54 protein-coding genes (2 of these 54 cut by a window edge) are annotated in these 57,671 nt (G+C 56.6%); 24 read left to right on the top strand and 30 right to left on the bottom strand.

Annotation, left to right across the window (positions count from 1 at the left end):
- From ccsB to KSF73_02650, 3 genes are all read right to left on the bottom strand, one after another.
- On the bottom strand, positions 1-743 hold the 5' portion of the coding sequence (gene ccsB / locus KSF73_02660; GenBank protein MBV1774611.1) for a c-type cytochrome biogenesis protein CcsB. Its footprint begins 586 nt before the window's first position; only the first 743 of its 1,329 coding nucleotides appear in the window; the start codon lies at positions 741-743; its stop codon lies beyond the left edge, outside the window.
- Positions 740-2,761: a cytochrome c biogenesis protein ResB gene (locus KSF73_02655; GenBank protein ID MBV1774610.1), complete on the bottom strand. Its 2,022-nt coding sequence runs from the start codon at positions 2,759-2,761 to the stop codon at positions 740-742. The genes ccsB and KSF73_02655 overlap by 4 nt, the downstream gene beginning before the upstream one ends.
- Before the next feature lie 92 nt (positions 2,762-2,853).
- Positions 2,854-3,492: a cytochrome c4 gene (locus KSF73_02650; protein MBV1774609.1), complete on the bottom strand. Its 639-nt coding sequence runs from the start codon at positions 3,490-3,492 to the stop codon at positions 2,854-2,856.
- A gap of 171 nt (positions 3,493-3,663) precedes the next feature.
- Here KSF73_02650 and yihA point away from each other — a divergent pair, with 171 nt between their 5' ends.
- The 7 genes from yihA (at position 3,664) to glmS (ending at position 16,415) form a co-directional block, all read left to right on the top strand.
- Positions 3,664-4,272 (top strand): ribosome biogenesis GTP-binding protein YihA/YsxC, encoded by a 609-nt coding sequence (gene yihA, locus KSF73_02645; GenBank protein ID MBV1774608.1) that lies wholly within the window; start codon positions 3,664-3,666, stop codon positions 4,270-4,272.
- A 176-nt stretch (positions 4,273-4,448) separates the two neighbouring features.
- Positions 4,449-4,832 (top strand): twitching motility response regulator PilG, encoded by a 384-nt coding sequence (gene pilG / locus KSF73_02640; GenBank protein ID MBV1774607.1) that lies wholly within the window; start codon positions 4,449-4,451, stop codon positions 4,830-4,832.
- A 97-nt stretch (positions 4,833-4,929) separates the two neighbouring features.
- On the top strand, positions 4,930-5,316 hold the full coding sequence (locus KSF73_02635; protein ID MBV1774606.1) for a response regulator: 387 nt from the start codon (positions 4,930-4,932) through the stop codon (positions 5,314-5,316).
- Positions 5,317-5,324: 8 nt separating this feature from the next.
- Entirely contained in the window at positions 5,325-5,840 is a 516-nt protein-coding gene (locus KSF73_02630) for a chemotaxis protein CheW (GenBank protein ID MBV1774605.1), read from the top strand.
- A 387-nt stretch (positions 5,841-6,227) separates the two neighbouring features.
- Positions 6,228-8,192: a methyl-accepting chemotaxis protein gene (locus KSF73_02625; protein MBV1774604.1), complete on the top strand. Its 1,965-nt coding sequence runs from the start codon at positions 6,228-6,230 to the stop codon at positions 8,190-8,192.
- Between the two features lie 140 nt (positions 8,193-8,332).
- On the top strand, positions 8,333-14,419 hold the full coding sequence (locus tag KSF73_02620) for an Hpt domain-containing protein (protein MBV1774603.1): 6,087 nt from the start codon (positions 8,333-8,335) through the stop codon (positions 14,417-14,419).
- Between the two features lie 172 nt (positions 14,420-14,591).
- Positions 14,592-16,415: a glutamine--fructose-6-phosphate transaminase (isomerizing) gene (gene glmS / locus KSF73_02615; protein MBV1774602.1), complete on the top strand. Its 1,824-nt coding sequence runs from the start codon at positions 14,592-14,594 to the stop codon at positions 16,413-16,415.
- 372 nt (positions 16,416-16,787) lie between these two features.
- On the opposite strand, the gene KSF73_02610 is transcribed toward glmS, so the two are convergent.
- On the bottom strand, positions 16,788-17,315 hold the full coding sequence (locus tag KSF73_02610; GenBank protein ID MBV1774601.1) for a CbrC family protein: 528 nt from the start codon (positions 17,313-17,315) through the stop codon (positions 16,788-16,790).
- A 337-nt stretch (positions 17,316-17,652) separates the two neighbouring features.
- Positions 17,653-17,937 (bottom strand): GTP cyclohydrolase, encoded by a 285-nt coding sequence (locus KSF73_02605; protein MBV1774600.1) that lies wholly within the window; start codon positions 17,935-17,937, stop codon positions 17,653-17,655.
- Positions 17,938-18,010: 73 nt separating this feature from the next.
- Here KSF73_02605 and KSF73_02600 point away from each other — a divergent pair, with 73 nt between their 5' ends.
- Both KSF73_02600 and KSF73_02595 read left to right on the top strand, forming a co-directional pair.
- Entirely contained in the window at positions 18,011-18,340 is a 330-nt protein-coding gene (locus KSF73_02600) for a helix-turn-helix transcriptional regulator (GenBank protein ID MBV1774599.1), read from the top strand.
- Between the two features lie 145 nt (positions 18,341-18,485).
- On the top strand, positions 18,486-18,701 hold the full coding sequence (locus KSF73_02595) for a hypothetical protein (protein ID MBV1774598.1): 216 nt from the start codon (positions 18,486-18,488) through the stop codon (positions 18,699-18,701).
- Between the two features lie 97 nt (positions 18,702-18,798).
- Here the strand turns inward: KSF73_02595 and KSF73_02590 are convergent, their stop codons facing one another.
- Both KSF73_02590 and KSF73_02585 read right to left on the bottom strand, forming a co-directional pair.
- The gene (locus KSF73_02590) at positions 18,799-19,620 is read right to left on the bottom strand and encodes an alpha/beta hydrolase (protein MBV1774597.1); all 822 of its coding nucleotides are present in this window, start codon (positions 19,618-19,620) and stop codon (positions 18,799-18,801) included.
- Between the two features lie 36 nt (positions 19,621-19,656).
- Positions 19,657-20,415 (bottom strand): hypothetical protein, encoded by a 759-nt coding sequence (locus tag KSF73_02585; GenBank protein ID MBV1774596.1) that lies wholly within the window; start codon positions 20,413-20,415, stop codon positions 19,657-19,659.
- A gap of 200 nt (positions 20,416-20,615) precedes the next feature.
- On the opposite strand from KSF73_02585, the gene KSF73_02580 reads away from it, so the two are divergent.
- Both KSF73_02580 and KSF73_02575 read left to right on the top strand, forming a co-directional pair.
- Entirely contained in the window at positions 20,616-21,146 is a 531-nt protein-coding gene (locus tag KSF73_02580; GenBank protein ID MBV1774595.1) for a hypothetical protein, read from the top strand.
- On the top strand, positions 21,146-21,376 hold the full coding sequence (locus tag KSF73_02575; GenBank protein MBV1774594.1) for a helix-turn-helix transcriptional regulator: 231 nt from the start codon (positions 21,146-21,148) through the stop codon (positions 21,374-21,376). Before KSF73_02580 ends, KSF73_02575 begins: the two co-directional genes overlap by 1 nt.
- Positions 21,377-21,400: 24 nt before the next feature.
- Here KSF73_02575 and KSF73_02570 read toward each other — a convergent pair whose 3' ends face one another.
- The 15 genes from KSF73_02570 to KSF73_02500 form a co-directional block, all read right to left on the bottom strand.
- A complete protein-coding gene (locus KSF73_02570; GenBank protein ID MBV1774593.1) occupies positions 21,401-21,625 on the bottom strand; it encodes a TIGR02450 family Trp-rich protein in 225 nt (74 codons plus the stop codon).
- A gap of 3 nt (positions 21,626-21,628) precedes the next feature.
- Positions 21,629-22,156, bottom strand: a complete 528-nt coding sequence (locus tag KSF73_02565; GenBank protein ID MBV1774592.1) for a lipocalin family protein — start codon at positions 22,154-22,156, stop codon at positions 21,629-21,631.
- Positions 22,157-22,332: 176 nt separating this feature from the next.
- Positions 22,333-24,369, bottom strand: coding sequence for a hypothetical protein (locus KSF73_02560; protein MBV1774591.1), 2,037 nt, complete (start codon positions 24,367-24,369; stop codon positions 22,333-22,335).
- Between the two features lie 192 nt (positions 24,370-24,561).
- Entirely contained in the window at positions 24,562-24,882 is a 321-nt protein-coding gene (locus tag KSF73_02555) for a DUF5056 domain-containing protein (protein ID MBV1774590.1), read from the bottom strand.
- Positions 24,875-25,450 (bottom strand): sigma-70 family RNA polymerase sigma factor, encoded by a 576-nt coding sequence (locus tag KSF73_02550; GenBank protein ID MBV1774589.1) that lies wholly within the window; start codon positions 25,448-25,450, stop codon positions 24,875-24,877. Before KSF73_02550 ends, KSF73_02555 begins: the two co-directional genes overlap by 8 nt.
- A complete protein-coding gene (locus KSF73_02545) occupies positions 25,443-25,829 on the bottom strand; it encodes a hypothetical protein (protein MBV1774588.1) in 387 nt (128 codons plus the stop codon). Before KSF73_02545 ends, KSF73_02550 begins: the two co-directional genes overlap by 8 nt.
- 41 nt (positions 25,830-25,870) lie before the next feature.
- Positions 25,871-27,391: a beta-lactamase family protein gene (locus KSF73_02540; GenBank protein MBV1774587.1), complete on the bottom strand. Its 1,521-nt coding sequence runs from the start codon at positions 27,389-27,391 to the stop codon at positions 25,871-25,873.
- A gap of 163 nt (positions 27,392-27,554) precedes the next feature.
- Positions 27,555-28,667, bottom strand: a complete 1,113-nt coding sequence (gene ugpC / locus KSF73_02535; GenBank protein MBV1774586.1) for a sn-glycerol-3-phosphate ABC transporter ATP-binding protein UgpC — start codon at positions 28,665-28,667, stop codon at positions 27,555-27,557.
- 6 nt (positions 28,668-28,673) lie between these two features.
- A complete protein-coding gene (locus KSF73_02530) occupies positions 28,674-29,483 on the bottom strand; it encodes a carbohydrate ABC transporter permease (GenBank protein MBV1774585.1) in 810 nt (269 codons plus the stop codon).
- A 64-nt stretch (positions 29,484-29,547) separates the two neighbouring features.
- Entirely contained in the window at positions 29,548-30,459 is a 912-nt protein-coding gene (locus KSF73_02525; GenBank protein ID MBV1774584.1) for a sugar ABC transporter permease, read from the bottom strand.
- Between the two features lie 80 nt (positions 30,460-30,539).
- A complete protein-coding gene (locus KSF73_02520) occupies positions 30,540-31,787 on the bottom strand; it encodes an ABC transporter substrate-binding protein (GenBank protein MBV1774583.1) in 1,248 nt (415 codons plus the stop codon).
- Between the two features lie 149 nt (positions 31,788-31,936).
- On the bottom strand, positions 31,937-33,319 hold the full coding sequence (locus KSF73_02515) for a carbohydrate porin (protein MBV1774582.1): 1,383 nt from the start codon (positions 33,317-33,319) through the stop codon (positions 31,937-31,939).
- A 510-nt stretch (positions 33,320-33,829) separates the two neighbouring features.
- Positions 33,830-35,254, bottom strand: a complete 1,425-nt coding sequence (locus KSF73_02510) for a sensor histidine kinase (protein ID MBV1774581.1) — start codon at positions 35,252-35,254, stop codon at positions 33,830-33,832.
- A complete protein-coding gene (locus tag KSF73_02505; protein ID MBV1774580.1) occupies positions 35,235-35,924 on the bottom strand; it encodes a response regulator transcription factor in 690 nt (229 codons plus the stop codon). Before KSF73_02505 ends, KSF73_02510 begins: the two co-directional genes overlap by 20 nt.
- Before the next feature lie 136 nt (positions 35,925-36,060).
- Positions 36,061-37,083 carry an AraC family transcriptional regulator gene (locus KSF73_02500; GenBank protein ID MBV1774579.1) on the bottom strand — a complete coding sequence of 341 codons (1,023 nt, stop codon included), beginning with the start codon at positions 37,081-37,083 and terminating at the stop codon, positions 36,061-36,063.
- A gap of 386 nt (positions 37,084-37,469) precedes the next feature.
- On the opposite strand from KSF73_02500, the gene KSF73_02495 reads away from it, so the two are divergent.
- Genes KSF73_02495 through KSF73_02485 form a run of 3 tightly spaced genes read left to right on the top strand, consistent with a single transcriptional unit; the run spans position 37,470 to position 43,076 of the window.
- Positions 37,470-38,570: an efflux RND transporter periplasmic adaptor subunit gene (locus tag KSF73_02495; protein MBV1774578.1), complete on the top strand. Its 1,101-nt coding sequence runs from the start codon at positions 37,470-37,472 to the stop codon at positions 38,568-38,570.
- Positions 38,567-41,620 (top strand): efflux RND transporter permease subunit, encoded by a 3,054-nt coding sequence (locus KSF73_02490; GenBank protein ID MBV1774577.1) that lies wholly within the window; start codon positions 38,567-38,569, stop codon positions 41,618-41,620. Before KSF73_02495 ends, KSF73_02490 begins: the two co-directional genes overlap by 4 nt.
- 16 nt (positions 41,621-41,636) lie before the next feature.
- On the top strand, positions 41,637-43,076 hold the full coding sequence (locus KSF73_02485) for a TolC family protein (protein ID MBV1774576.1): 1,440 nt from the start codon (positions 41,637-41,639) through the stop codon (positions 43,074-43,076).
- 29 nt (positions 43,077-43,105) lie between these two features.
- On the opposite strand, the gene KSF73_02480 is transcribed toward KSF73_02485, so the two are convergent.
- From KSF73_02480 to KSF73_02470, 3 genes are all read right to left on the bottom strand, one after another.
- Positions 43,106-43,813, bottom strand: coding sequence for an RES family NAD+ phosphorylase (locus KSF73_02480; GenBank protein ID MBV1774575.1), 708 nt, complete (start codon positions 43,811-43,813; stop codon positions 43,106-43,108).
- Complete coding sequence (locus KSF73_02475; protein MBV1774574.1) at positions 43,779-44,156, bottom strand: DUF2384 domain-containing protein; 378 nt, start codon at positions 44,154-44,156, stop codon at positions 43,779-43,781. The genes KSF73_02480 and KSF73_02475 overlap by 35 nt, the downstream gene beginning before the upstream one ends.
- Before the next feature lie 199 nt (positions 44,157-44,355).
- Positions 44,356-45,279 (bottom strand): hypothetical protein, encoded by a 924-nt coding sequence (locus tag KSF73_02470; protein MBV1774573.1) that lies wholly within the window; start codon positions 45,277-45,279, stop codon positions 44,356-44,358.
- Between the two features lie 45 nt (positions 45,280-45,324).
- Here KSF73_02470 and KSF73_02465 point away from each other — a divergent pair, with 45 nt between their 5' ends.
- Positions 45,325-45,612 (top strand): hypothetical protein, encoded by a 288-nt coding sequence (locus KSF73_02465; GenBank protein MBV1774572.1) that lies wholly within the window; start codon positions 45,325-45,327, stop codon positions 45,610-45,612.
- A gap of 130 nt (positions 45,613-45,742) precedes the next feature.
- On the opposite strand, the gene KSF73_02460 is transcribed toward KSF73_02465, so the two are convergent.
- Complete coding sequence (locus KSF73_02460) at positions 45,743-47,029, bottom strand: dicarboxylate/amino acid:cation symporter (protein ID MBV1774571.1); 1,287 nt, start codon at positions 47,027-47,029, stop codon at positions 45,743-45,745.
- Between the two features lie 261 nt (positions 47,030-47,290).
- On the opposite strand from KSF73_02460, the gene leuS reads away from it, so the two are divergent.
- The 5 genes from leuS (at position 47,291) to KSF73_02435 (ending at position 52,167) form a co-directional block, all read left to right on the top strand.
- Entirely contained in the window at positions 47,291-49,906 is a 2,616-nt protein-coding gene (leuS, locus tag KSF73_02455; GenBank protein ID MBV1774570.1) for a leucine--tRNA ligase, read from the top strand.
- 78 nt (positions 49,907-49,984) lie between these two features.
- A complete protein-coding gene (locus KSF73_02450; protein ID MBV1774569.1) occupies positions 49,985-50,545 on the top strand; it encodes a hypothetical protein in 561 nt (186 codons plus the stop codon).
- A 6-nt stretch (positions 50,546-50,551) separates the two neighbouring features.
- Positions 50,552-51,556 carry a DNA polymerase III subunit delta gene (gene holA, locus KSF73_02445; GenBank protein ID MBV1774568.1) on the top strand — a complete coding sequence of 335 codons (1,005 nt, stop codon included), beginning with the start codon at positions 50,552-50,554 and terminating at the stop codon, positions 51,554-51,556.
- Positions 51,557-51,592: 36 nt separating this feature from the next.
- Complete coding sequence (locus KSF73_02440; protein MBV1774567.1) at positions 51,593-51,808, top strand: ribbon-helix-helix domain-containing protein; 216 nt, start codon at positions 51,593-51,595, stop codon at positions 51,806-51,808.
- Positions 51,802-52,167 (top strand): type II toxin-antitoxin system VapC family toxin, encoded by a 366-nt coding sequence (locus tag KSF73_02435; protein ID MBV1774566.1) that lies wholly within the window; start codon positions 51,802-51,804, stop codon positions 52,165-52,167. The genes KSF73_02440 and KSF73_02435 overlap by 7 nt, the downstream gene beginning before the upstream one ends.
- Here KSF73_02435 and KSF73_02430 read toward each other — a convergent pair.
- Positions 52,164-52,316, bottom strand: coding sequence for a hypothetical protein (locus KSF73_02430; protein ID MBV1774565.1), 153 nt, complete (start codon positions 52,314-52,316; stop codon positions 52,164-52,166). The two genes, KSF73_02435 and KSF73_02430, sit on opposite strands and share 4 nt — an antisense overlap.
- On the opposite strand from KSF73_02430, the gene rng reads away from it, so the two are divergent.
- Positions 52,315-53,772 carry a ribonuclease G gene (gene rng, locus KSF73_02425; GenBank protein ID MBV1774564.1) on the top strand — a complete coding sequence of 486 codons (1,458 nt, stop codon included), beginning with the start codon at positions 52,315-52,317 and terminating at the stop codon, positions 53,770-53,772. The two genes, KSF73_02430 and rng, sit on opposite strands and share 2 nt — an antisense overlap.
- A gap of 93 nt (positions 53,773-53,865) precedes the next feature.
- Here rng and KSF73_02420 read toward each other — a convergent pair whose 3' ends face one another.
- The 3 genes from KSF73_02420 to KSF73_02410 all read right to left on the bottom strand — a co-directional run bounded on the left by KSF73_02420 (position 53,866) and on the right by KSF73_02410 (position 54,892).
- Complete coding sequence (locus KSF73_02420; protein MBV1774563.1) at positions 53,866-54,132, bottom strand: accessory factor UbiK family protein; 267 nt, start codon at positions 54,130-54,132, stop codon at positions 53,866-53,868.
- Positions 54,133-54,212: 80 nt separating this feature from the next.
- On the bottom strand, positions 54,213-54,644 hold the full coding sequence (locus KSF73_02415) for a carboxymuconolactone decarboxylase family protein (protein MBV1774562.1): 432 nt from the start codon (positions 54,642-54,644) through the stop codon (positions 54,213-54,215).
- Positions 54,641-54,892 (bottom strand): DUF2798 domain-containing protein, encoded by a 252-nt coding sequence (locus KSF73_02410; protein ID MBV1774561.1) that lies wholly within the window; start codon positions 54,890-54,892, stop codon positions 54,641-54,643. The genes KSF73_02415 and KSF73_02410 overlap by 4 nt, the downstream gene beginning before the upstream one ends.
- Positions 54,893-54,986: 94 nt before the next feature.
- Between KSF73_02410 and KSF73_02405 the strand changes: the two genes are divergently transcribed.
- The 3 genes from KSF73_02405 to KSF73_02395 form a co-directional block, all read left to right on the top strand.
- The gene (locus KSF73_02405) at positions 54,987-55,883 is read left to right on the top strand and encodes a LysR family transcriptional regulator (GenBank protein ID MBV1774560.1); all 897 of its coding nucleotides are present in this window, start codon (positions 54,987-54,989) and stop codon (positions 55,881-55,883) included.
- Positions 55,884-56,136: 253 nt separating this feature from the next.
- Complete coding sequence (glnK, locus tag KSF73_02400; protein ID MBV1774559.1) at positions 56,137-56,475, top strand: P-II family nitrogen regulator; 339 nt, start codon at positions 56,137-56,139, stop codon at positions 56,473-56,475.
- Positions 56,476-56,492: 17 nt separating this feature from the next.
- Positions 56,493-57,671: the 5' portion of an ammonium transporter gene (locus KSF73_02395; GenBank protein MBV1774558.1), read on the top strand. Its footprint extends 375 nt past the window's final position; the window shows 1,179 of its 1,554 coding nt (coding positions 1-1,179); it begins with the start codon at positions 56,493-56,495; the stop codon falls past the right edge of the window.

Genomic DNA, 57,671 nt, shown 5'->3' with positions numbered 1-57,671 from the left:
GCTGGTACGTGAATCTTCATCCACCACGATTGCAATGCCGGAATCAAGGGCTGGATTTCATGCGCCCGGCGATCGAAGCTGTACCACAGGATAAAGCCGACCGATGCAGTGATGATCAGCAGGACAAATGCGCCCACTTTGCGGGTCGCAAAGCGAGCTTCGAGGTACAGATACATCAGCGCCGTAAACAGGCAGAAGAGAATGAATACTTCGTACAGGTTGGATACCGGAATGTGGCCGACATCGGTGCCGACGAGATAGCTCTCGTACCAGCGAACCAGCAAAGCAATCAGTGCTGCGGCGGATGCGCCCCAGGTCAGCGAGGAGGCAATCTGCTCGACAGTCTGACTGCGGCGCAGCAGGGCGAACCAGTAGCAGCTTGTTGCCAGTACGAACAGCACACACATCCACATCACGGCGGACTGGCTGGCCAGCAGATACTTGAGCCAGAAGGCGGTTTGGCCGCGTGACAGGTCACCGTGATAGCTCGCCGCACCGGCCAGCGCGAACAGCGCGCACAGCGGCAGGAAAACACGCATCGGCTTCCAGAACCAGCCGAGTGCCACCAAACCGGCGGCGCTGCCGATCAGGATGACCTGTTCGTACACATCCATAAAGCCGGAGAAGCGATTGAGTGCATAGACAGACGCGAATGCAATGATCACCGCGAACAGCCAGTCGCCGATGTTGCTGGTTTTCCAGAATGCGCGGGGGGGCGTAAGGGTCAGTTCCTGCTGGCTCATGATGGTTCCTTGCCAATAAGTGCTGAAAGCGAGTCGAGTTGTTGCTTGAAGGCGGCGTCGGTCAACGCGTCGCGGCGATTGCTGCTAAATGCAAACAGGGCGTCACGATCGTTGATGCGGAGCCACATGCGGTTTTCGCGCACGTAGAACATACAGATGATACCCAGCACCAGCAACAGGCTGCCGAGGTAGACCAGATTCTTGCCTGGGCTGCGAGTGAGCTGGAAGCCACTGGATTTTACTTCCTTGAAGTCGACCATCTGCAAATAGACCGGGCTGCCATATTCGAAGCCTGCGGACATGGCGGTGAGGCTATCCATCAGGAAGCGATACTGCTTGCCGTCGGCATCCACTTCAATGGGAGATTGGCCTGCATGTTTCTGGGCAATGTCCATGGCAACAAAGGCAGCGCCTTGCAGCGACTTGAGCAACGGCTGTGCCACGGCTTCACGTTTGTCGGCGGGGACGCGCTCCTTCAGGAAGCGCTCCAGCGCCTGAAATCCACCCGATGCAAACTGGCTCAGGACAAAGCGCAGGCCCTGTTCGAACTGCTGCTTGAATTGCGGACTATTCCCCGATTGAGCGAGTTGTGCGGAAGTCTGGCTGACGATTTCGTCGCGAAACGCCGGATCCAGCATGACATCCTTGAGCCGCATATAGGTGTCGAGCTTGAAGTCCTTATCCAGCGGGAAACGGACAAAAGCAAATGGATCGGCTACGGCGGCGCGCACACCGCTCAGCAAATAATAGCGACCCTCTTCTTCGAACGGCTGCATATAGTTGCGATATTCATGCGCCTGACCCTGTGCATCACGCAGCTTGAAGGTAATCGACGGGCCGACATTTTTCAGCTTCTTCTCGGTACGAACCGCGCGGGCATCCTGAAAGACCTTGTCCAGATCGCGATTGCCTGCAGTGGCATCACCCAGGTTTTCGATGTTGAATACGCGCAGATCATCAAATTCGAGCGAGTAGGCTTGGGGACCAAAGCTTACGGGTACAGTGGATAGCGACTGTCCTTTGATTGCACTCGGCTGGCCGCCAAGCAAAGGCCAGACCTTGAATTCGAGCGGTGAGCCGCCATCCCCGAAGGTCGCCTGATAAATGGCAATGCCGTCGACGATCAGCGGATGGTTCACCTTGACTGTGCCGGTGGTGACCTTGCCGGTGGCCTTTTCCGTGACTTCGATATCACTGGCAAACAGCTTGGGTTGACCGGTACTGTAGTGCTCGACATGGAACTGCTTCAGCTTGATTGTGAAAGGCAGCTCCTGAATCATGAATCCCTTGCCTTCGTTCTGAATGGCGTAGTCGCGGCTGCTGCCTTCGGCTACCCGATTCATGTCGGCGCGGAATGAAAAGTTGCCGGTGCCGAGTCTGGCAGAGGCAGGAATCTCGGAGAGGCTGCTGGCCGAGACTTGCAGGGTTTTCAGTCCTAACCAGCGTTGTGCCTGCAGCACGACGTTGCCATCAAGCAGACCGCCAATACAGATCACCACAATGGCGACGTGCGCAAACAGATAACCCAGTCGTTGCAGGCTTCCCTTTTTTGCTGCCAGCATCAGGCCATCTTCACGGTTCACCTGTTTGATGCGATAGCCCTGTGATTGCCACCAGTTTTGTACCTTTTCCGCGAGCGAATCCGGCGTGCTGCTATGCGCAAACTCGGCATGATGCGCCATGGCGCGCAGCGAATTATCTTTGGCGTGTTCGCGATACTGGCGGATATCACGCAGCATGCTGGGCCACTGGCGCCAGATGCACAGTGAAGTAGAGAGAATCAGAAAACCGAGAATGCCGAGAAACCAGCCTGCGTGATACACATCGAACAGGCCGATGGTGTCAAAGATATTGGCCCAGAAGGCGCCAAATTCGATCACGTAGTTGTTGGATGCCTCGTTCTGCTTGAGAACGGTACCGATGACGCTGGCAATCGCAATGATGACCAGTAGGCTGATAGCAAAGCGCATCGAGCTGAATAGCTCGAACAAGGCTGCGCGGAATGAACTACGACGCACGGCGAAGGTTCTTTCACTCAAAATGAAAGGGTGGCACTGCCACCCCTTTCATGGATTGTCTGCCAGTGCTTACTGAACTGGCAAGTCAGCGATCAGCGCAGACCCTGGATGTATTCTGCTACAGCCTTGGTGTCTTGCTCCGACAGCTTCAGGGCGATGTCGTGCATCGGTGCATTCTTGCGGGCTTCGCCATTGCGGAAATTGGCAATCTGCGCCGCAATGTAGGCGCCATGCTGGCTACCGACGCGCGGGTATTGTACCGGAATACCGGCACCGTTGGGACCGTGACAGGCCATACAGGCAGGTACGCCGGTGGCTGCGATACCGCCGGTGTAAATCTTCTTGCCCTGTGCTTGCAGCTCCTTGTTGGTGGCTGCGCGATCCTTCGGCTTTTGCTGGCTGAAGTAGGCGGCGACATTGCGGATGTCGTCATCGCTCAGCATGGCAGCCTGACCGCTCATGATGGACGGGCCAACTTTACCGGTGGCCGCATCGAATGACTTGCGTTCACCCTTTTTGAAGGCGTTCAGCTGGGCAACCAAGTATTCTGCATGCTGGCCGGCCAGACTCGGATTGGCCGACGCGGCGCTATTGCCATCCGCGCCGTGACAGGCTGCACAGATCTTGTCGACAATGGCCTTGCCTGCAACTGCGTCAGCCTTGGGGGCGTTGGCTGCAAAGGCAGCGGTGGTGGCGAAACCGAGCAAAAGCATCAGCGCGCTACGTTTCATGTGGAAACACTCCTTCAAGACAATGGTCGTTTGCCGGCCGACGGCATAGAGCCGGTTTCGCTGGTTGTACGTATAAGCATGGATGCTAAAGTCCAAGCGTGCAACCAAGGGTTGATCGTTTAAACCTGTTATTCTATCGCAAGTCAATTTTGCCGCGAAAGCGCTAAGCATATGTCGCTGTTCACTCAACTCGCATTTCATACCACTGTCAACGACCTCCGCATGCTGCCATTCAATGGCCTGGAGGTGGCGTTTGTCGGGCGTTCCAATGCCGGAAAGTCCAGTGCAATCAATACTTTGGCCAATCACACTCGACTGGCCTATGTGTCGAAAACGCCTGGTCGTACCCAGCATATCAATTATTTTACCTTCGGTGACGAGCGCTACCTCGTCGATTTGCCCGGTTACGGGTATGCCGAAGTGCCCGAGGCAGTGCGGCTGCACTGGGAAGGTTTGCTCGGCAATTATCTGGCAACACGGGAAAATCTGATCGGCTTGGTGCAGATCATGGATTCGCGCCATCCTCTCAAGCCACTGGATTGTCGCATGCTGGACTGGTTCTTGCCACGTGGATTACCGGTTCATGTGTTGCTGACCAAGTCTGACAAGCTCACCAAGCAAGAGCAGACCAAAACCCTGCGCACGGTTCAGGAAGCATTGTCAAAGTGGCCAAATACAACAGTGCAGCTTTTCTCGAGTCTCAAAAAGCTGGGCGCACCTGAAGCCGAGACCATTATCGGCGGCTGGTTTGACGATGCGATGCAAAATGGCGACGAATAAGCATCAAAACTGTTTGTTTTGGGTCAAAGAACATGACGCGACTGTTTCCATTTTGTTCAAAAATGACGTTTTGCAGTCGTTTGTCATAGTTCTCGCTACTCGCTTGTGATAAGTTAGCGCGTAGTGGGGCGATGTGTATCTATCGATCCCGTAGACCAGACTTGTGGAGTAGTTGGATGGCAAATCTGACAGATATAAAAGTCATGGTCATCGACGACAGCAATACGATCCGTCGCAGCGCGGAAATCTTTCTCGGGCAGGCTGGCTGTCAGGTCATTCTCGCTGAAGATGGATTCGATGCGCTGTCAAAAATCAGTGACCATCATCCGGATATTATTTTCGTGGATGTGATGATGCCTCGTCTCGATGGCTATCAGACATGCGCGTTAATCAAGAAAAATCCGCGTTTTAAAAATACGCCTGTTGTCATGCTGTCAAGCAAGGATGGCTTGTTTGATCGTGCGCGGGGCAAAATGGTCGGATCAGATGAGTATCTGACCAAGCCATTCACCAAGGATAGTCTCCTTGAGGTGGTTGGCCAGCATGCGTGTAATGCTTAAAACTTCGGGCCGGTTTCGTACTTGAGATCAGAGTCAAAGCTGCTTTCGGGCAGATAAAGGTGTTGCGCCAAGAGCGCACAAGGGAAGGGTCATGAATCTGAAGAAAATCCTGATTGTGGATGATTCGCCGACAGAGCGGCATTTTCTCGGTGAGCTGCTGACCAAGAGCGGTTATCAGGTCGTCATGCTGGAAAGCGGAGAAGAAGCCGTTGCCAGAACAAGCGAAATCATGCCGGATTTGATTCTCATGGATGTGGTCATGCCGGGGCTGAATGGGTTTCAGGCAACCCGTACGCTGAGCCGTGAGGCGGCGACCAAGCATATCCCGATCATCATGTGTACCTCCAAAGGGCAGGAAACAGATGTGGTGTGGGGCAAGCGCCAGGGAGCCAGAGGCTATGTGGTGAAGCCGGTGGATCCAGCAGAGTTGCTGGGTCAGATTCAGGCGATTGCAGCCGAAGACAGTGCAAGTTCTGCAGGTTGAGTTGACTCATGGCCAAACGTATCAGTCTGAGGGAGTTTCAGGAAAGTGTGGTGGCTCGTCTCAAAGAGATGGCCTCTACTCACTCGGCGACGTCCCGATTGGGCGTGATGATTGGTCAGGATCGCTGGCTTGTTGATCTGACAGATGTCAGTGAGGTGATTCCGGTGCCGACGATGGTGAGCGTGCCGCTTACCCATCGCTGGTTCAAAGGTGTGGCCAATGTGCGCGGCAATTTGTTCAGCGTGGTTGATTTGCCGGCATTTTTAGGGGGGGAACAATCCACTCCGGCCAGCAATAGCCGTCTGCTGCTGGTGCATACACGCCACATTACCAACGCAGCTTTACTCGTGAATCGCATGGTGGGCTTGCGCAACCTGGAGAATCTGGAACACGCTGGTGATGCTGATGGCGAACTGCCCTGGGCGGGCGCCACCTGGCGTGATGCGCAGGGCGAAATCTGGCGCGAGCTGCATCTGTCCGAGCTGGTAACTCAACCGGTGTTCTTGCAGGTTGGATTGGTTTAAGTGGTGTGTATCCGTTCAGGTTGGGGAGCGGGTTGGTGTGATGGTTCAGCAATTTTGCATGCCGAAGTCGTCAAATAGATTAGACAAGCTTCAACAAGCCGCGCACGCGGTGGGGAGATGGTGAGTATGGCGTTTTCTCGCAAAGACAGCGCAAAGCAGGCTGATAAGGAAATGGGCCCTAAGACCGGCTTTCTGAGCAAGGTGCGTGGCATAAAGCGCGCTAAGGGTGAATCGGGCAAGGACGAAGGCAAGAACTTCGATCCTTTACGTACGGTGGGGATCATCGAACGCATGCGCTCTCCGGATGAGGAGGGGAATGCGACTCGCGGTATTCCGATCATCAGCAATCTACCTGTGCGCCAGCAGATCACGGTATTTGGCTGGGGGATGGCGATTTCGGTTGTCGCGTTTGCGGTAACAATGGCCTTGTCCGTGCGTGATTCAAATCATGCTGCTGTGTATCGTTCGACCTCTACGGAAATGCAGATGCTGTCGCAGCGTCTTGCCCGTGCGTCATCGCAGGCGATTCAGGGTAATACCCAGGCGTTTAAGTACCTGCAGGAAGCGTATACGGCATTTGACCGCGACCTTTCCTTGCTGATGAATGGTGGCGAAGGCTTGCCGCCTTCCTCCTCTGATGCGCAGGACGTGCTGAAGCGGATCAAGGACGTATGGGAAAAGAAATTCAAGCCCAGCAAGAACAACCAGCAAACCGTTGCGACCATTCTGAAGCAGCAGGAAACGCTGGAAAACGTCTCCAAGAGCGTGAACGCGATTAACAGTAACGATACCAAGTTGCTGGAAATGACCATGCAACTGGTGTCACTGCTGCAGGATTCCAAAGCGTCCGAGCACGTGATGGAACTGGCTAACCAGCAGGTGATGCTGTCGCAGCGGATGGCGAAAAACGCCAACGTGACGCTGGCCGGTGAATTGATTAACCCGGGTACCGTGTTCTTGCTGAGCAAGGACGTGAATACTTTCCGCGATACCCTGAACGGGATGATTGATGGCAGCGAGGAGCTGCGCCTGTCGCCTGCCAAGAATCCGGAAGTGCGCGAAAAGCTGAAAGAAATCCGCGAGTTGTTCAAGGATTTCGAAGGTGTGGTGCTGACGCTGTCACGTAATCTGCAGAATCTGACTAATACGCGTTATGCCAATCAGGCCATCTACCGCGAAAGCGAAACACTGCTGAAAGAGGCGCAACACCTGACACAGGTGTACGAGTCGAGCGAAGGCGGTGTCGTTGGCGTGGGCGCGGAAGTCTTGTTTGCAGCGCTGGCGCTGGTCTGTCTGTATGGTCTGATCCGTGTGTACAACGCGGAAACCATGGCTCGCCGGGTGGAAATCGAAGCGGAAAACAAGCGAAATCAGGAAGCGATTTTGCGTCTGCTGAACGAAATGTCGGATCTTGCTGACGGTGACTTGACGGTGCGTGCATCGGTGACCGAAGACTTGACCGGTGCGATTGCTGACTCGATGAACTATACGATCGACGAGTTGCGTACGCTGATTATCGGTATTAACCGCGCCACCGAGCAGGTGACGTCGGCATCCCAGCAAGCGCAGAACATTTCCAGCGAACTGCTGGATGCCGCGCAGCGTCAGTCGCAGGAAATTCAGACCACCAATAATGTGGTTCAGGAAATTGCCCAGTCGATTAACGATGTCTCTGCAAGTGCAACCGAGTCGTCCCGAGTGGCCCGCCAGTCTCTGGATGTGGCGCAGAAGGGTACAAACGCGGTGCAGGATTCCATCAAGGGCATGAATGAAATTCGTGAACAGATTCAGGAAACTGCGAAGCGGATTAAGCGTCTGGGTGAAAGCTCGCAGGAAATTGGTGAAATCGTGGAACTGATTTCCGACATTACCGAGCAGACTAACGTGCTGGCGCTGAATGCGGCGATTCAGGCGGCGTCTGCGGGTGAAGCGGGTCGCGGCTTTACGGTGGTTGCGGAAGAAGTGCAGCGACTGGCTGAGCGTTCCGGTGAAGCGACCAAGCAGATCGGCGCGATTGTGAAGACGATTCAGGCCGATACGCATGATGCCGTGGCCGCCATGGAAATTTCCACCCAGGGTGTGGTGGAAGGAGCCAAGCTGTCTGACGCTGCTGGTCAGGCCCTGAACGAAATCGGACAGGTGTCGAACGAGCTGGCGAATCTGATTGATACTATTGAACGTGCCACTCAGTCTCAGCGTACGCTGGCTGAAAAGGTGTCCGGTTCAATGGAGGACATCCTGCGCATTACCGAGCAGACCACGGCTGGTACGCGCCAGACCGCGGTGCAGATTGGTCAGTTGACCGGCCTCGCTGCCGAACTCAAGGGATCGGTTGCAGGTTTCAAACTGTAATTGAGATCTGCAGTACGGCGTTGCCGTAAAAAAGGATGGGCGAGCGCCTGTGTCTGTTGTCTATTGATTCTGTTAAAGAGTTGAGAGGCAGGGAGATGGGCGCAGCCTTCATCCGATGGATTAGTCCAGCGAGAGATTGAATGAGCGCGCAAACAGAATTCGACCTGGGATCGCTGATCTGGGTCAAGGGTGAGATCGACCAGGTGCTGGCTCAGGCACGGTCGGCCATCACCAGCCATCTGAACGAAGGCGCAGCGGGTGCGTTGCGCTCTGCCCAGACTTTTCTCCATCAGGCACACGGTGCCATCGAGATGGTTGGACTAGAAGGTCTGGGTAAATTTGTTGAAGTCATTGAAGTTGCAGTCGGGGCGGTTGAACGTCAGGAGCTTGCTGCAGATATCCTGAATGTAGCCAGCGAGGCGATTGAAGCCTTGCAGGCATTTCTCGATGGATTGCTGCTGGGGTCTCCGTATGTCCCGCTGAAGCTGGCACCGTTCTACCTCAAACTCCAGGCCTTGCGTGATGAGTCACAGCCGACGGCCTCGGATCTGTTTTTCCCAAAGCTAGAACCACAACTTCCTGCCGGGCTGACGCCTGTCAAACTCGAAGGTGAGGCGCTTCAGCAATTCCTGCGAAATGCGCGTACCCGCTTCGAAGGCGGATTATTGAAGTGGATGCGTCAGGAACCTGTCGAGGGACTCCAGTGGATGCATCAGGCGCTGCTGGGGATTGCCCGGAGCCAGAGCGGTACGCTGCAACGCGGATTCTGGTGGGCTGCCAGCGCGGTGGCCGAAGGCGCACAGGATAATCGTTCGACCCTGGATATCGAGCTGCAGGCATTATTTGCCCGGATCAATGCGCAGTTGCGCAAATTGATCGAAGGGAATGCCAAGATTGCCGAACGCCTGTATCGCGACGTGCTTTATGTTGCACTCCATATGAATACACGCAGTCCGCATGCGCGGGCTGTGCGGGCTGCATATGATCTGGATGCCTTATCGGGACGAGATGCGCAATCGGATCGCAAGCGGATGCAGGATTTGCAGCGCGTGCGGGAGTTGCGCGATGTACTGAATGCGGCCAAGGATAGCTGGGCCCGCATCAGCGCAGGTGCCATTGATAAGCGCAAGGGATTTGTTGCGCTTCTGACGCAATTGTCGTCTGGCAGTGAAGTGCTGGGCTTGCAGGCCATGCCACGCCTGATTTCGACATTAGAAGAAGTGGTCGACGGCAGCAAACCCATTGCGCCCTCGCTGGCGCTGGAAGTGGCGACCGCACTGCTCCTGATCGAGAACGCTGCAATCGTGTTTCCGGCAACCGTTCCTGAGTTCGATGCTCAGGCGGATGCCATGATCGCCAAGTTACAAGGCGATGCAGATGCCGAGCCGATTCTGGATAGCCTGTCGCAGAATGCACAAGAAAATCTCTTGCGTGTTCAGGTGGCGCATGAAATTCAGGCCAATTTGCGTGGCATTGAGCAGTCGCTGGATACCTGGTTCCGCGATGCATCGCGTCGTGATGAGCTGGATGCCGTCTTTGGTCCGCTGCATCAGGCGCAGGGCGCATTGTCGATCCTTGATGAATCGCGTGCAGTGGCACTGATTGAAGCCAGTGGCACCTTGATCGAACGCTGCAAACAAAGCGAAGATGTCCCGCCGCAGGAAACGCTCGAGTTTATCGCTGAATCCCTGTCTAGCCTGGGCTTCTTCGTTGATGCGCTGGCACGAGGGGATGTTGACCCGCACCGTCATCTGGATGCGGCGCTGCGCAAGCTAGGGCTGGATACGCCGGATATGGATATTCTGGCCGAGCCGATTGAGGAAAGTCTGGATCGCGCACCCGAAGCGGAAGCCTCTGTGCAGATCGCGACGCCAGAGGTGCAGGTTGCAGAGGAAGTGATTGAGCCCGAGGTAGCCGAGGCGGTGGCCGAGCCATTGCCGGTTCCTGCCGCGATTCCTGTCAGTGAAGCGGCAGTGGATGCCGAGTTGCTGGAGGTATACCTCGAAGAAGCCGTCGAGGTGCTTGGTAATGTGTCGAGCCATCTCGATATTCTGCGTGCGCAGCCGGGCGATCGTTCGGCGCTGACCGTGGTGCGCCGTAGCTTCCATACCCTGAAGGGCAGTGGTCGCATGGTGGGACTCAACACACTGGGCGAAGTTGCGTGGGCTGTTGAGCAAGTCTTGAACCGTTTCCTGCAGGATGAACGGAATGTATCGCCCCAGTTGATGGGACTACTGCAGGATGCACATGATGGTTTCGTGAATTGGGTCAATGAACTCAAGGAACACGGCCAAACAGCTGTTGAAGCGAGTGCGATTTTTGCGGCTGCAGAAGCCTTGAAGCAAGGTGATGCAGAACCTGTGGCTGTCGCTGCACCTACCCAACTTGTAGATGCACCTGCGGCTGATGTGCCTGCTTCCCCGCTTGAACTGGTTGCGGAAGCGGATGCGCCGGACGCGCAGGGGCGTGATGAACACGAAGCCGTGGACATTGCACCTGAAGCAGATGCACAAGCAGAGGATGCCGGTGGCGATATCCGCGTGGGCGATGTGTCCTTGTCGCCGGTGCTCTTCGGTATCTTCCAGGAAGAAGCTGCACGCTATGTCGCTGCCTTGCAGCAAGGTGGCGAGGTCTATGCTCAGCGTGGTGTGATCCAGCGCGAGTTTGTGCATGCCGCACATACGTTGTGCGGGATTGCACGCACGACGGGATTCCGGTGTGTGGGCGATGTGGCTCATGCACTGGAAATGGTACTGCTTGGACTTGAGCGTGCGCCGCAACTGGAGCAAGAAGTCTCGGATGTCGAACTGGTTCATCACACAATTGCCAGTATCGCAGACATGATTGACGCGATTCGTGCGCATCGTGAGCCGGTGGCTGATGCACAACTGTGTGAGGCGTTGATGGCGCGTGCCGAAGCACTGCGTCCTTATGCGCAGTCGGCAGAAGTGCGTGCTATGGCCGATCTGGCGCTCGAAGAGGCGGATTCCGGCGACGATGAGATCGTGCTGGATATTGCGCTGCTTGACTTGCCCGAGGATGCACAACTCGACGAAGCACAGCTGCAGGTGTCTGCAGATGATGCAGCAGATCTGAGCGGTTTGACGGTTGCAGAAGCGGAAGCGAAGTCAGAGGACGATACGCCCGAGGCAGTTGCAGATACCTTCGAAACAGTGGATTTTGAGCTGGAGCCCGAAGCCGAAGCCGAAGCCGAAGCCGAAGCCGAAGCCGAAGCCGAAGCCGAAGCCGAAGCCGAAGCCGACATCGAGACGGCCATTGAATTAACGCCGCTTGCTGAATCGGAAGAGGATGTCGATTCACTGGAGGATGAGCTTGAGGCGCTGCCAGTCATCGAGGTTGAAGAGACTGAAGACGCTGATCTGCCGGTGATAACGGATGTTGTTGAGTCTGACGAAGGTGCAGCGGCTGAATCCACAGGTGTAGACGCAGCGATATCCGATGTATCTGATACGGATGCGTGGGCGGGCGACACTGAAGATGATGTGCCGACACTCGAGCTTGTCGTCGAAGAAGTGGCGCATGAGGAAGTGCCGGAAGTCACCGAGCCAGCAGCTGAATCGGCATTGCCCGAATTGCAGGCGAATGAGCTGGATAGTATCGACTTCGACATTGGTGAAAGTGAAGATGCAGAGATCGAAGCTGTAGCCGTCGAGGATGCGCCGCTGCTTGAGGCAGACATCTCTGACGAAGCGGCAGAAGAAATTGAAGCTGAATCGTCGGAAGCCGCATTGCCGGTGGATGAAAGCGAGTACGCTGCCGAAGCCGAAGCCGAAGCCGAAGCCGAAGCCGAAGCCGAAGCCGATATCGAAATCAATGTCCCGACACTGAATGACGCGCCTCTTATCGAGGAAGTCGTTGCCGCGCCGGTGGTCAGCCCGGAAGTTGCGGTTGCCCCGCGTGCAGAGCAGCGTCTGGCCGATATTGCAGTTGCGGATGAAATTGACGAGCAATTGCTCCCAGTCTTCATTGAAGAAGCTGAAGAGCTGATGCCGCAGATTCGCGCTGGTTTGCGCGGTTTGGGCGAAGATGCGTCGCATGCCGATGCGCTGCGTCGCCTGCTGCACACGCTTAAGGGCAGTGCGCGGATGGCAGGTGCAATGCGTCTGGGTGATGCGACTCACCAGATGGAAACACGCCTGATTAACGCCGGTGAGCTGATTTCGCCCGCGCTGATTGAAGGTCTGGAAATTGATTTCGACCTTGTGTCCGAGGTGTATGACCGCTTGCTGAATCCGCAAGCTGCAGCCGAAGAGGCTGAAGTCGAAGTGGCAAATCAGCCTGCTCGTGATGAATTCTCGGTGATGCCTGTGCAAATCACCCGAGGCGAACGTCTGGTGCAGCCGCTGCAGCCGACCTTGTCCGATCCGGATGCAGGTAAGGCAACGATCCGTGTCCGTGCGGATCTGGTTGACCGTCTGGTTAACCAGTCCGGTGAAGTGGCGATTGCGCGCTCTCGTATCGAGGCTGAAATGCTGGCGCTCAAGCGCAGCCTGGGCGATTTGACCGATAACGTGACTCGCTTGCGTGGTCAGTTGCGCGAGATTGAAATTCAGGCTGAGTCGCAGATGCAGTCGCGTCTGTCGCACACCAACGAGTCGCACGATTTCGATCCGCTCGAGTTCGACCGCTTTACCCGTCTGCAGGAACTGACCCGCTTCATGGCCGAGTCCGTGAATGACGTGGCCACCGTTCAGCAGAACTTGTTACGCAACTTCGATGAGTCGAACGCAGCCCTGCTGCAGCAAGCGCGGATGACGCGTGACCTGCAACAGGAACTGATGCGCGTGCGCATGGTGCCGTTTGGTAGCATCGCCGACCGTTTCTACCGCCTGGTTCGTCAGGTGGGTAAGGAAACCGGCAAGAAGGTCAATCTGGAACTGCGTGGCGGCCGAGTTGAAATCGACCGGTCCGTGCTGGAAAAGATGGTCACGCCGTTCGAGCACATGCTGCGTAACGCGATTGACCATGGCCTTGAGCATACCGGTCAGCGTCTGTCGTCCGGTAAAGGCGAGTTCGGTGAAGTGACGATTGAGGCGCGTCAGGAAGGGAATGAACTGGTTCTGACGCTGCGTGATGATGGTCGTGGTCTGGATCTCGATCGTATTCGCAGCAAGGCACTCGAGCGCGGCCTGATTGGCGCCAATGATCACCCGACGCCGCATGCCTTGATGGCGATGATTTTTGCGGCCGGCTTCAGTACAGCCGAATCCGTCACGCAACTGTCCGGCCGTGGTATCGGCATGGATGTGGTGCGGACGCAGATTACCGAACTGGGTGGTCGCGTCGAAGTGGATTCGCAAGTCGGACTGGGTACGACCTTCACGATTCATCTGCCGCTGACCCTTGCCGTGACACAGGCTGTGATGGTGCGGGTGGGTGAACGTCACTATGCGATCCCATCGGTGATGGTGGAGCAGGTGCAGGAATTGAAGATGCCTGCACTGGAAGAGTTGTACCAGAAGGGTGACGTGAACTGGCTGGGTAATCAGTATCCGTTCCATTACCTGCCGCGTCTGGTGGGTGACATGGATGTCAAGGCCGAGCACAAGCGCTACAACACTGTGCTGCTGCTGCGCTCCGGTGCTCAGCGGATTGCCATCCACGTTGATGAACTGACCCGGAACCAGGAAGTTGTGGTGAAGAACATCGGCCCGCAGCTGTCACGTGTGGCCGGTATTGTGGGTGCGACTGTGCTGGGTAACGGCGAAATCGTGCTGATCATCAACCCGATGCAGCTAGCGCTGCGCCGCGCCGAAACACCTGCTGATCTGCAAGTGTCGAGCGAAGTGGCACATGCCGAGCCTGCCGCCAATGAAGTACTGGATGTGGCGCCGGTGGTGATGGTGGTGGATGACTCGCTGACTGTGCGCAAGATTACCGGTCGTCTGCTGAGTCGCGAGGGCTATCAGGTCGAAACAGCCAAGGATGGCGTCGATGCCTTGCAGCAATTGCAGGATATCAAGCCAGCGGTGATTCTGCTCGACGTAGAAATGCCGCGTATGGATGGTTTTGAACTGACGCGTAATCTGCGCGCCAATGCCGACACCCGCGATATCCCGATCATCATGATCACGTCGCGAACCGCAGAAAAGCATCGCAACTATGCGCTGGAGCTGGGTGTGAACGTCTTCCTGGGTAAGCCGTATCAGGAAGATGAGCTGCTTGAGCACATTAGTCAGTTCGTCGGAAACAAGGTGCCGGCTTAAACAAGGCCTGCCACACTGAAAGCCCTGCATGAAGCAGGGCTTTTTTCATTGAGATGTAAATGACAAATGCATATTTTGTAGGTGTTCAATATGGGCTGAAAATATGGTCACTTCATACAAAATATGACGTACACTTTTAATTGTCAGAACTTGATATGCGAATGGAATAAATATGTGCGGAATTGTCGGTGCGGTCGCCAAGCGCGATGTCGTGGCTCATCTGATCGATGGGCTGAAACGACTGGAATATCGTGGTTATGACTCTTCGGGGATTGCGGTGCTCAATGATGGCATTCAGCGTGTACGCCGCGTGGGTCGAGTGGCCGAGATGGAAGCTGCTGCACAGTCCGAGCATATTCAAGGTCTGCAAGGGATTGGCCATACCCGTTGGGCGACGCATGGTGGCGTGACCGAGCCGAACGCGCATCCGCATATTTCGCAAGGCGTGGCGGTGGTGCATAACGGCATCATCGAAAACCATGACGAGCAACGCCAGCGTCTCAAGGGGCTGGGTTACGAATTTACCTCGCAAACCGATACCGAAGTGATTGCCCATCTGGTGAATCACTGCCTGAAGGATAGCCCCGACCTGTTCACCGCCGTACAAAAGGCAGTGCAGGAATTGCACGGTGCCTACGCCATTGGCGTGATGAGCGAGAATGAACCTGGCGTACTGGTGTGCGCACGCATGGGCTGCCCATTGCTGATTGGCATTGGCGAGGGCGAGCATTTCATTGCATCCGATGTCTCTGCTGTCATTGCCGCTACCCGCCGCGTGATTTTCATGGAGGAGGGCGATGTCGCGCGACTGACCGCCGACAGCATGACACTGCTGGACAAATCGGGTCAGGCAGCCGAGCGTGCGGTGCATGTGTCCGATGTCTCGCTGGCATCGCTGGAGCTGGGCCCGTACAGCCATTTCATGCAGAAGGAAATCCACGAACAGCCGAAGGCGCTGGCCGATACCATCGAGCAGATTCTCGATGATGGGTTTGTGCCCTCGCTGTTTGGCGATGTGGAAGGCGGCTTGCTCTCACAAGTGGAAGGTGTGCAGATTCTGGCCTGCGGCACCAGCTACTATGCCGCATCGGTGGCGCGCTACTGGATCGAGCGTATTGCCCGTATTCCGTGTCAGGTCGAGATCGCCAGCGAATACCGCTATCGCGATGTGGTGGCGAACCCGAAGCACCTGCTGGTGACCATTTCGCAATCCGGCGAGACGCTGGATACCATGGAAGCGCTGAAATACGCGCAATCACTCGGCCACAACATCACCTTGTCGATCTGCAATGTGCGCGAATCGGCGATTCCGCGTGCCAGCAAGATGGTGTTCTATACCCGTGCCGGTGCGGAAATTGGCGTTGCATCAACCAAGGCGTTTACCACCCAGCTGGTTGCTCTGTTTGCACTGGCGGTGACGCTGGGCAAGCAGCGCGGCAAGGTGAATGCAGCTGACGAAGCTGCTTATCTGGACGATCTGCGTCAGTTGCCGGGCAGCGTGCAGCACGCCCTGAATCTGGAGCCGCAAGTGGCAAGCTGGGCGGTTCAATTTGCCAAGAAACACCATGCCCTGTTCCTGGGACGTGGCGAGCATTATCCAATCGCACTGGAAGGCGCGCTGAAGCTGAAGGAAATCACCTATATCCACGCCGAAGCCTATGCGGCCGGCGAGCTGAAGCATGGCCCGCTGGCGCTGGTGGATACTGATATGCCGGTGGTGGTGATTGCGCCAAACGACACCCTGCTGGAAAAAGTGAAGTCCAATATGCAGGAAGTCCGCGCGCGTGGAGGCGAACTGTTTGTGTTCGCCGATCTGGACAGCCACTTTGGCGAAAGCGATGGCGTGCACGTGATTCGCGCGCCACGGCATGTGGGCGCGCTGTCGCCGGTTGTGCACTCGATTCCGGTGCAGTTGCTGGCCTATCACACGGCGCTGGCACGTGGGACGGATGTCGATAAACCACGTAACTTGGCCAAGTCGGTGACCGTGGAATAAGGGGCTTTGGTGGATTATTGACGACAGGTAATAAGGTTCGTCGGGCGGTGACTTACTGTCGCCGGGCAAAGAGGTCACTGCGTAAATGCGTGGCCTCTTTTTGTTTGGAGGCTGAAGTACGCGATGACGTTTTATGAAATTGGATTTTGACTGGTGCTTGGCCTGGGCTGACTTTGGGGTGATGGACTGAAAACGGCAGCAAATGAGTGTATTGCTGCCGGTTAGTGGGGCGAATCGGGAAATTTTCGATCTCTAGGGTACTGTCCGGCAGTGCGAGTTTGGAGGGCGTGAATGTTAACGTCTGAGTTAACAGGCGGCGGCGCCGGCACGGCGACGACGTCCTGTTGAACGATTAGTTAGCCCGACGGTTATTCATGAGAAGTCCAGACTATAGACCGGACTTCCACAGTGCCGGCAAACAAATTTGAATATTGATATGCCTCCACCTGGCGCATAGTTATCCCGGATACGAGGCCAGTGCTCCGCCTTAATTCCTTCCCTTGAAACAAGCTCCGCAAGTAGATCCCCTGATATTCCCGCGACCTCTTCAATTGAAGCATCGCCATGAAACTCACAGGCATCGCCGCAATGCGATTGCCAAATTTGTTGTTGCCACGAATTATAGCCAGGCGTTCTTTCGCATACTTCTTCAATTACGCTTTCCGGAAGGTTGCCTCGGCGTAAAGGATAGTCATCCAAAAACTGCCCATCATATTTCCGCGCCGCGCTTCCATCAGAGATACACCATGGACATATCACTTCCACCTCTTCAGTGGCATACAACACCGAGCTATATTTATACCCTCTTGCTTTGCCGCAACACTCGCAGCTCTCATTGGTCGAGACGATCGCGCCAGTTGCAATTGGATTAGGATGATATTTGAACTTTGGTAGATCCATGTCTTATCCAAGAGGGCTAACATCAAATACAATGACCCATCGGTCAGTCATAGCATTATTATAAGAGCGTCGGATGATACCCTTCAAACCCGCGCCACGCCTCGATCTTGTCTGAGCTGCGTCAGTATAACAATAGACTCAGTGAATAATGGTGGATTGCACAAAAGCACAGGCTACTTTTTAGGGGGTGAAGTCGTATGACTGCAATGCAGGGCATCTATCCACCACCTGCTCCTGACCGACTAGCTTACCTGTGGTTAAACATCCATGTTGAGCGACATTCAGCGCAGGCAAGGCGTGAGCGATGAAGCGTCAAGGCTATTGCTCGAATAAGCCGCTAAATCAACCCCGTTAGTGCTTCTGCCATCATCACTGGCTGAAATTCAATCAGCGAATATTTTGCCACGCCAGCGCAGACCATCGGGTCTGTATCAAACACGCGTTTCACGTCTTCTATGGAATGATGGCGAGACAAGATGATACCGCCCGTTCGAGGGACTTTCCGCCCGCCAAGCAGCAGTTCACCGCTATCGTAAAATTTGGATAGATGTGCGCGATGAGCAGAAACAAACAGATCAACCTGCTCTAATGAGCTCGTGAACTCAAAATTGACAAGAAACATATGCTCTACCCATTTGCATGTTGTTTGAAGGTGCGGCACAATATCGCTTCTAAATTCGAAGCGCAAGCACTTTATGGCAACCCCCATTCCTGGCGTTCCGGTCAGAGGCTCGACATCCGGCCAACCGCTTATGGCCTTGTTTGACCTGCTAGGTCGGCGCTGGGCTATGCGAATTTTATGGGAAGTAAACGCGAAGCCATCCTCATTTCGTGAGCTTCAAGCATGCTGCGGGAATATGTCATCGAGTGTGCTCAACACCCGGATCAAAGAGCTGCGAGAAGCGGGGCTCATTATGCTTGCTGATGAGGGGTACAGGATCACAGCGTGTGGAAATGAATTAATGAGCCTGCTTTCACCATTGCGGGAGTGGTCGAAAAACTGGGAGCACAGTTTAGAGGCATAATCGTGCCAATGAACAGCGCCCCCGGATTCGAGTCGCTGACTACCATCTGAGAGGCTGGCCGCGGACGATCGCCATGCAGCGCCTCAGCCGACCGTCTGTAACTGGCAGATTATTTACTTCAACCCGAACATTTCACACAAAGCCTATGAGACACGCACTCAAGCAGCATATCGTACAGGTCTGTCATGAAAAAATGGCTGCAAAGGGGGCGGATGTTGGGCTGTCGTTCTATGCCTTTTTCAAGAACAAGAATGACGATCCTGAATTGCTGATGGAAGCTGCCACCTGGTGGATTCTGACTAATCGACTGGATCACTTTGAAAAAGCAGCAAAGATTAAGGCACTCGTCGAGCGTACTTGACGCGAATTCACGCACTTTCACCGGCATGCAGACAAAGTAGCAATCCTCGGGAGAAGCGAGGCTGATTTCGCCATCAGCGATCGTGATGGCAGATTCTTCAGCTATTTCCGGGCCACTCGTTGGCCATGATCTCCCGAATGGCTGCAGTCACTTTTTCCGGATTGGCTGACTGAATCCGGTGGTCTGAATCGACAATAATGGTGCGTGCCCGAGGGTACATCTGCTTCACCCGGGCGATGGTGTGCGGATCATCATTGACCACCCCAAAATCCACGCCAATCGCACCGCGCGATTTGGGTATGTTGATCAAGCGGATCATCGGAATTTCATCGGGCGAGGGCAGGCCCAGTACCATTTCGCCGGTGTGATGAATTTCGTCAATCTCGCGTGCTACCGTCCGGCTCAGGAAAAGCTGCTTGCCGATGCGCGTGTAAAGCGGAAATTCCTCGGGGCGTTTAATGATGCCCGGATACAGCGAATCGACCAACACAACGCCTCTGACTTCCTGCGGGTAGAGGCGCGCAAACAGTTGCATATACAGGCCGCCCATGGAGTGCCCTACCAGTAGATAAGGGGGCTTGAGCCCTTGCTGCTGCAAGCGCAGACGAAGCGCGTCGACAATGGTCCGGCCATCCCGTGGGTCACTGGTTTCCGGACTCTTGCCGTAGCCGGGACGGTTGTAAGCAAAAGTCGTCATGTCCTTGCCAATATCGGCGATCACCTGATCCCATGTATCCAGCGTTTCCCGTGCACCATTTTCAAACACGACGGTGCCATGGGAGGGCTGTGCTTCACGTTTACGGAGCTCGATGTAGTCATGGACAGAAGCGGATGTTTCTACCGCACCAACCGGTGTTGCGATACAGAGCAGTAGCATCAGTACCGTAAATAGGGGCGCGCTGAGGTGAGTCTTGAACATATTGGTCTTCCTTGTGTGCCAGCGTGATCATGACGATCACTTTGTGCCCTGGTCAGCGGTGCGAGCTGGCTGTGTGGGGGCCGCAAAATCGGCATCGCTGACGGCGACATTCGGGCGATAGGCTTTCACTGTGGTGCGATCAAGTGGCGTGTCATTGGCTGCATTCAATGACTCGATTTGAAATGGCACCAGCATGCCGTTTACGGTGCGGAAATCGCTGAAGCGCTGACGCTGAATGGGTTCACCGATAGTGCCGATCTGGCCTTCGATCAGATGGGTACGCTCATTGACCAGCAGCTCAATTGCCGCGCCGCCGGCTGGCGTGACACTGACGACATCGTATGCGGTGTGCTGGATGGTGCGCTTGCCGAGATAGCGGCGTTCGGAAGGAATCCGGTCGGTGAAGAAGTAGCCATAGGCATCGCCGAATACGGCTGTCCGTCGCTCCTTGATCTCTGCAGGTTGTTGCAGCATCTGCACGCTACCGGCGGGATCGGTGTTCCAGCCCTGCTGACCATCCCATGCCCAGGAGACGTGAAGGGGGCCCATCTCAATCTGCGCAATTTCGCGCGGTGCAGTGGTTAGCGACACCTTGATGCGATAGGCGAACTGGCCCATGGCGCTCGATTGCGCACTGGCTTCCATTTCCAGGCTGTTCAACGTGTCCCAGGCTTTGCCGCCGCTTGCCTGACGGGCTTGCGCAAGGATTGCATCGGCTTGAGGGTCGGCATGGACGATGCCTGTGATGGCGAGCAGTCCGCACAGCGTCCAGCGGAGGGGGGAGGATGACTTCATGATGTCTGCCTTTCAGATCGGGTGGTATGTGGCGCATGAGTCGTCTTCCGTTCATGTGCTAAATTATCGTAAAACAATAAATAGTAAATCTACAAGAATAAAAAATGGCTGTAAATACACAGATAAACGGATATTGCGGAATGAATGTAATGCGTGATACGCTCAGAAAACTTCTTATCAAACAGTAAAAAATGGCTGTCATGGACATTTCTGCAGAGCAAATACAGGTACGACGGCTTGCAAGGCTATTGCGATGGCTGGTGATGCTGGCATTGGCAGGCGGCACGCTGGTCTGGGGGCTATTCAGCTGGACTTTATGGGCCGGGCAGACGCAGCTGCAGGGCGCGATGGCGGGCGGCGTGGCGACCATCGGAGTGGGGATGGCGCAAACAGGCGGGCTAGTGGGGCATCCACCGCTCATGTGGCTCTACATGAGTCTGGATCTTGCCATTGTGGGCTATGGCCTGTTGCGCTTGAGTGCGCTGCTGCTGGGTTACGAAGCGGGCGATCTATTCAGCCGTCGTGCGGCTGATCATCTGTCGGCGTTTGCGCTGTGCATGGTGCTGCGCGAGGCGGTCGATATGGTGGTACCACTGGTGGGCGGATTGGCAGGCTTCTCGATTGACAGTGGCTCGCTCAGGCTCTTGCTGGTCGGCACCGTATTCTGGCTGCTGTCGCGCATTCTCGCGGCTGCCTATACCATTGCCGACGACCATGGACGGATTATCTGATGCCCATTATCGTTCGTCTGGATGTGATGCTGGCCCACCGCAAGATTCGCTCGCGCGAACTGGCGGCACATGTGGGAATTACCGAACAGAATTTGTCGCTACTGAAAAGCGGGAAAGTGCGCGGCATTCGTTTTTCCACCCTTGCCCGCATCTGCGAATACCTGCAATGCCAGCCCGGCGAAATTCTGGAATATGTGCCGGGCGAGGAAGGTGAGGACGGAGAGGATTAGGGGCGGCGTATCGTTGCCGTCCTGCTAACGCCAACCCTGATGCCAGACCGTCTCTTCCAGCAATGACTTCCATTCGATGACGCGGGTTCGGCCACTGTAAATCGCCTCTAGTTCGACGTGGGTGATTGGTGCATCGGGATCGTCAGGCTGCACGATGCGGGTAACAAGAAAATGCTTTTCCTTGTTTACCGGCATGCGTGTAGTCCATTTGCTGCGCAGTAGCTTTTTAGGATTGAGTCTGGTTGCCATGAATCAGCCGTCGCTGCGTGTGTGCCCGACCTGAATGAGGCGCGACGTATCGAAACCAAGTTGACCGGCTTGCTTGCGCAGCGTGTCGATCACTTCGGCTGGTAATTGCTTGTCACGGGCGAGTATCCACAGATAACTGCGATCATTGCCCGCGACCATTGCCCAGCGGTAGTCGGGGTCGAGCGCCACAACATGGTAACCGCCGTAGAAAGGGTCGAAGAACGATACTTTGAGCGAGGCAATGCGTGGGTCACCATTGAATTTAGCATGGCCGTCTGCCTGATCCCAGCGACCCGTGGTGGTGTTGTAGCCCCGATTCAGCACGCCGACATCGCCGTTCGCGCGCAGTGTATAGGTGGCGCTGACATCACTGAGATCACGCTCGAAACGATTATCCAGCCTCAGAATCTCGTACCATTTACCGCTATAGCGCTGGACATCAAATCCGGTTACCGGCGTGATGCCGGGCGGCGGTTGAATGGTGCAGGCGGCGAGCAGGCACGCAATGGTGATCAACAGCAAACGGCGAATAGGTAGCATGCAACGTCCCCTGAAATGAATGAAATACTTACTGGTAAATAATACTACCAATTGGTAACTTTGTGGGGAAACCGTAGACAGTCGGAAAAAATCAGGCCAGCCACTACGGGCTGACCTGAGTTTCTGCGACCGCATGCGTTAGACATGCATCGTCTTAGTGAGGGGCGTTACACCTTGTCGGTTTGAGCCGGGCGCGGCTGATGCATCCCGTCGCGAATCAAATTCCCCAGCAGCACATCCACCAGTCCACCGCCTGTTGCACCGCCACCCGCCACAATATCCGGCACCAGCTTCACCCCGGCCTTGGCGAGCGCCTCGGCGACTTGCACCATGGCATAGTTGCTGGATTCCATCGACGCGATTTTCAGTTTAATGACTTCGGCCTCGGCACCACCCACCGCCTGCGTCTTGGCAGCTTCGGCTTCACCGACGGCGCGGATCACGGTGGCGTCGGCATCGGCATTGATCTTCTTGGCCTGCGCCTGACCTTCGGCAGACTTCACGTTAGCCTTGGCATTGAATTCGGCAATGGCTACTTGCCGTTCGGCATCCACCACCTTGGCCTGCGTAGCGGCGAGTGCCGTGGCTTGTTCCAGCTCCTGCTTCACGACCTGAGCCTGACGCTGGGTTTCATAGGTCACGCGCTCCTGCTCGGCCAGTTTGCGGTCGGTCAGGGTTTTCATCAGCTGATCCGGTGGCACAATATCGCCGATCAGGGTATCGACGGCGCCGACGTTGTATTCCTGTAGCGCTGTCGAGATGGCCTGACGTGCTTCATCCTGACGGGTCGAACGGTTTTTCAGGAAGTCGATGATGTCCGAATTTTGCGCGGCATTGCGGAAGTAGTTGCCAATGGTCGGCTCCAGAACCTGTGTCACCAGCGCCTGCATGCTGCCAAAGCGGGCAATCACCTTGGGCGCATCGTTACGCGGAGTATGGATAATCTGCGAGACATCCAGGTTGAACTTGAAGCCGTCGGCCGAGCGTACCGAAATGGTCGACAGATTGGCATCGAGCTTGTGCGCTTCGGTTTTGCCGGTTGCCCAGTTCAGTACGACGTTGGCGGTGGGTACATTGGTGACTTTATGGGTGTACGGATTGATCGGGTATTTGCCCGGATCAAGCGGGTCGACCCACACGCCTTTTTCACCCTTGCTGACCAGATTGCCATGGCGGAACGATTCACCTGTGACATCGCGGCCTTCGCGACCTACATAAGCAATCACCACGCCGACATGGGCAATCGGCACTTCGATCATCTCGACGATTTCGATGGTGGCAAAGCGTGGATTGATGAAGTAGCGACCGGCCAGCAAAACCTGTTCCTGCAAACCCTTGCAGCCGCCATGGTCGATAAAGGCCTGCGGATTCTGGTACATATTATGGCCGTCTACTGCCGGGCCCGCGATTTCGCCAGTGGCAAGCGCTGTGCCTTCACGGGTAGTGACGATACCGATCTTGTTGTCGGGAATGTCCACGACATCATCGAGTTGCACATCAAACAGCAGCGGATTGATGCGATAGGTACCGGGCGGAATCAGGGCCATTTGCGGGCCACGCTCGCCACCGTTGTCGATAAAGGCGCTGGCATCCTGAAAGGAATCACACGCCACCTGACGCGCCAGCACTCGGCCGCTGGGCAATGGTGTGCCGTCGCGTGCTTCGACGACGCCCACTTTACCGGGCGGGATGCTGAGCGCGTCGGATAAGGTGACGGTAAACAGCAGCGGGTTGATCCGGTAGGTGCCGGGCGGGATGACGGTCATCTGCGGGCCGCGTTCGCCGCCATTCTGCAGAAAGGCACGGGCATCCTGAAAGGCATCGCAGGCTGTGTGGCGGGCAACGATGCGGCCGCTGGGTAGCGCTGCACCATCACACGATTCCACCAACCCGATCTGGCCGGGCGGCACGGTGAAAAACTTCACCAGTTCGACCGAGTATTGCCATGGCCACAGAGCGACATGCATGCCCGGCGGCAAGGTATCGGCCTGAAAGCCTGCCTCGCCGTTGAGTGCGATGATGCGGCCATCCGGAAGCTGCCGGTTGGCACCGAACAGGACGAATTTTTTGGTGACCACGCCGATACTGTCGTCCGGCACGATAACGACGCCGAAGAGCCACAGGATCCAGCGAAAGCCGACCAGAATGAAAAGGATCGCGGCAATGGTGATGAGGTACCAGCCGTATTCGTGAAAGAAATCCACGATGCATCTCCTGAGTGAATTGTTCTTTTAACAGGACCATTCGGGTGAATGGACGCCACCAGTTGCGTCTGGTGGTGATGCAGTTGTATGCCGACAGGTGTAAAAGCGGTGTAAAAACGAAAGGGGCAGCGGCAGAAAGCGTGCCGCTGCGCAGGTGAAGGTGATGTAAAAGCAACTACATGGCTGTGTCGATTACCGGTCCCCGCTTTCGTAAAGTCCCCACCACAGTGAGAGCAGGCTGAATACGAGCGAGGTGCATAGCCATGCCAGCGTGCATGCGGTCAGTGATCCTCCATTTTGGGGCCAGTGCAATGAATCGAAGGGTGTCCATATCAGCAACGTGGACAGACAAAGGAGCGTACCCAGCGTCAGACCAAGATAAATAGGCCACCGGCTGCGGCGCTGACGGGGCAGCTGTTGCATCACCCGGTCGGTGAACCCATCGTCTGCGACGGGACCGTCAAACTGCATGCGCAGCAGGGCCTCAATCGGATCTTCTTGAGTTTCATGCATCATGTTGCTCCTGTTTGCCGGTTTCGTTCCAGGCTGCGAGCAAGGCTCTCAGTTTGGCTTTACCCCGTGTAGCATGGGTTTTGACAGTGCCAAGCGGCATGTCCAGCACATACGCCGTTTCCTCGTGGCTAAGTCCGAGTTGGGTGCAATGCAATAACACGGCCTGTTCGCCTCCGGATAATCTGCTCATGGCTCGCTGCACATCGAACTGGAGATCGGCGGAGTGCGTCGGAGCGGCCAGGTCTGATAGCGCAGCCTCATCTACTTCGTGGTGTGCGGCCGGTTGCTTGCGTACAACATCGATGAAGCTGGTATATGCAATGCGGTATAGCCAAGTTGAGAAACGGGCATCGCCTCTGAATTGATCAAGCTTGCGCCAGGCGGTGAGAAAGGTTTCTTGTGCCAGATCGTCTGCCAGCGCATCGTTTCCACCGGCGAGTCGGCGTAGCTGGGCACGAACCATGCCTTGATGCCGACGCAATAACTGTTCAAATGCGCGTTGATCATTCAGAAGCGCCCTTGCCACCAGTGCCCGGTCAATATGCGCTTCCGAGATGGGATCAGTCACGGCTACGCTCGCGCTGATTGAGCCACCAGCTGACGAGATAGCCTGCACCCGTCATCAGTGGCAGCAGTCCGATTCCCCAGAATGAACGCAGTGTGTCGCCTTCTCCCGTGTGGACGGGCAGGCTCAGTAGCATCGCCATCATGCCCAGACCACTACTGATCAGCACGATACCGCGGCGGCGTTCGCAGAATGCGACTTCGGGTTCTGTGATGAGCTGCAGCGGAAGTTCCACCCCTTTGTCGGCAAGTTGCAGCAAGAGTTGATAACGGGCTTGGGCGCGCCTGGTGCGGAAATGCATGACGATCAGCAAGATCAGCACGGGGGCGAGCATGACCACTGCAGGGATCAAAATGAATTCGGGCGAAAATTCGCTATTCATGATGTGGGTTCCAATTCGATTCGTGAGCTTGTGATGCAGATTTATCGAGCAGACAGCGGAGAGGCTGCCAGTACGTCAGCAATGCGTTCGGCCAGTATCATCGTTTCCTGGTCATCACCTTGATTGCTGGTGATGGCGACGGAAAGGCCGGTCCCCCAGACCATTGCCAGATTCGCAGTCATGCCGGGGGCACCGCCTGCATGTCCCCGGATGTGGCGCCCCGCATGTTCGCGGTCGCCAAATCCTGCCGCATATCCACCGGGGCCCGCCGGGACCTGATTATCAAACATCTGGGTCAGCGTGTGCGACTGAATCAGCTTGCCATGCTTGAGTGCAGCAGCAAATCGCAACAAATCCGCATTATTCGAGTATCCGCCGCCCGCCGGACTGCCTTTGAACGGCAGGGTCATCCAGTTGGCCTTCCAGCTTGTCGAGAACGGTGTCTCATGGAAATAGCCGACAGCCAGATCAGGGGTGATATCTTCCTGGCTGTCGTAGCCGCTGGCGCTCATGCCGGCAGGGGCGAATATATGGGCCTGTATGTAATCGAAGTAAGACTGGTCAGTCAGACGCTCGATGATGCGGCCAAGCAGAATGTAGCCGGCATTGCTGTAGATCCATTGCTCGCCAGGTTCGCCTACGCGCGTCTGTTTGGCGATGAGGGGCAGATAGTCAGCAGGATTCACGAATTGTTCGCGATGGGCAAAAAATTCCGGCACAAAGTAATCGCCCAACCCTGCCGTATGATGCAACAGCTGCCACACCGTCATTTTGCGGGCGGTAGCTTGATCGGGATAGTCGGGGAGAACATCTGCCACCGAGGCATGCCACGACAGTTTTCCCGCCTCGACGAGCTGGGCAATGGCGACAGCCGTAAACATTTTGTTCATGGAGCCAATGTGGAAGCGCGTCTGCTGCCCGACTGGGGTACCTTGATTGCGATCAGCGAGGCCCCGGCATGCGTTGTAAACTGCTTCTTTGCCGTTTGATACCGTGATACATCCGGAAAATTCTTTGTCTTTTACCAGTGAGGCAAGCACCGGATCGATGAGGTCAGGTAGCTGGTGCAGCGATGAGAGGGCGGCTGGCCAGTTTGCGTAGCGTGCAGGATCCTCCATTGGCACCAGATCTGCGCCTATCAAGGTGCCAGCCCGCTTCTCGTCTGCCGTCAGAATCATCATCGCCTGCTTGCCAGTGCGACGACTTTTGACCTCTAGCATTGCCACGCCGGGTTGTCCCGGGGCGCTGCCCGACTCCAGAATATCCAGCCCGCCACTTTCGCGCACGGATGCGACAAGGCGCTTGATTGCATCGGCCCGATCTCCTGCATCCATGGCATCCGAAAAGAGCTTGGGTGCCCAGAGCCGCATGGCATCGGGTGTATCACGGTTGATGTGATCGACGATGGATTTGCCCAGAGCGCTGGCGTCAATTGCGGCTTGATCGGCGGCGAGCGCAGATTGGGGGGCTGCTGCGGCCAGTCCGGTGCCGATTAGCAGAAGCAGACTGGCTAAGCTGGCATGAATGAGGGAATGATGGCGGCCGTGAGCGTGGTTTTGCATGACGTCTTTTCCTCCTGAAGCGCCTGACGAAAGTGTCTGGTTATTCGCTTGGACGGATATCCATCGTCATCTGGATTCAAGGACAATAAAAAAAGGGCGAACTAAAGGTTCGCCCTGTCAATACCCCTACGGACTGGAAGGGTTGCCACCCTGATGCCATGAATCAGGGCAGACGGTTTTCGCTTTCAGGATCAAAGAGCAGCGCCTTGCCTGCATCAAGGGCGATGCGCATGGATTCGCCGGGTTGTGCTGCTGCTTTGGGATGGCAGCGGGCCACGATGCGCACGCCGTTTACTTCGGTGGTGACCAGGGTATCCGGGCCGGTGGGCTCCTGAATCTCCACGCGGATGTCCAGTTGCTGCAGATCCGGATGATCGTGGCGGGCGCTGCCAAGGTCGGTGAGCTGTTCCGGACGGATGCCCAGAATCACGCGTTTGCCGAGGAAAGCACGGCGCGCATCTGTCATCGGGCCGACCTGAATGACATGGCTGGCGCTGGCGCTCTGCAAGGTGACAGTCGCCTGACCATTGGCTTCACCCAGCTCGCAGGGAATAAAATTCATGGCGGGCGAGCCAATAAATCCGGCTACATAGAGATTGGCCGGCTCGTCGTAGATTTCCTGTGGCGAGCCGAACTGCTTCACCTCGCCATCCTTCATCACCGCAATCCGGTCGCCCAGCGTCATCGCTTCGATCTGGTCGTGGGTGACATAGACGATGGTGGTGCCGAGGCGCTGGTGCAGCAGTTTGATCTCGGAGCGCATTTCTACGCGCAGTTTGGCATCGAGATTCGACAGCGGCTCATCAAACAGGAACAGCGTGGGATTGCGGGCAAGTGCGCGCCCCATGGCCACGCGCTGGCGCTGGCCGCCGGAGAGCTGCTGCGGCTTGCGATCCAGTAGGTGTTCGATCTGCAGCGTTTTGGCCACGCGGCTGATGATCTCGTCCTGCTCGTGCTTCGGCACCTTGCGGATTTCCAGACCAAAGGCGATGTTCTTGCGCACGGTCATGTTCGGATAGAGCGCGTAGCTCTGGAACACCATGGCAATATCGCGATCCTTGGGCGACAGGTGATTGACGACCTTGTCGCCGATGGCGATCTCGCCGGAAGTGATGTCATCGAGACCAGCAATCATATTCAGCAGCGTGGATTTACCGCAGCCGGACGGACCCACCAGAATCAGGAACTGGCCCTTTTCGATCTCGATATTGATGCCCTTGAGGATATGGGTGTCGCCATAGCTCTTTTTGACATTGCGGATGCTTAATGCGCCCATGATGCGTTATCCCTTTACTGCGCCGGCCGTGAGCCCGCGTACGAAATATTTGCTGCCGATGGCATAGACGAACAGGGTCGGAATGGCGGCGATGATCGCGGCGGCCATGTCCACGTTGTAGTGTTTGACCCCTGTCGAGGTATTGACCAGATTATTGAGGCCGACCGTGATGGGCTGCTGTTCACCCGAGGAAAACACCACCCCGAACAGGAAATCGTTCCAGATCTGGGTCACCTGCCAGATCAGGCAGACCATGATGGTGGGCACCGATAATGGCAGCAGAATCCGGAAGAAAATCCGCATGAATCCGGCACCATCGATGCGCGCCGCACTGACCAGCTCACTTGGCATGGTGATGTAGTAATTGCGGAAAAACAGCGTGGTGAACTGTAAGCCGTAGATCACGTGTACCAGTACCAGTCGACCAGTGCTATTTTCCAGCCCCAGCATGGCCAGCACTTGCGACATCGGCAGAATCACCACCTGAAACGGCAGGAAAGTACCGATCAGCAGCGCCATGAAAAAGGTATCCGAGCCTTTGAAGCGCCACATCGACAGCACGTAGCCATTGAATGCACCCAGCAAAGTCGAGATCAGTACGGCCGGGATCATCATCTTCAGGCTGTTGAGGAAATAGCCCTGCATGCCGGCGCTGCTGCAGTCGCCACCCGCACAGTCGCCCTGCCAGGCAGTTTGCCAGGCTTCCAGACTGAACACATGCGGTAGAGCCAGCAGATTACCAGTGTGAATTTCGTCCAGCGATTTAAAGCTGGTGGTCAGCATCACGTACAGCGGTGCGAGATACCACACCGCCATGATCAGGAGTACGGTGTAGATCAGGCCACGAGCAAAACTGAGTGAAGTGTTTGGGGAGGATGAATTAGGCACGCTTGTCGCTCCTTAATTCGGAATACAGCAGGGGCATGACAATGGCGCAGGCCGTGAACAGCATCATCATGGCGCTCGCTGCGCCCAGTCCGAGCTGGCCACGTGTGAAACCGTGCTGGTACATGTAGATAGAGGGCAGGTCGGTGGCAAAACCGGGGCCGCCGCCTGTGAGGGCCATGACCAGATCGAAGCTCTTGACCGCGATATGCGTCAGGATCATGAAAGCCGACAGAAACACAGGGCGCAGGCTGGGAATAATGATGCGCAGGTAGATGCGTGGCAGCGATGCACCATCAATCTGTGCCGCCTTGATGATGGATTCATCCACCCCGCGCAGACCCGCGAGGAAGAGCGCCATCACAAAGCCGGATGATTGCCAGACACCAGCCAGAACCACGGTATAAATCGCGTAGTCCGGATTCACAATCCAGTCGAAGTTGAAGCGGGTCCAGCCCAGATCATGCATCACTTTTTCCAGACCCAGTCCCGGATTCAGGATCCATTTCCAGGCTGTACCGGTGACGATAAAGCTCAGCGCCATCGGGTAGAGATAGATAGTGCGCAGATAGCCTTCGCCACGGATTTTCTGGTCGAGCAGCACGGCCATCAGCAAGCCGAGCACCAGACTGATCCCCACGAACAAGCCGCCAAATACGGCCAGATTCTGCATGGAGTGCCACCAGCGTTCGTCGGCAAACAGACGTTCGTACTGGATCAGGCCAGCCCACTCATAGCGGGGCAGCAGGCGCGAATTGGTGAATGAAAGCCAGGCTGTCCACCCGATGAAACCATAAAAACCAATCAGGCAGGCAAGCACAGTCGGTGCGATGACCAGCTTGGGCAGAACCAGATCGGAAAAACGTCCCAGCGAGCGTGCAGCCGCGCTCTGGCGCGGTGCAGACATGAATAATCCTTTGCGATGCAGGAAGGTGCACAGCGGGACCGGACAAGCGTCCGGCCCAGCTGCCTGTTACCGATGTGGAATTACTTGGCCTTGGCTGCAATCAGCAGCTTGGCGACAGCATCCTTCGGCGTCATATTGGAGTTCATGAACTGGGAGACCAGATCCTGCACCGCACCCTTCACGGCAGAAGACATGGCCATTTCATGCGCGAAGGAGGGTACGAGGCCGCCCGACTTGCTGGTGGCGACGAAGTCGGCTTCGGAACGCTTGGCGCAGTCGTCAAACTTGTCCATGTTCAGGTGCATGCGCACCGGGATCGAGCCCTTGCGCAGATTGAACGATTCCTGGAATTGCGGCGCCATCACGGTTTGTGCAAAGTCGTTCACCGCCTTGGAACCCTTGTCCTTCTGGGAGAAGACAATGAAAGAATCGACATTGAAGGTGAAGGCATTGTCGGTGCCCGGTGCAGCCAGACACTGATAATCCTTGCCAGCCACCTTGCGTGCAGCGGTGAATTCACCCTTGGCCCAGTCGCCCATGAACTGCATGGCGGCCTTACCATTGATCACCATGCCGGTAGCCAGATTCCAGTCGCGGTTCGGCATGTCCTTGTCCATATACTTGCGGACGGTGCGCAGGGTCTCGAATGCCTTCAGCGTGGTGGCGCTACCCAGTGTGGCAGGGTCCAGCTTGATAAAGGCCTTCTTGTAGTAGTCCGCGCCACCGATACCGAGGGCGATGGATTCGAACAGGGTATCGTCTTGCCAGGGCTGGCCGCCGTGTGCAACGGGAATAAAGCCTGCCTTCTGGATTTTTTCGGCGATGGCCGGGAATTCATCCCATGTCTTCGGCGGCTTGACGCCCGCCTTGGCGAATACGGCCGGGTTAATCCACATCCAGTTGACGCGATGGACGTTCACCGGCACGGCGACATAGTGACCCCGGTATTTCATGATATTGGCGATCACGGGCGGGAGCAGGCTGTCCCATTTTTCGGCATTAGCGACGGCATCCAGATTCGCCAGTACGCCTTCATCCCCCCATTCCTGAATCGCCGGACCCTTCACCTGGGCTGCAGTCGGTGGGTTGCCGGATACCACACGGGTCTTGAGGACGGTCATGGCATTGTCGCCGCCGCCACCTGCCACCGCGAAATCTTTCCAGGTATGACCCTTGCCCTGAATCAGGCTTTTCAGTTCGGCGGCAGACTGGGCTTCGCCACCGGATGTCCACCAGTGCAGGACTTCAACTTCACCGGCCAGGGCGGAGACGGAAAGTGCCGCGGCGGTTGCCAGTGCGACTGGCAGCAAGGAAAAACGAGTCTTCATGTTCATGCATCCTGATTGGGGGAAACGCCCGACGCCTGATCCGGGGAGTCCGGGCATTTCCGCACACTCTGTAGTAGGGCGCGCCTGCCTGTGCAGGGTCGCGCCAGCGTCATATCAGTTCGATAGCGGTTTGAGTAACTGGCCAGACTTTAGAACCAGTTCTTGCCCCACCAGGCTTCCACCTGTACGCCGAAGGAGGTGCCCGATGTCGCCATACCGAGGGCACCCACGCTGTTTGCGTTGTTGGCATTGATATTAGCCGTTGCAGCGTTGTTCCACTTGGCATGGGTGACAAAAAAGCGCAGTTCCGGACGATCAAAGAAACCCTTGCCTAGCGAGATCGTAGGCGCAATCGTGAAGGTCGTCAGGTTTTCGGTATCCGTACCGGGATAGCTGAGGCGATCAATGCCGATCTGGCCTTGCAGCTTGAAATGTTCATTGATGGCATAGGATGGACGAATGCCGAAGGAATCCCATTTAGAGGTGCCCGATGAGGCTCCATTGATACCGTAGACGGGGGATTTGTCTTCCTGATGGATGTAGTTGAAGCCTGCCCCGAAATCCTTGGTCGGCTGAATCCACAGGGCATCGAAGATGCGCAGTCGGGTATCGTCCGAGCCGAGCAGGGTCGAGCCGGATACGCCCATACGGTTGCAGCAGGGGCCATTGCTACCGAAGGCGGTCCACGGGGTAGCCACAGTGTAAGTACCCGGATCACCGCGACCCGTACCTGCGCCCACGCCATACTGGACGCCGAAAGTGTTGCCGCCGCCCATTACGTCCTGATTATGGAACAGGTGCAGGCTGTAGCCACTATGGCGCGATGCACCGCCATTATCCGGGCTGCTCGGAGTAATCAGGCTCACCGCCAAGTCCAGTGTGCCACCAGCATTCACCGGCAGACCACGGTACAGGAAGTTGTTGCGGATAGCCGAGTTCGACGACTTGAAGGAATAGTTGTTCAGCGAGGTGCCAGCAATGTTGTTGGTGTCATTGTCCTTGAAGATGGCGTAGCTGAATTTGCCGCCTAGATCGGTGCCGATATTGTCGAAGCCGCCGCCGGTGCCGTTCAGGTTGATGTATTGCAGATCCATCCAGTGGATATCCGGACGCTCGTAGTAGCGTTCACCCACCCAGGCAGTACCGCCATTGAGCCAGTCCAGACCCTTGGCCTGCACGAAAATCTGCGAGATGCCGAGTTTGCCGGAGTAGGCGGAATCGCCGGAGTAATCATTGACCATGATGTAGCCTACCAGCTTCACGCCATCATCTGCCTTGGCCATGGTGCGGGAGTACCCGAATTCCGTGTAGCTGTCGCATTCATTCCCCAGGCGATAGCCGTGTCCATTGCCATTGCCGAGGTAGTAACAATTCTGGGTGCCGCCATGCGAGGATGTACCGGCACCTGCACGCAGGTAGCCTGTGAATTCACCTTCATCATCGGATGCAAACGCGGACAGAGCCGCCATGCCGAGACAGGCTGTCATCACCGCCTGAGCGATACTGCGACGCAAAGCGCCATGCGCGAACATGCTGGGTGTTGCCATCTTGATATTGCTCCTCTCCGTGTAGATTGATGCCGGCTGGGTGGCCGGCAGGTGAGTGCCACCTGCCCCGCGAGGGGTGAGTGCCGCACGTACCCGACGGAGTTCGTGATCGTGTGGACACTCGACTTACAGACTTAATCTGACAAGTTTCTTTCGTAATCACGCAAAACCTTACGTGAAACTTTCGCGAATCCTATGGATGTCAGATGATGAAAGCAAGTGGTTTTAGCGGGATGGAATTGGATCGCGTACAATTCTGTGGCGTAAATCACACGGGAAGTGCATTGATGTGACTGAAATATTTGACTAAATGCACGTGTGTTTAATGAGGTTTGTTGCAGGGCAGCATGAGCGGTATAGCTAGACAGGTATGCTTGGTCACAGTCTGCATCCGTGTACTATACGTACATGGATGGCAGAATTTCCTGATAGGAATTGTAAGTTTGAGGTAAGAAATGATGCGCTGCAATGGTCGGTCTCGACCATTTGCACGTGTTAGCGGCGCGTTGCTCGGGTGGTGCGCGGAAAGCTGACAGAAATCAACAGCCCGTGCGGATGGTTGTCGCGGAGTTCAATGCGTGCGTGATGGCGGCGGGCAATTTCGCGGGCGATGGGGAGTCCCAGGCCGCATCCGAGCGAGTTGGCCTGCAAGGCTCCGCGATAGAAGCGCTCGAATACGGCTTCGCGCTCTTCCGGCGGGATACCCGGTCCTGTATCGCTGACGGTTACCACAACCTGTTCCGCATCGCATTGCTGTGTCAGCACGATTTCGCCGCCTGCAGGGGTATAGGCCACGGCGTTGTTCAGCAAATTGGCAAACAGCTCGCGCAATAATCCGGCATTGCCTTCAATATGAACCGGTGAGTCCAGTCCTTCTACGGCCATATCGAGATGCTTTTTCAGTGCCACTGGTGCAATTTCGCGACCCAGTTCACGCAGTAGATCGGTGAGATCGACTTCTGTGAGGATCACCGGGGCTTCCGGTTCGGCACGGGCGAGCACGAGCAACTGGTTAACCAGGCGGATGCCGCGATCGGCACATTGCTCCAGCCTGTCAATTCGCTGGCGAATGACCTGATGATCCGGGTGTGGCGAGTCGAGTTCGGAGCGGGCGACTTCGGTCTGCGATTTCAATCCCGCCAGCGGTGTGCGCAACTGATGCGCGGCATCTGCGATGAAGCGCTTCTGGCCGCTCACCTGTTTGTCGATTTCGGCCAGCAGCGTGTTCAGCGCGCTAGCCAGATCCTTGACCTCGGCTGGTGCATGATCCAGCTCCAGCGGGGCCAGATCGCGCGGTGAACGGTTTTCTACCTGTTTTCTCAGGGTGCCAAGTGGCAAGAGTCCACGCGCCACGCCCCCCCACACGACGGCACTGGTGGCCAGCATCAGTAACGCAAGCGGTGCGACGGTATCAATCAGGATGTTTCGCGCCATTTCGGTACGGGCGCTGGTACTGCGTGCCACCTGCACCATCATCACTTGCGGATGCTCCGGCGTGCCGATCGGGACATACAAGGTGGCAACCCGCACGGTCTTGCCGTTCATTGGGCCGTCATAAAATACCGGCTGACCAAATACCACAGGCGATCCAGCCGGCGGCGGCGGCAGCTTTTCACCACCCAGCAGAAACTGCCCCGGCGGCGAACTGACCATGTAATGAATACGATCATTGGGGTCAGCTTCGAGAATCGCCCGTGCCGCCTTGGGGAAGTCGATGTACAGGCCATCACCTAGCGGTTGAACCTGTCGGGACAGGGCGCGGCTGGATTGCGCGAGACTCTGGTCGAGTGTGGTATTGGCGTGGCGGACGGCCACCTGATAGGAAACGCCAGCTGCAGCCAGCCACAGAAGCAGTTGCGGCACCAGCAGCCAGATCAGCAGCTGGCGGCGCAGCGAGGGTTTACGGCCGGGCAGCAGCATCTTCAGCGGGCTCGATCAGATAGCCTAGACCGCGTACGGTGCGGATGCCCACACCCGAAGGTTCGATTTTCTTGCGCAGACGGTGGACATAGACTTCGATGGCATTGGCACCAATATCCTCGCCTCCTAGCTCGGCGGCAATCTGCTCCTTGGTCACCACGCGCTTGTGCTGCACCATCAGAATATCGAGGACGGCCAGCTCGCGGGCGGACAGGTCGAGCGGGCTGTCATCAATCCACGCGCGCTGACCTTCGCGATCCAGTCTCAGGCGACCCATTTTTAGCTGATTGGCCGAGGTATTGTGGGTACGGCGCAGGAGTGCCTTGAGGCGGGCTTCCAGTTCAACAAACTGGAAAGGCTTCACCAGATAATCATCCGCGCCTGCATCCAGTCCGGCCACACGGTCTTCCACGCCTTCAAAGGCAGTCAGAATCAAGATGGGTAAATCTGGTTTCTGCGGACGGATATGGCGCAGCAGGGTGAGACCATGCTGTCCGGGCAGACCCAGATCAAGCACCGCGATATCTACTTCCTCGCGCAATAGCTTGACCTCGGCGATCAGGCCGTCTGCGACGTGAAGGACATCATAGCCGCTGCGTTCCAGATTGATGCATAGTGCATCGGCTAGATCAGGGTCGTCTTCGATGAGGATGAGGCGTACCAGTTTCATGCTCCTGTCAGTGCGAGCCAGTCTGCTGGCCGCACTCAGGACTATATCCCATGAGCGGCAGCCCTGTCATGAAGCTAAGGTGCGGGGATCAGACAGTGATGCGGGATGATAGGCGCGGTTGAGGCGCGCGCGGAAGTTACCCGGCCTCGCGTTCACGGAAATCGGTCGGTAAGACACCTGACCAGCGTTTGAAGGCGCGCCTGAAGGCGCGGGCATCTGAATAGCCAACCCGCTCTGCGACTTCCGCGATGGTGGCGTCGGAGTTCAGCAACAGTTCGCATGCTTTTGCATAGCGGGCGCTATCGCGAAGTGAACGATAACTGGTGTCCTGCTCGCCCAGCCTGCGACGAAGTGTGCGCGGGCTGACATTCACCATGCTCGCGATGTCGACCTGCTTCGGGAGTGCGCCTTGTTCTGTCCGCACACGATTGGCGACGGTCTCGACCAGATCATATCGACCGGCTGGTTTGGCAAGTAAGGTGCTCAATTGCGACTGCACTGCACCGGACGTGACGCGATCGTAGCCGGGTAATCTGGTCTCCAGCCAGTGCGTGGCCAGAATGATCCGGTTGCTTCCCGTATCGAAGCGTACCGGACAGCCCAGTATCTGCGAGAACGCAGTCTCCTGTCCTGGCCGGGGCAGGGCAAAGTCCACGCGAAGCGGACTGAAAGCGGCGCCCGCCAGATAGCGACCCACCGAGACCACACTTGCCAGTGCCTCATCAATCAGGAAGGTCTCGATCAGTTGATCCATGTGCCTGGGAACCACTTCGATATGCATCTCCGCGCCCATTTCATGCACGATGTGGTTCACCAGCGTACCGGCATCATCCTGATGGGAAATGCCTTTCAGCATGGCCTCTCCCAGCGTTTCGCACGTGAGCATCATCAGGCCTGCCACCCCCCATGAGACAGGCATCTGGCGGATACCAACCATCAGTCCGAGTACGGGATCCTGAATCAGGCGCTGCGAACGGACGATGAGTTCTCGTACCTGCGCGTAAGAGAGATGCAAGTGGTGATGCAGGAGATCCGGATAGGAGAAGCCCAGTCCGCGGCAAAGCTGATCTGGTGACGTACCCTGTGCCTCAATTTGTGCAAGCAGCGCCCGCGCAATGGTGGGGACAATCGTTGCGTGCCTGCGTTGATCTGTTTCCATGATAATCCGGGTGCCATCAAAACTATTTCAATTTGTATCAGCGGATATCTTGAACGACTTTGGCGAGCCTGTCACTCATTCTGCCGGCTATCTCCACAGGCGGCTCCCTCGTACGCATGATCTGACCAGAATGTCGCTTACAGATTCAGTTGTATTTAAGTGGTATTTATATGTCGGGAGCTGTTATACGCTGTTTAAATGAGCTTTACTCTCCTCTCGCATTGCTGATCGTCCGAAAGTGTCCTGCAAATGGCCTTTTCTGTCCTCATTGAGTTCTAGGTTACTCGTCTACAGTTACGCCCTCGTGATCCGGACCGGTTTCGCCATGGCAGGGTCACGCCTATTTCTGATTGGCTCCATTTACCTCCGCAATGCGGGAGAGATGCATGACACAGCTGTTTCATTCCTTTCAAACTCGCCTGTTGGCTGCCCCGCTTATCCTTCTGGCCGGTCTTGCCGGATGTTCGGCACCTGACGCTACAGTCGCGCCCGACAAGGGCGTACCTGCATTTGTCGCCGAGGTGCGTGCGGGAGATGCTGAAGCGCTGCAATTTGTGGGGGAGGTACGTGCGGCGCGGCGCACTGAACTAGCCTTTCCGGTTTCTGGCCGGGTGACCGAGGTGATGGTCGACGTGGGTGATACCGTGCAGGCCGGGCAGGCGCTCGCAATCATGGATCTGCAACCTGTTCAGGCGCAGCTGGGTGCAGCGCAGGGCTCACTGGCGGGCGCCGAAGCAAAATTGCAGGAAAGCCGTCAGCGACTTGAGCGTATGCGCCGTGTGCAAGTGGGAGATGCGATTTCCGCAGGGGAAATGGAAGCGGTATCGGCCGAAGTGGCGGCGGCTGAGGCGGCTGTGCTGACAGCAAGGTCTCAGAAGCAATTGGCCACATGGACGCTTGAGCAATCGACACTGCGCGCGCCGGCCGCGGGTAGAGTTGCAGGTCGTCTGATCGAGCCCGGTCATGCCGTGGGTCCCGGCGCCGCGGTAATGCTGATTGATGGTGATGCACGTGAACTCTCTGTGCTGGTACCTGCCAATATGGTGCTGACACCCAGACAGTCTGTCCATTTGACGGGGGAAGGAATGGACATGCCCGGCAAGTTGCTGCGGATCAGCCCCCGACTCGAGGCAGGTGGTAGCCGTCGGGTGTTTCTGGCGGTTCCGGAGACTGCCACAGTGGGTGCAACGTGGACAGTTAGCATCAGAAGTGCGATTGCGCAGCAGGGGAATGCACAGGTTCCGTTGCGTGCGGTGATGTTTGACGTGACACCGGGCACAGGGCGTGTGCTGAGATTGGCAGGTGAGAGCCGTAAAGTAGCGTCCGTGCCCGTCAAGCTGGGCGAGATTCGCGGCGATTCAATCGAGGTGCTGCAGGGGCTTGCCGCAGGTGAGCGTGTCGTGGTGGCGGGGGCGGCTGCGATCCGCCCCGGCAGTCTGGTGCAACCTCTGATGTACACATCGGCGCAAGGCAGGGAGCAGCCATGAGCAATATTGCCCTGCATGCGCTGGCGCGTCCGCGATTTACCTTTCTGGCAGTGCTGGCGCTGATTCTGGCGGGGCTGTGGATGGCGCTGGATTTTCCGTCGACCGAAGAGCCCCCCGTCACCGTACGGACCGCCACTGTGCTGAGCTTTTTGCCCGGCGCAAATGTTGAACGGGTAGAGCAGCTGGTGGCACGCCCGACTGAAGAGGCCATCCTTGGCCTGCCTGAAGTCAAGCGCGTCAAAACCTCCGTGCGCCCCGGATTTGCGTTTACCTATGTCGAGCTTGATCCCGGCGTGACGCCCGGGCGATTGCCGGATGTCTGGCAGCGCCTGCGCGCACGAATGAATGATTTGCGTCCCAGCTTGCCTGACGGGACACAGGGGCCGTTGGTGGATGATGAGTTTGGACGGGTGGCCGTGCTGACCGTCGGCTTAACCGGACCCGGGTATACCGCCGGAGAACTTCGGGAGCAGGCTCGACGCCTGAGAGATGAGCTGCTGAACCTATCGGGCGTCGAGCGTGTTTCCCTGCACGGTATACGCGATGAGCAAGTGCAGATTGTCCTGAACATGCCTGCACTGGCAGCAAAAGGACTGAGCCCGGCCGTGGTGGCTCAGGCGGTATCCAGGCGCAATGTGATTGCTGCTGCAGGGTTTGTCGAACTGGACGGCACGGAGATCGCCCTCAAGGTAAGTGGCGATGTCGACCGGTATGAAGCCCTGAAGCGTACGCCGATTGCCCTGCCATCGGGCGGGACGGTATTACTGGGACAGATCGCGCGCATCGAGCGGGTGACACAAGACCCGCCGCTGACGGCCGCCTTTGTGAATGGACAGCCCGCGGCCGTCATCGCGGTCTCGATGGATCCCGGATTAAATGTGACCAGCTTTGCCGGACAGCTGCGCGAGCGCTTGCAAACGCTCGAGGCACGACTCCCGGCTGGCATGACCCTGGTGCCGATTACCGATCAGGCTCAGATCGTCACCAAGCAGCTCAAACAGGTCGGGCAGGTGTTCCTTGAGACCACGATTATCGTCATGGGTGTTGTGGTGCTGTTTCTGGGGCTGCGTACAGGATTGATTGTCGGTGCCATTGTGCCAACCACAGTACTGGGTACGCTGGCCATCATGAAGCTGCTGGATATCGATCTGCATATCATCTCGATTGGTGCCATCATCATCGCGCTTGGCTTATTTGTAGACAATGCCATTGTGGTGGCAGAAGACATGGAGCGGCGGCTTGCGCTGGGCGAGTCACGAGAGCAGGCCGCTGCCGAGGCCGGTCGAACCATGTTTGTCCCGCTGCTGGTGTCATCGCTGGCCATTATCCTGACCTTCATGCCGCTGGTGCTTTCGCATACGGAAACGGGCGAGTACCTGCGCAGCATGGGCATTGTCATGGCCATTGCCTTGTTGTTATCCCTGCTGCTGGCCGTGACGTTTACGCCGCTGCTGTGCCAGCGGTTTGCGCATCATCATGCAGAGTTAAGTCGGGTGGCCAGAGCGGTTGAATCGCTCACGGGATGGTATCGCGGGAAAGTACGCTGGGTTTTGCGTCACAAGGGAATGTATATCGGCGTCATGCTGGTACTGCTCATCACAGCGGGCGGGGTGTTCAGTACGGTGCCCTCCGAGCTGATGCCTGCATCCGAACGACGCCAGTTGCAGATGAGTATCGAGCTTGCACCGGATGCCAGCACCTCGCACACCCTGGCCATGACAGGACGAATCAGTCAGGCACTGGCCGATCGCAAAGCGTTTCCGGACGTTGCCAGTCATGCCATATATATGGGCGATGGTGGTCCACGGTTTATTCTGGCACTGAATCCGCCAACCCCTGCGGCGCATCGTGCGTATGCGGTGATCAGTCTAGCGCCGGGCGTTACGCATGCTGCGGCAATCCAGCATCTCAGAACGGCACTGGCTCTGCGATTTCCGGATATCCGCTTTGAACCGAAGCGATTCTCGATGGGCTCATCCGATAGTGGGACAGCGGTGTTCCGCCTGTCCAGCAGTGATGGCAATCGCCATCATGATATGGCTGATGCATTGCAGAAGGCGTTGCAGGCCATACCGGGTATGGAGCTGGTGTCCAATGATGCAGAACGCGAAATTCTGGAAGTGGATGTACAGGTGGATCAGGCTCGGGCGCATGCCGCAGGCGTCAGCAGTGCCGACATTGCGCGCAGTCTGGATTTGATGCTGGCAGGCGCGCCGGTCACGCAATATCGAGAAGGCAATACCGTCCTGCCTGTGATCCTGAGAGGGGATCGCGCGCTTCGGTCAAATATCGCGCAATTGGCTGCGTTGCCAGTTTCCCGTGCAGACGGAGGCGGATCGGCACTACTGGGGCAGGTGGCCACACTCAAACTGCTGCCACAGCATTCGGTCATCCAGCGCTATAACCAGACGCGTGCAGTCACCCTGCTGGCCAAGCATCCCGGTATGACCGCTCAGGCAATTGCTGACGCTGTGAAACCTGTTCTGGATCAGGCGCACGCTGCCGGCGACGTGAGTATTGCGCTAGGTGGCGAGATCGAAGAAAACGCCAGTGCCAACGATGCCATTCTCAAGCTCCTGCCAGCGTGCGTCATTGCCATGTTCCTGCTCTTTGTCTGGCAGTTTGAAAGCATGCGCAAGAGCCTGATTGTGCTGGCCAGTATTCCCTTTGTCTCTATTGGTGCCGCGCTGGCGCTGAAGGCCACCGGAACCACGCTGACCTTTGTGGGGACACTCGGGCTGCTGGCACTGGCAGGGATTATCGTCAATAACGCGGTTCTACTGCTCGATGCTATCGAGGATGGTCGCCGTGCCGGCCTGTCACCTGTCGATGCGATTGAAGATGCAGGTGCCAAACGACTTCGTCCTATCGTCATGACCAAACTGGTCTGTATTCTGGGATTGGTTCCGCTCTGGCTGTTTGGCGGCGTGGTCTGGACCAGTCTGGCCGTGGTGATGATTGGCGGATTGGCACTGGGCACGCTGATCACACTGGGTCTGATACCGGCGCTATACGCGACTGTCTATCGTGTGAACGTCCCGGAAGCATAAAACCAAGGAAAACGGCATGTTTCGGTACCCTATCCTGACCGCCTGTTCGGTGGCCATTCTTGTGAGCGGTTGCGCGTCTGTACATGCGCCCAGTCAGCTGACGCATCTGTCTGCGAATCAACCTGTCAGTCCTGCGGCAATTGACGCAGGTATGGCCTCCGGGGTGCCCGCACGGCAATGGTGGCGTGCGCTGAACGATCCGGTGCTCGATACGCTGGTACAGGATGCTATGGCCAACAATCACGACATTGTGGCAGCACTGGCGGGTGTACGCAGTGCCAGAGCACTTGCAGATGCTGCGCAGCGCGACGCGCGGCCGCAGGGACGTCTAGAGGGGCAGGTGCAGAAGCAGCGTCCTTCGATGCTCGATGTCGATCCGTTTAATGAAGGGTTACCCCGAGCGCCGGAACGGAATGTCATGCAGCTCGGCCAGGGACTGTCATGGGAAATCGATCTGTTTGGACGGATAGGAACAGCCTCAGGCGTAGCTGCCCGGCGAGCCGATGCCGCTCATGCTGACTGGCATGCGGCTGTCGCGCTGATCCAGATGGAGGTGGTCCGGCAATACGCTGGCCTGCGCCAGCAACAGCAGATTGTGCAAAGTCTGGTGGAAGAAGTCACCGTATTGTCCGAGCGGAGCCGGCATCTGACCGCGAGGGTGGATGCAGGACTGATCGACCGCGCAGTGCTTCTGGCGGCGCAGGGTGATGAGGCCAGGGCTGTTTCCGAGCAGGCGCAGGCTCGGGCAATGCTGGAACGGCATTTGGATGCACTGGCAGTCCTGACCGGCCGCTCGCCTGCGGAGCGGGGTGCATGGGCTGGCTCACTCGCCTCATCGGATGCTATCACCCTCACCCTGCCTGCGCAGGATGGACTGGTCAGACCCTCGGACTTGCTCGCACGCCGACCGGATGTGCTACGTGCGGATGCAAATTTGCGTGCAGCCATCGGGGAGACAGTTCTGGCGGACCGCGCGCACTTGCCCCGGCTGAGTCTCAATCTGAATGCCGGACTGGGGGCGCCATTCGGTAGTCTGGGTAACAGTGCCGCATTCAGCTATGCCGCCGGACCATCCTTGAGCTGGGACTGGCTGGATGCCGGCCGGCATCGGGCACGTGTTGCGGCTGCTCAAGCAGGGCAGGAGGCTGCATGGCATGGATTCGAGCGGACTGTGCTTCAGGCGCTGCAGGAGAGTGAAGGGGCGCTGCGACAATGGACCGCTGCACTGACAGTGCTGGCTCAGGCGCAACGTGCCGAAAAACTGACGCAGGATGTTGCCATGCGTGCAAAGGCGAGGGTGGGTGCGAGTCTGGATCCGCGTGCCAGTGCGCTTGAATGGGCGGCAGCGCATCAGCGGGCGCGCCGTAGCGCAGTGATCGCGCATGCCGACGCGATTCAGGCCTATAGTCAGCTTCAGCTAGCACTTGGGGCATGGCAGCCAGATGCTTCGCTGTAGTCTTTCGAGCCCGATATCCGGAGTCGGGATCAAATTGCAATGGTGTATTGATCCCGCGATTGCAGTCCCCGCCAGGCTACTTGCGATTTGCCGATGAACAGATCGAAGTCTTCCTGTGATGCCGGTGCATTGGACACAATCGGCCTGTCTGCCAATACCACCATGGCGGCGCGGTGATCCGGATCGCGCACCGAGCGATAGCGGATCAGGTCGATCCCGGCCTGTCGCGCTGCCGATCCCATGCGCTGACAGGGCACATAATTGTCCGGCGACAGCCATGCTGCAGCATCCACATCAAAGGGCGGCGCAAACAGATCAATTGCTGCGCCACTCACATCAAAAGAAAACAGTGTCCTGCGCAGGCTGAACGTCTGCGAACTGAGCCCTTCTGACTGGCGCACAAAGCGGTGATAGGCCCAGTGCCCGGCTTCGCGGAAACAGACCTCCGGCACTTCTCCCGCATACATCGCCCCCGTTGCGCCATGTGCAATAAAGCGAGAGCCGCCCGGCGTGCGCTCGGCATAGCGAAACGGCGTGGACAGCAGAAAATGACGCGGATCTTCGGCGCAATACGGCGGCTTGGATGATTCCAGAATGGATTCGAGCACATCCAGCTCGTCCACGGTTTCCACCAGCGGTGCCACATAGTTTTTGGTTTGACCCTCGCACACGCGCCAGAGGCGGTGGCGGGTAAGATGAAGATTAAAAGCGACCACGCAGCGAATCCAGATAATCACATACCCGATAAATCCCGCCCGCACTTTCCAGCACGGCCTCGCAAGGCGATTTGCCGAAATCATGGTTCAGGCTCTGAAACCAGCCCAGCATCAGCGATTCATTGCCATCCAGCAAACCGCCCAGCGAGCGGTAAATGCGAATCAGCGTGGTAGCGGCATCCCATTCCTTGCCGGTACTGCGCAGCGTAGAAGCGCCCCGCGCCATGCGCGACACGGTGGATGGGTCCACGCCGAGAATACGGCTCAGTTGTGCCTGATTCAGATCGAGCTTCTTCGCAGTATTCAGCAGGGCCTTGGTGAGTACCACTTCTGGCTGGGCGACGGGTTTTTGCAACGCAGACATGATGTGCTCCAATCGTGCATATGCAATTTTTATGTTGATTTATTGTATATGCATGGTGGTTGAGGTGCAATGCTGTGCACGCGGCATCGTCGCTATAGCGTGGGATCAATCAAAGCCCGGCCGTGGCCTCTGCTTACAAATGTAAACGCTGTGGACGCGGGAATGGCTGTTCACGCTTGAGTGGCACCCCTATTTTGCTTCACTCAAACTGCTTCTGAACGGTGTAGAAGCAATCAATATCGGCTTTTCTGGCACACGCTACGATTTGATTGGCAGTGCTAGTAGTAGTGTGGATGTCGCCTTGATTGCCAGAGAAAACATATCCCCATTGATCCCATGTGTCCGGAATGTGGCAATCTGATTCGGGAGACAATGCGCACATCTGAAGTATCTGAGGGGATGCCCTCGGGGAGCATTCTCCGCCCATCATGCAGATTGCCTGCATTGAAGCAGCATAATAAGCGCCGCCCTGCTTGTAGTTTTCTCCCGAAAGCAGAAAATTATTCGAAAGGCTGATCAGTAAAACAGGGTCGTCAATGTTTTTAGTAAAAAGTGCCCGGATCTTTTCTTTTGCAATGAGCCGATCTTTCTCGTTTGCTGTAATTTCACTAATCGAATTTTCGATATTTACATAAGGGTCTTTTTCTGAGAGCGAGGGATCTTTTCGTGCATGGAAATACACTTCTCCGGCTCCCGCGCACATCCTCGCTAGCTTATTGGTAGCGTCAATTTGAACTTGAGAGGAGGCGCCTTTTCTTGCGGAAAATTGATTCAGGTGGGTAATGTATTCCGCTTCTGATTTTGGGCGTGGCTCGCAAAATGAGGATGCAATTGATGCATAGTATATGCCGCCGATTTCGGGGTGCTTGAGCGCTTCTCGAACAAAAGCTGTGCGATTTGAAAGTCCAAGGTTGCGATACGCATCCGCGACTTGATATGGACTTGCTTTTGTGTTGGGAGTCTGGGTGGCTGTCCCAAATATGCCTTGTGAGTGCTTAATTTTAGATTCGGTTGTAGATGCTGATTTATTGCTTGGGCCATATTCTTGCTTGTATGGAAGCCAAATAAATACTCCAAATGAGATTGTTAGTATGAGGAGTGTTGCTTTGCTCCATTTGTGCATATATGATCCCTCCGAAATTACTTTTTAATTTACCTGAGGTTTAGAATGAGCCGCAAGCAGGAAATCTACCGCGACATCCTGCGGCTGGCGCTGCCCATGTTACGCAATGCGTTCACATGGAATCTATGGACCTACTATCGCCGACGCGCATACTGTCGCGAGCTGTCTGAACTGATTCACAATCTTCCGGTATCAATCCTTGATCCCGAATGGACCGCACATGACGACTGGTTTATGGCGAATCAGGCGGAGGCGTTTTGTCGTTCCAAGTATGTGGATCAGGATACGGATCAGTTTGTTCGGCTAATTTGTGAATTGAAATTTCTAAAATGAGACTCGATGTATATCGAAATCTATATGCGTCCTTACTCTTGTTAAGGTTGGGTCTTATCCGATGCAATTGAAAGATTGAGCAAATCCTGCAAGGCAATCATGCAAAGGATCTGCTCAAGGTTTGACTCACTCAAATCGCCGGCACATCCGGCTCTGCATCCTCATCCTCCGGCTCGGTTTCCACCGGATCACCAATCCCGTCCTCCCATTTGGCAATCACCGCTGTCGCAATTGAATTGCCGAGCACGTTGGTGACAGTGCGGCCCATGTCGAGGAAGTGGTCGATGCCCATCACCAGCAGCAAGCCCGCTTCCGGCAGACCAAACATCGGCAGCACGGCGGCGACCACGACCAGCGAGGCGCGCGGCACACCGGCGATGCCTTTGCTCGACACCATCAGTACCAGCAGCATGGCGATCTGCTGGCCGAGGCTCAGGTCGATGTGATATGCCTGCGCCACAAAGAGGGCAGCGAAGGTGGTGTACATCATCGAGCCATCGAGATTAAACGAATAGCCCAGTGGCAAAACAAAGCCGGTGAGACGCTGCTTGATGCCGAAGGCGCCCAGTTGCTCCATCAGCTTGGGGTAGGCCGATTCGCTGGATGCGGTGGAAAAACCCAGCAGCATCGGGCTGCGAATGGCCAGCAGCAGACTGAAAACCGACTTGCCCAGTACCAGAAAGCCCGCCGCAATCAGGATAATCCACAGCGAACTCAGTGCCAGATAGAAGCTGGCCATGTATTTTCCGAATACGGTCAGGATGCCAAGACCCTGCACTGCGATCGCCGATGCCACCGCCGCAAATACGCCTGCTGGCGCAAAGCGCATCACGTAGTCGGTCACTTTCAGCATCACATGGGTGAGTTCATCCATGATGTGCACGAGCGTCAGGGCTGTTTCGTTGTGGATTTTGCTCAAGGCCACACCAAAGAACGTCGCGAACACCAGAATTTGCAGGATCTCATTGCCTGCCATGGCTTCGACGATGCTCTTGGGGAAGACGTGTGTGATGAAATCCTTGAGATTGAGTGCGGCTGTTTTCAGTTCGGTGTGGGCACTGGTGTCGGGCAGCGGAATATTGAGCTCGGCGCCCGGTTGCAGCAGGTTGGCCCAGAAGAGACCCAGCAGCAGCGAAATGAACGACGCACTGAGAAACCACAGCAAAGCCTTCAGGCCAATCCGGCTGATGGTTTCGGCATCGCCCATGCGCGCCAGACCGGACACCAGCGTGGCAAACACCAGCGGCGCAATAATCATCTTGATCAGGCGCAGGAAGATATCGGTGAGGATGTGCATGTAATCGGCGATCTGCTTGGCCACTTCCGGTGTGGGCGAGAAGCGGTTGCATAGATAGCCCACCACCACGCCGAGAATCATGGCGAGGATGATGCGCAAGGTGAGTTTGTTGATGTGCATGGGTAGGGATGCTTTCTTGTGCTGTGTGATGAGCTGGCGCGGCCCCAAGGGGGGCTGAGTCGCGTTGCGTCAAATTGTATTAGTTTTCGCAGCTTTGCTTGGTCGGAAACCGTCCGTGCTTTGGAAAGTGTGGCAATGGGGCGAATCCTGATACCAAAGCACGCAAATGGCAATCATGACGCAGCGCCGGACTCGGTTATAATCAACCCTTTGCGGCGCGTTCCGGCCCGTATTTGCGCCTCCATTCAGGATTTTGAGATCATGCAAGAGCACTATCGCCCAGCCGAAGTCGAAGCGTCGGCCCAGCAGCACTGGGATGCACGCAACGCTTACACCGTTGTTGAAGACAATCAGAAGCCCAAGTATTACGCCTGCTCGATGCTGCCGTATCCGTCCGGCAAGCTGCATATGGGCCACGTGCGTAACTACACCATCAACGACATGCTGGCGCGCCATCTGCGCATGAAAGGCTACAACGTCCTGATGCCGATGGGCTGGGATGCTTTCGGTCTGCCTGCGGAGAATGCTGCGATCGCCTACAACAAGTCGCCTGCCGAATGGACTTACGCCAACATCGAAGACATGAAGTCGCAGATGAAGCCGCTGGGTCTGGCATTCGACTGGTCGCGCGAAATCGCCACCTGCGATCCGGATTACTACAAGTGGAACCAGTGGTTCTTCCTGAAGATGCTGGAAAAGGGCGTGGCCTACAAGAAAACCCAGATCGTGAACTGGGACCCGATCGACCAGACCGTGCTGGCCAATGAGCAGGTGGTGGATGGCCGTGGCTGGCGCTCGGGTGCGCTCGTCGAAAAGCGCGAGATTCCGGGCTACTACTTCGGCATCACCCAGTACGCCGACGAGTTGCTGAACGATATCGACACGCTGGAAGGCTGGCCGGACATGGTGCGCGCGATGCAGCGCAACTGGATCGGCAAGAGCGAAGGTGTGCGTTTTGCTTTTGCCCACGAGATCAAGGCCGCTGATGGCAGCCTGATCAACGACGGCCAGCTGTGGGTGTTCACCACACGTGCCGACACCATCATGGGCGTGACCTTCTGCGCCGTGGCTGCCGAGCACCCGCTGGCTGTGCGCGCCGCCGAACTGAATCCCGCCCTGACTGCATTTATCGAAGAATGCAAGCTGGGCGGTACCACAGAAGCCGAAATCGCCACTCAGGACAAGAAGGGCGTGGCCACCGGCCTGTTCGTGACCCATCCGCTGACTGGCGAACAGGTCGAAGTGTGGATTGGCAACTATGTGCTGATGAGCTACGGCGATGGTGCCGTGATGGGCGTGCCGGCACATGACGAGCGCGATTTTGCCTTCGCCAACAAGTACGGCATTGCGATCAAGCAGGTTGTCGCTGTGGAAGGCGAGTCCTTCAGCACCGATGCGTGGGCCGAATGGTACGGTGACAAGACCCGTGGCGTGACGGTGAATTCCGGCAAATACGATGGTCTGGCCTACAAGGATGCCGTGGATGCCGTGGCTGCTGATCTGGCAGGTAAGTCGATCGGCGAGAAAAAGACGACCTGGCGTCTGCGCGACTGGGGCATTTCCCGTCAGCGCTACTGGGGTACGCCGATCCCGATCATCCATTGCGATTGCTGTGGCGATGTGCCGGTGCCGTATGAAGACCTGCCGGTAGTCTTGCCGACCGATTGCATCCCCGATGGCTCGGGCAATCCGCTCAAGCATCGCGAAGACTTCCTGAATGTCGATTGCCCCAAGTGCGGCAAGCCCGCCAAGCGCGAAACCGACACCATGGACACCTTCGTGGATTCCAGCTGGTACTTCATGCGCTATTGCGATCCGAAGAATGCGGATGCAATGGTGGGCGAAGGCACCAAATACTGGATGGCCATGGATCAGTACATCGGCGGGATCGAACACGCCGTGCTGCATCTCTTGTACGCCCGTTTCTGGACCAAGGCCATGCGCGACATCGGCCTGGTCAGCTTTGGCGAGCCGTTCAAGAATCTGTTTACGCAAGGCATGCTGCTGAACGACTCGTTCTACCGAAAAGATCCAACTGATCCTTCCGGACAGAAGAAAATTTGGTATTACCCGAATGAGGTTGAAGTTGAGCTTGATGACAAGGGTCGGGCGATTGCAGCCACCCTTAAGTCTGATGGACAGCCAGTAATCATGGGCGGCATTGAGAAGATGTCCAAGTCCAAGAACAATGTGGTGGAACCGAAGGACATCATCAGCCGCTTTGGCGCCGATACGGCCCGTCTGTTTACCATGTTTGCCGGTCCACCCGAGCAAAGTGCCGCCTGGAGTGATGGTGGCGTCGAAGGCGCTTCCCGTTATCTGCGCCGCTTGTGGTCCTTTGCCTTCAAGCGGGCTGATGTGATCCGCGCCGCCGGCGAAGTGGTCGAGTTGAGCAAGGATGACAAGGCATTGCGCTTTGAAGTCCACAGCACGCTCAAACAGATCAATGCTGACTATGAGCGTCTGCAGTACAACACCGTGGTGTCGGGCTGTATGAAGCTGCTGAACGCGCTGGAAGGCTATAAGGGCGACAACGCGGCATTGCTGCGCGAAAGCCTGAGTGTGCTGCTGCGTGCGATCTATCCGGTGGCACCGCATATTGCCAATGAAATCTGGCGCGAGCTGGGTATGGCAGGCGAGCTGATCGATGCCGCCTGGCCAGAGCCATTGGCCGCTGCACTGGTGCAGGACGAAGTGACCCTGATGGTGCAGGTGAACGGCAAGCTGCGTGGTGAAATCAGTGTGCCGAGCGGCGCTGGCAAGGACGAGATCGAAGCACTGGCCCGCGCCAACCCGAATGTGCAGAAGTTCCTTGAAGGTGCCGAGCCGAAGAAGGTGATCGTCGTGCCGGGTCGTCTGGTCAATCTGGTGGTCTAAGTGCCTGCGGGGTGGTGAACGCCACCCCGTTTTGTTTCAGGCATCCGCTTTATGCGTTTTACCGATTTTTGAATGAAGATGGCGATGAAAAAATGGCTATGTACGGCTCTTGGAGCCATGATGCTGGCGGGCTGCGGCTTTCATTTGCGCGGGTATGGCGATAGCCAGCCATTTGCGTTCCAGCGTTTGTACATTGCCTCGCCCGGTCCCTTGGGCGAAGTACTGCGCCAGCAACTGGCGTTGCGCAAGGAGCTGAAGCTGCAAAACGTGGGGCAGGGCGCGGATGCGGTGCTGTCTATCGATCAGGAAAATAGCGAGAAGCAGCTGTTTACCGTGAATGGGTCAGGTCAGGTGACGCAGTATCTGGTGCTGTATCAGGCGCGCTATACCCTGAGAATCGGCGATGAAGAAGTGATTTCGCCGACATCGCTGCAATTGCGCCGTACTTTATCGTTCAATGCCAATGCCGTGCTGGGTAAAGAGTCGGAAGAGCAACGGCTGATTGCAGATATGCGCGCGGATATGGCGCAGCAAATCGCCCGCCGGATTGCGGTGGTACGCCCAAGTGCCGGTCGTACGGACATTCCGGTATTACCCGTGCCAGATTCAGGCGCGCCTTCCACTCAGGAAAGCAAATAAGCGCTCATGAATATCCGTCCGGCCGATTTGGCACGTCATCTGGCTTCAGGCTCGCTAGCCCCCGTCTATGTCATTCATGGCGAAGAAGCGCTGTTGGCGCTGGAAGCGGCGCAAGCCATTCGTGATGCGGCACGACAGTCAGGCTTCAGCGAGCGTCAGGTGATGACGGTCGAGCCCGGTTTCAGCTGGCGCGATCTGGCGATGGCGGCAAACGAAGTGTCGCTGTTCGCGGAACAAAAGCTGATCGAGCTGCGGATTCCGACAGGCAAGCCGGGCGGCGAGGGCGGCGAGGCGATGCAGTCTTACGCTGCAACCGCGCCTGCCGAAAATGTATTGATGGTGCAGTTGCCCAAACTGGAAAAACTGCAACTGCAATCCAAATGGTTTACTGCGCTCGCGGAAAAAGGCTGCGTGATTGCCTGTGCCAGTATTACCCGCAATGAGCTGCCGGGCTGGATCAGCGAGCGATTGGGGCGGCAGAAGCAATCGCTGTCGCACGAGGCCATGGACTTTCTGGTGGCGCGTGTGGAAGGTAATCTGCTGGCCGCTCGACAGGAAATCGACAAGCTGGCGCTTCTACATGGCGAAGGCGAAATTACGCTGGAGGCGCTGCGCGCCGAAGTCGCCAATGTCGCACGTTACGATGTGTGGGGTCTGGGCGAAGCCATGTTGATTGGTGATGCCGCCCGATTCGCTCGCATGCTGCACGGACTGGAAGCAGAGGGCGAGGCCGCCAATCTGGTCCTCTGGGCCATGGCCGATGAAATCCGTGGTCTCTTGCGCGTCGGGTTGGGACGCGCGCAGGGGGGCAATCTGCAGAATCTGTTCCGCGAAAGCCGTGTATGGGGCGAGCGCCAGAAGCTCTATCCACGCGCACTGGACCGGCTCAAGTCCAGCCAGTTGAAGGCTGCACTGGCACATGCAGCCAAAATCGATCGCATGATCAAAGGTGTTGCGCAAGGTGAGCCCTGGGAAGAGCTGCTGAAATTAGGGATGCGGGTGGTGGGGTAGTTGATATATGATGTGTATATCAGTTATCAGGTGCACATCATGCGAACCCTTGTCGATATCACTGAACCTCAGCTTGAGTCGTTGAACCGGCTTGCGCAATTGCGCAAGCAGCCTCGTGCGCAAATCATTCGTGAGGCGCTGACTGCCTATATTGAATCACATCAAATCGATGAAACCGGTGCGTTTGGTCTTTGGAAGACGACTGCGGTAGATGGCTTGGCTTATCAGGAACAGGCGCGTAGCGAATGGTAAGCGCACTCTTTGATACCAATATCCTGATCGACTATCTGAATGGGGTGGAGGCGGCACGAGCTGAACTCGCGTTATATAGCGACAAGGCGATCAGCATCATCAGCTGGATGGAAGTCATGGCGGGAACAAATGAGGTGAACGCCGCAGGCACCAAGGCCTTTCTGGCGGGCTTCTCTCACTTGCCGATTGAAGATGCGGTAGCAGAGCGAGCTGTGTACATTCGGCAGACCAAGCGGATCAAATTGCCGGATGCCATCATCTGGGCAACGGCGCAAGTGCATCATCGGTTACTGGTGACCCGCAATGTCAAAGACATGAAGCAGGATGAGCCAGGGGTGAGGCTTCCCTATACGCTTTAACCGCCCCCTCCCGGCACGCGGCGGCGTGGCGGGGCAACGTATTTCGGCTGACAGGCGGCACGGGCGGTGGTAATGTCCAGTCGGTGAGATGTCCAACCCCAGCCGGTACCCTGTGCCGGTTGCGGCTGAACATTTCGGCCGTGCATCATGAAAGAACACATTCTGATCAATATCACTCCCCAGGAGACGCGCGTGGCGCTGATCGAGGAGGGGGTGGTCCAGGAGATCCATGTCGAGCGCAGTGCGAGTCGCGGAATTGTCGGAGACATCTATCTCGGGGTGGTGAAGCGTGTCCTGCCGGGCATGCAGTCTGCCTTTATCGAGATCGGGCTGGAGCGCGCGGCCTTCCTGCATATCGCCGACGTGATCGAGCAACGCCAGCATCCGGGTGAACCGCAGCGCATCGAACGACTGATGTTCGAGGGCCAGTGCGTGCTGGTGCAGGTAATCAAGGACCCGATTGGCTCCAAGGGTGCGCGCCTGTCCACGCAGGTGAGCATTGCCGGCCGTTTTCTGGTCTATCTGCCTCAGGAACATCATATCGGGGTGTCGCAGCGCATCGAACAAGGCGAAGGCCGCGAGCATCTGCGCGAGCGCCTGATGAAGATGCTGCCCGAAGGGCGCGATCATGGCGGTTATATCATCCGTACCTCTGCCGAGCATGCCACCGATGACGAATTGCACGCCGATATCGAATATCTGAATCTGATCTGGGCCGATATCAAGCAAAAGTCACGTACCCTGCCGCCCAAAACCTTGCTGTATCAGGATTTGAGTCTGGCTCAGCGGGTGCTGCGCGATGTGGTAACGGATGATTCGGAAAAAGTGATTGTCGACTCGCGCGAGACTTACCAGAAGATGGTCGAGTTTGCCAGCCAGTTTGTGCATCAGGTAGCGCCCAAGCTTGAGCACTATCAGGGCGAGCGACCGCTGTTCGAAATGCACGGCGTGGAGGCCGAAATCGAACGTGCGCTGGCGCGGCGGGTGAATCTGAAGTTTGGCGGCTATCTGATCATCGACCAGACCGAAGCCATGACCACCATCGACGTGAATACCGGCGGCTTTGTCGGCACGCGCTCCTTCGACGATACGATATTCAAGACCAATCTCGAAGCAACTCAAGTGATCGCGCGGCAACTGCGTTTGCGCAATCTGGGCGGCATCATCATTGTCGATTTTATCGACATGGATAACGCCGAGCACCGTGATCAGGTGATGCAGGAGCTACAGAAAGCGCTGGACAAGGATCGTACCAAGATCACCGTCTCCGGCTTTACCAGCCTCGGTCTGGTGGAGATTACCCGCAAGCGCACCCGCGAGAGCCTGGCGCATATCCTGTGCGAGCCATGCCCGGTGTGTACTGGACGTGGAGAGATCAAGACCGCGCAGACGGTATGCTACGAAATTCTGCGCGAAATCCTGCGCGAAGCTCGCCAGTTCAATGCGCGTGAATACCGCATCCTCGGCGCGCAGACCGTGATCGACATGTTCCTCGACGAAGAATCCGCCAATCTGGCCATGCTCGCCGATTTCATCGGCAAACCGATCTCGCTGCAGGTCGAGTCGGCTTATACCCAGGAACAGTTTGATGTGATCTTGATGTAGGCGGGCTTCGACAAGCTCAGCCAGCATGAACAACAAGGGGCAGCTTTGGCTGCCCCTACATTTCACATTTCACGTTTCAAATTTTACGTAAGATCAGATGCCGTCCTGCGGATCACTTGCCTTGGCTGTTGCCGCCGCTTCCAGCTTGGCAATACGCGCTTCCAGATCGGCGAGCTTTTCGCGGGTTTTGGCAAGCACAGCAGACTGAATGTCGAACTCTTCACGGGTGACCAAATCAAGCTTGGACAAGGCGGCAGACAGCGCGGCCTTGGCGTTCTTCTCGATGTCCTTGGCCGGGCTGGCAGCCAGTGCCTCGGAGAATTTCTGGTGCATTTCATCAAGCAATTTGTGCGACAACATGGCAGCGCCCCTGAAGTAATCTGGTATAGGCCGCTAGTGTAGCAAAACTGGCGGCGGGCGCTGCCTGAGAGTGGGCGAAATTATTGACGCATGGCAACGGCGACGCGATTCAGAGCGTTCATGGTGGCGATGGCCAGTGTCAGCTCGGCGATTTCCTGATCACTAAACAGTTCACGCAGCGGCAGGTAATCGCAATCCGGTACATGGATAACCGCCAGATGAGTGACTGATTCGCACCAGGCAAGCGCAGCATGCTCTCGTGCATCAAAGTGGCTGCTAATCTGCCAGCCGGGTAGTACATCCAGCTTGGATTGGGATATACCTGCTCGGCGAGCCGCCTCGCTGTGCATCCTCATGCAAAATTCACAGCCATTCATCTGGGATACGCGCAGATACACAAGTTCTAATAGCGAAGTCGGCAGTACGCCCTCGGCCAGCGCTGTTTTCGCCTGTTTCAATCCTCTGAAAATGGCGGGGGCAAGATCCGCGTAGGGCAAGCGTGCAGGCGTCATGCGCGTACTCCTTTGAGTGATCGGACGGCGTCGAGCAGTCGCTGGGTGAGTCGTTGTACTGCTGGTGCCGTGAGTAGCACGATAAAAAAGGCTGCGGGCCAGGCCAGCGTGAATGCGTGCATCCAGCGCGAAAAAAACTGATCGGAAAAGCCGAGATTGATCAGTGTGATCCAGCAGGTCATCAGCAGCGACATCTGCAGGGACATAAGCGCGGAAAACAGTAAACGGGGGCTGATCGGACTAGGCATGATGATCTCCGTTAAATGAGTGCTGCCAGTCTAGTCATCTGACTAGATTGGAAATACACTGAACAAATCAATCTCAAATTCCATAAATGAAATCATGCTGGATGATCTGGCGCTATTCGTACATATTGTGGATGCAGGCAGCCTACGTGCGGCCGCCGTTAAACTGGACATACCCTCCGCGACCGTGACGCGCAGGCTTCAGGCGCTGGAAGTTCGCCTGCAGACCCAATTGCTACATCGGAGTGCGCGTCGACTGGTGCCTACTCAGGCTGGCAGGCAATACTACGAAGCCTGCCGGGATCTGGTGACGCGTCTGGAGCAGGTGGCAGGTGATCTGGAGGGGAATCTGAATGCCCTTGCAGGTGAAATATGTGTGCTTGCGCCCGTCAATTTGGCCAATGGACCCTTTAAAAGGTATTGGGCCAGCTTTATGGCTGAGTACCCTGATATCCGCCTGAATCTGCAACTCAGCAATCATCGCGAAGATGTGCTGGATGCGGGAGCAGATCTCGCGATTCGCGTGGGACCGCTGGCAGACTCCTCATTTGGACAGCGCAGACTGGCATCTATGCCTGTCCGGTTGGTTGCATCCCCCGATTATCTGGCACGATTTGGTACGCCCGCCACGCCCGCAGAGCTAATGAATCATCGCCTGATTGTCGCTGATCCGCTGCGAACGTGGCACTTTCAGCATCCATCCGGAGAGAACGCCGAGATACACGTTGAGCATCCAGTCTTCGTTGCCAATGAAATGCAGGTGGCCATTGCCTTGGCAGAGGCGGGGCAGGGCTTGCTCTATATCCCCCAGACGCAACTCAAGGATAGTTTCGCGGGGAACCGGCTGGTGGTGGTATTGCCGGACTGGGATGCAGGCAGGCGCACCGTCTATGCCGTCTGGCCGCATGGCAGGGCTTTGCCTGCTCGCGTGCGCAGGTTGATTGAGCATCTGGTACGGTGTGCGGAGGCGAATGGGTGGCTATCCAAACATTGAGTGCACCCCCTCCGTGCACCAATATACAAACAATGCACTGCAATGGTGCATTCAAGCTTCATCTAGACTTCGCGCATTTGTCATCTTATTGATTTTGAATGAAATTGCGGGGTGGCACGCTCGTTGCTAACTCATGAGTCAGCCGGGCATTCAGGCTCAACGCGCCAGCCGCCCGAACAGGCGTAGTACCACGAGTACCGCCGGTACGCACCGTCTTTCAGTTTTTACATTCATTTGAATCAAGGAGCGACGAATGAAATTCGTTACCGCCATTATCAAGCCGTTCAAGCTTGATGAAGTCCGCGAAGCGCTCTCGGCTATCGGTGTGCAAGGTATTACGGTGACCGAGGTCAAGGGGTTTGGACGTCAAAAGGGACACACCGAGCTGTATCGCGGTGCCGAGTATGTGGTTGATTTTCTGCCCAAGGTAAAGGTCGAAATCGCCGTGGCTGATGACCTGATCGACCGTGTCATCGAAGCCATCGAAACCGCTGCACGTACCGGCAAGATCGGCGATGGCAAGATTTTTGTCTGGGATCTGGAACAGGCCGTACGGATTCGTACGGGCGAAACCGGCACCGAAGCAGTCTGAGCACGAGGGAACCCAACATGAAAAAACTAATGTCCATCTGCGCGCTGATGCTGGCGCTGGCGATGCCAGCGTTCGCGGAAGACGCAAAGCCCGCTGATGCAGCCGCGCCAGTCGCCGCTGTTGCGGCGCCTGCAGCCGATGCTGCCAAACCCGTCGAAGCCGCCAAACCATCCGATGCAGCTCCTGCTGCAGAAGCCGCCGCGCCCGCTGCTACACCCGCAGCCCCTGCTGCTCCGGCCCCAGTGGCTAACAAGGGCGACAATGCCTGGTTGCTGGTATCCGCAGCTTTCGTGATTCTGATGTCGATTCCCGGTCTGGCCCTGTTCTACGGTGGTCTGGTTCGCGAAAAGAACATGCTGTCCATCCTGATCCAGGTCTTCGTGATCTTCTCGGTGATCAGCGTGCTGTGGGTGGTGTATGGCTACTCACTGGCTTTCAATGGCGATGCAGTCGCATCCGCAACGACGCCATATATCGGCAACCTCGGCAAACTGTTCCTGAAGGGCGTGACGCCTGACAGCGTGGCCGCGACCTTCTCCAAGGGCGTGGTGGTGAGCGAGTTTGCTTATGTGGTGTTCCAGGGCGCATTTGCAGCGATCACTTGTGGCTTGATCGTCGGTGCCTTCGCCGAACGTGCCAAGTTTTCCGCGATTCTGGTGTTTGTGGTGCTGTGGTTCACGATTTCCTATCTGCCGATTGCGCACATGGTGTGGTTCTGGGCGGGTCCGGATGCGTATACCGATGCCAAGGCAGCAGATCTGGCCAATTCGACGGCTGGTTGGTTGTTCCAAAAGGGTGCGCTGGACTTTGCTGGTGGTACCGTGGTGCACATCAATGCCGCGATTGCCGGTCTGGTGGGTGCCTATTTTGTAGGCAAGCGTGTTGGCCTCGGCCGCGAAGCGATGACCCCGCATAGCCTGACCATGACAATGATCGGTACGTCTCTGCTGTGGTTTGGCTGGTTTGGGTTTAATGCTGGTTCCGCGCTGGAAGCCAATGGCACCGCAGCACTGGCTTTCGTAAACACCTGGGTGGCAACTGCGATTGCCGCATTCTCCTGGACCGCTATCGAATGGGTCTGGAAGGGCAAGCCCTCCATGCTGGGTGCTGCATCCGGTGCGGTGGCTGGTCTGGTTGCGATTACCCCGGCTTGTGGGTTCGTGGGGGTCGGTGGTGCGATGGCGATCGGCGCGCTG

This window comes from Burkholderiaceae bacterium DAT-1 (assembly GCA_019084025.1).
Classification (GTDB): domain Bacteria; phylum Pseudomonadota; class Gammaproteobacteria; order Burkholderiales; family Chitinimonadaceae; genus DAT-1.
Note: the sequence above shows the minus strand (reverse complement) of the source record. Positions and strands in the feature narration are given on the sequence as shown.

Excerpts from the sequence above, each read along its gene's own strand:
- KSF73_02470 (MBV1774573.1), bottom strand. The coding sequence starts at position 45,279 with ATGCACAAATGGAGCAAAGCAACACTCCTCATACTAACAATCTCATTT.
- KSF73_02505 (MBV1774580.1), bottom strand. The coding sequence starts at position 35,924 with ATGAAACTGGTACGCCTCATCCTCATCGAAGACGACCCTGATCTAGCC.
- KSF73_02590 (MBV1774597.1), bottom strand. The coding sequence starts at position 19,620 with ATGTTCAAGACTCACCTCAGCGCGCCCCTATTTACGGTACTGATGCTA.
- KSF73_02605 (MBV1774600.1), bottom strand. The coding sequence starts at position 17,937 with ATGTTTCTTGTCAATTTTGAGTTCACGAGCTCATTAGAGCAGGTTGAT.
- KSF73_02490 (MBV1774577.1), top strand. The coding sequence starts at position 38,567 with ATGAGCAATATTGCCCTGCATGCGCTGGCGCGTCCGCGATTTACCTTT.
- KSF73_02485 (MBV1774576.1), top strand. The coding sequence starts at position 41,637 with ATGTTTCGGTACCCTATCCTGACCGCCTGTTCGGTGGCCATTCTTGTG.
- KSF73_02570 (MBV1774593.1), bottom strand. The coding sequence starts at position 21,625 with ATGGCAACCAGACTCAATCCTAAAAAGCTACTGCGCAGCAAATGGACT.
- KSF73_02585 (MBV1774596.1), bottom strand. The coding sequence starts at position 20,415 with ATGAAGTCATCCTCCCCCCTCCGCTGGACGCTGTGCGGACTGCTCGCC.
- KSF73_02525 (MBV1774584.1), bottom strand. The coding sequence starts at position 30,459 with ATGTCTGCACCGCGCCAGAGCGCGGCTGCACGCTCGCTGGGACGTTTT.
- ugpC (MBV1774586.1), bottom strand. The coding sequence starts at position 28,667 with ATGGGCGCATTAAGCATCCGCAATGTCAAAAAGAGCTATGGCGACACC.
- KSF73_02595 (MBV1774598.1), top strand. The coding sequence starts at position 18,486 with ATGAGACACGCACTCAAGCAGCATATCGTACAGGTCTGTCATGAAAAA.
- KSF73_02460 (MBV1774571.1), bottom strand. The coding sequence starts at position 47,029 with ATGCACATCAACAAACTCACCTTGCGCATCATCCTCGCCATGATTCTC.
- glmS (MBV1774602.1), top strand. The coding sequence starts at position 14,592 with ATGTGCGGAATTGTCGGTGCGGTCGCCAAGCGCGATGTCGTGGCTCAT.
- KSF73_02625 (MBV1774604.1), top strand. The coding sequence starts at position 6,228 with ATGGCGATTTCGGTTGTCGCGTTTGCGGTAACAATGGCCTTGTCCGTG.
- KSF73_02430 (MBV1774565.1), bottom strand. The coding sequence starts at position 52,316 with ATGATGCACGGCCGAAATGTTCAGCCGCAACCGGCACAGGGTACCGGC.
- KSF73_02530 (MBV1774585.1), bottom strand. The coding sequence starts at position 29,483 with ATGGCGGTGTGGTATCTCGCACCGCTGTACGTGATGCTGACCACCAGC.
- KSF73_02415 (MBV1774562.1), bottom strand. The coding sequence starts at position 54,644 with ATGACGCCTGCACGCTTGCCCTACGCGGATCTTGCCCCCGCCATTTTC.
- glnK (MBV1774559.1), top strand. The coding sequence starts at position 56,137 with ATGAAATTCGTTACCGCCATTATCAAGCCGTTCAAGCTTGATGAAGTC.
- KSF73_02510 (MBV1774581.1), bottom strand. The coding sequence starts at position 35,254 with ATGCTGCTGCCCGGCCGTAAACCCTCGCTGCGCCGCCAGCTGCTGATC.
- KSF73_02475 (MBV1774574.1), bottom strand. The coding sequence starts at position 44,156 with ATGTCTGCGTTGCAAAAACCCGTCGCCCAGCCAGAAGTGGTACTCACC.
- KSF73_02515 (MBV1774582.1), bottom strand. The coding sequence starts at position 33,319 with ATGTTCGCGCATGGCGCTTTGCGTCGCAGTATCGCTCAGGCGGTGATG.
- KSF73_02500 (MBV1774579.1), bottom strand. The coding sequence starts at position 37,083 with ATGGAAACAGATCAACGCAGGCACGCAACGATTGTCCCCACCATTGCG.
- KSF73_02545 (MBV1774588.1), bottom strand. The coding sequence starts at position 25,829 with ATGAATAGCGAATTTTCGCCCGAATTCATTTTGATCCCTGCAGTGGTC.
- KSF73_02405 (MBV1774560.1), top strand. The coding sequence starts at position 54,987 with ATGCTGGATGATCTGGCGCTATTCGTACATATTGTGGATGCAGGCAGC.
- KSF73_02575 (MBV1774594.1), top strand. The coding sequence starts at position 21,146 with ATGCCCATTATCGTTCGTCTGGATGTGATGCTGGCCCACCGCAAGATT.
- KSF73_02555 (MBV1774590.1), bottom strand. The coding sequence starts at position 24,882 with ATGCATGAAACTCAAGAAGATCCGATTGAGGCCCTGCTGCGCATGCAG.
- yihA (MBV1774608.1), top strand. The coding sequence starts at position 3,664 with ATGTCGCTGTTCACTCAACTCGCATTTCATACCACTGTCAACGACCTC.
- KSF73_02450 (MBV1774569.1), top strand. The coding sequence starts at position 49,985 with ATGGCGATGAAAAAATGGCTATGTACGGCTCTTGGAGCCATGATGCTG.
- KSF73_02600 (MBV1774599.1), top strand. The coding sequence starts at position 18,011 with ATGGCAACCCCCATTCCTGGCGTTCCGGTCAGAGGCTCGACATCCGGC.
- KSF73_02495 (MBV1774578.1), top strand. The coding sequence starts at position 37,470 with ATGACACAGCTGTTTCATTCCTTTCAAACTCGCCTGTTGGCTGCCCCG.
- KSF73_02620 (MBV1774603.1), top strand. The coding sequence starts at position 8,333 with ATGAGCGCGCAAACAGAATTCGACCTGGGATCGCTGATCTGGGTCAAG.
- KSF73_02630 (MBV1774605.1), top strand. The coding sequence starts at position 5,325 with ATGGCCAAACGTATCAGTCTGAGGGAGTTTCAGGAAAGTGTGGTGGCT.
- leuS (MBV1774570.1), top strand. The coding sequence starts at position 47,291 with ATGCAAGAGCACTATCGCCCAGCCGAAGTCGAAGCGTCGGCCCAGCAG.
- KSF73_02420 (MBV1774563.1), bottom strand. The coding sequence starts at position 54,132 with ATGTTGTCGCACAAATTGCTTGATGAAATGCACCAGAAATTCTCCGAG.
- KSF73_02410 (MBV1774561.1), bottom strand. The coding sequence starts at position 54,892 with ATGCCTAGTCCGATCAGCCCCCGTTTACTGTTTTCCGCGCTTATGTCC.
- KSF73_02610 (MBV1774601.1), bottom strand. The coding sequence starts at position 17,315 with ATGGATCTACCAAAGTTCAAATATCATCCTAATCCAATTGCAACTGGC.
- KSF73_02520 (MBV1774583.1), bottom strand. The coding sequence starts at position 31,787 with ATGAAGACTCGTTTTTCCTTGCTGCCAGTCGCACTGGCAACCGCCGCG.
- KSF73_02540 (MBV1774587.1), bottom strand. The coding sequence starts at position 27,391 with ATGCAAAACCACGCTCACGGCCGCCATCATTCCCTCATTCATGCCAGC.
- rng (MBV1774564.1), top strand. The coding sequence starts at position 52,315 with ATGAAAGAACACATTCTGATCAATATCACTCCCCAGGAGACGCGCGTG.
- KSF73_02465 (MBV1774572.1), top strand. The coding sequence starts at position 45,325 with ATGAGCCGCAAGCAGGAAATCTACCGCGACATCCTGCGGCTGGCGCTG.
- pilG (MBV1774607.1), top strand. The coding sequence starts at position 4,449 with ATGGCAAATCTGACAGATATAAAAGTCATGGTCATCGACGACAGCAAT.
- KSF73_02650 (MBV1774609.1), bottom strand. The coding sequence starts at position 3,492 with ATGAAACGTAGCGCGCTGATGCTTTTGCTCGGTTTCGCCACCACCGCT.
- KSF73_02580 (MBV1774595.1), top strand. The coding sequence starts at position 20,616 with ATGGACATTTCTGCAGAGCAAATACAGGTACGACGGCTTGCAAGGCTA.
- KSF73_02435 (MBV1774566.1), top strand. The coding sequence starts at position 51,802 with ATGGTAAGCGCACTCTTTGATACCAATATCCTGATCGACTATCTGAAT.
- holA (MBV1774568.1), top strand. The coding sequence starts at position 50,552 with ATGAATATCCGTCCGGCCGATTTGGCACGTCATCTGGCTTCAGGCTCG.